This is a genomic window from Flavobacterium silvaticum (assembly GCF_012911565.1).
GTDB lineage: Bacteria > Bacteroidota > Bacteroidia > Flavobacteriales > Flavobacteriaceae > Flavobacterium > Flavobacterium silvaticum.
In genome coordinates, this window is the sequence record NZ_JAAMPU010000104.1 from 115,344 (window position 1) to 173,014 (window position 57,671).

Sequence of the window (57,671 nt, forward strand, 5' to 3'; positions counted from 1 at the left end):
TTTTGTCCCCGATCGTCCAGGTTTGTGATGCGATTTCAGGAGCACGTCCGGGTGCACGCCGTCAGGTTCTCGATTCTTATATCCAACGTCTGAAAGACCTTGAGGCCATCGCCTTCGGATTCCACGGAGTCAAGAACGCTTATGCGATACAGGCCGGCCGTGAACTTCGCGTGATTGTGGAAAGCGAAAAGGTTTCCGATGAACTTGCGGGAACATTATCGTTTGAAATCTCACAAAAGATACAGACTGAAATGACGTATCCGGGCCAGGTTAAGGTTACGGTGATACGTGAGACGAGAGCTGTTAATATTGCTAAATAAGTTTTTAATTTCAGGATCGGAAGATCGGAAGACATTATTATAGAAAGCCTGGTTTGTACCGGGCTTTTTTGTGTTGTAAACTCATCTTCTCGGGTGGAAATTCCGCATCACCTGAGTCAAATGTTTCCGGTCAAGATGCACGTAGATTTCTGTTGTTGTTATCGATTCGTGGCCGAGCATGAGTTGTATCGAGCGTAAATCGGCACCATTTTCCAATAAGTGCGTTGCAAAAGAATGACGGAATGTGTGCGGGCTGATGCTTTTCTGCAGATTGATTTCGACCGCCAGATTTTTGATGATTGTAAAAACCATGGCGCGTGTCAGGCCTTTTCCGCGTCTGTTCAAGTATAATGTGTCTTCGTGGCCTTTTGGAATTGAAAGTTTGTTGCGTTCAGTTAGAAAGATTTCTATGTATTTCTGCGTGTGCGGTCCGATTGGAACGAACCTTTGCTTGTTGCCTTTTCCGGTTACTCGGATAAAACCCTCATCAAAAAACAGATCGGACAATCGTAACGTCACGAGTTCGGAAACACGCAGGCCGCATCCATATAAGGTTTCGAGCATGCTTTTGTTTCTTACGCTCAACTTATAATCATTAGTATCATCGTTCTCATTTTTGATGGCACCAATCAATCTGTCGATATCTTCAATCGAAAGCGTGTCGGGCAATTTTCGTCCGAGTCTTGGCGCTTCAAGCAAATCCATCGGATTCGTCTTTCGATAATCTTCAAACAATAAGTAATTGAAAAAGCTCTTGAGGCCGGAAATCATGCGTGCCTGAGATCTGGCGTTGACTTGTTTGGAAACTTCGTAGATGAATTGCTTTACGGTTTCATCGGAAATACTCAATGGTGTTTCCGAGATGCCTTTCTCTGAAAGGAATTCGCAAAGCCGCTGTAAATCGAAGCTGTAATTAGTTATCGTATTCGCCGATAACGAGCGCTCGATTTTAAGATAGTTCTGATAATTCTTTATATAGCTTTTCCAGGAATCCATTTGACAAAAATAAGGCGTTTGACAAAACAATCGCTGATTATCATTTTAATATAAAATGGTTTCATAATTCCCATTTTAGTATTTTATTGTTGTATTTTATAATTATATATTGCATTATTATCATTAAAACTGAAATTTTAACACGTTAAGCAAATGTGAATTAAGAGATAATTAAGAAAGGCGGAAAAGCATCGGTCTAATTTAGCCTCAATAACCCATTAAATCTAAATACACATGAAATCACTAAAAATTTTTGCAGCTACATTGTTGTTAACGGGAACGACGGCATTCGCACAGGAAAAGGTCGATAATACCTTATCAAGAAAACCGACTTTTGGTGTAAAAGGTGGTGTCAACTTCGCTACGGTTACTGGGGGCGATTTTGACAGCCCTGATTCACGTACGAGCTTCCACGCGGGTGCCTTGGCTGAATTTCCGTTGGCCGATATTTTTTCACTTCAGGTAGAAGCACTTTATTCAGGACAAGGCTATAAAGCCGATTTTTCTGGATCAGACGGAGACAAAGCTGAATTCCAACTCGATTATATCAACGTTCCGGTTCTTGCAAAATTTTACATCGTAAAAGGATTAAGTATTGAAGCCGGTCCGCAATTTTCGTTTCTCGTCCACGAAGAATTTGATTTCAACCCAAACTCCGGAAATGGTGACATCGATTTGAACAATACCGATCTTGACGCTGAAAATTTCGAATTCGGGGTAGCAGGCGGATTGACTTTCCAGACTGAATTCGGATTATTCGCTTCAGGCCGTTATAATTATGGTTTTACGGAGATTTTTCGCAAGACGGAAGGTTTGGATGACATTCATAATTCTGTTTTTCAGATAAGTGTGGGGTATAAGTTCTAATATTTAGAATTGGCAATTTTAACAAAATGTGCATTTTTTCTGTATTTGTCGTATTCGGGGAATAACGACCTTGTTATAGGGAAGGGGCCAGTTGTGTCCCTACGAAATTCCGGAAAAAAGGAAGTACAGAAAAAATGTACATTTTGTTAAAAATCATGAAGATTATTATCTGGAAAAATCTATCTGATATATACAATTAAAAAAGCCTCCTTGCATTAGTAGAGGAGGCTTTCTCGGTTATTGAGGAAAGAGGGTTTAGAATCTATATCCGGCACCGACCTGGAAAGAGGCTGTCCGCAAATCACGGCCCGAATCATCGCTGATGTTTGCAATACCGGCATTAAAACGTGCTTCGACAAAAACACCCATTGGGAATTCATATGTGGCACCACCAGACAATCCGAAATCGGCGGCTTTTGTACGTTCGTCAAAATCATCCTCGCCGGCAAGTCGCAAACCCAAAAGCGGCCCGGCTTCTACGGCAAAGTTGTCCATCAGATAATATTTGGCCATTACCGGAATTCGGAAGTAAACCAATCCGGCATTTTCGGCACCTTCACTTGAAAACTGGACTTCAGGCTGTACATGGAAATTACCCGATAGCGGAATGTCGGCAAGCGCACCAATGTAACCGCCAAAACGCCCGTCGTATTTATCATTATAAATGACGCCGTTATTATTATAATAACTGTCGCCGCTTAATGTACTGTGGGAAAATCCGGCTTTTACACCGAAAACAATTTCTTCGGATTGGGCATTTGCCATTCCGAAGGCTGCAAAAGCTAATGCAGAAAGAATGGTTTTTTTCATTTTAAGTTTGATATGATGATTGACGCAAAGGTAAACGTGGATATTTGTATAAAATTTTCAGTTATTCACAGTTTTCAACAATTTTGTTAACATGGTTTTGTTCAAAACTGATTTTGATTCTAATTGCCTATCTTTTAAATCGGAAATAATTTCACTAAATCAATCGTTAGTAATTAACCTAAATAATACATCATGAAAAAGCTACTTGTTTTATTGTTGATAAGTGTTTCTTTTGGGACACAGGCGCAGTTTCTTCGTTTCGGATTTAAGGCAGGCCCGAACTTTTCCAATTTCAACGGAGGCGTAAGCGGAATAGACTACAAAGGAAAAACCGGATTCCACGCCGGAGCATTGGTTCAATTGAAACTGCTCGATAATTTCGCTTTGCAACCCGAACTGCTTTATTCTTCACAAGGTGCTGAAGTCAAAGATGCCGGAGATTTTAATCTGAACTATATTTCGGTTCCGGTTTTGGCAAAGTTTTTTGTTGTTTCAGATAAGTTGAGTATTGATGTAGGCCCACAGTTTTCTTTTCTGGTCGACGACACAAAGTTGGTCTACAATCAGATTTCCGGAAGTGAATCTGGTGAGTCGTTTGACTTTGCACTCGCGGGCGGACTCGGGGTGCATCTGACCAAAAGCATTTGGGTACAGGCGAGATACACCATTGGTCTTACCGAAGCATCTTCAAGCGCCGAGGTCAAGAATGCTGTTTTCCAGGTTTCCGGAGCATTTGTTTTCTAGAAAATATCAGAGATTTATCAAAGCCATTCCGTCAATTCGGGATGGCTTTTGTATTTTAGCTCAAAACACACCCCATGCGCCTTACCATCATCAACGGACCGAATTTGAATCTGCTCGGAAAACGCGAACCTTCCATATACGGCGATCAGGGTTTTGAAAGTTATCTCGAAGATTTACGGTCAAGATATCCGCAGGTTGAAATGAGCTATTTCCAAAGTAACATAGAAGGCGAACTTATTACGGCCATTCAGGAAGCCGGTTTTTCACAGGACGGAATCATCCTGAACGCTGCAGCTTACACACATACTTCGGTCGGCATCGGCGATGCGGTAAAAGCTGTTCCCTCACCCGTAATCGAAGTCCATATTTCAAATACGTTTGCACGCGAGGAATATCGGCACCAGTCGTTTATTTCGGCTGTGGTCAAAGGTGTCATCGTCGGTTTCGGGTTGCAGAGTTATGAATTGGCCGTGCTATCTTTTCTATCCGATAACAAGTAATGAAACAATATCTTCTCCACTTGCTGTTGTTGCTGACGGCCTTTTCCGGTTTTGCCCAGGTGAAAGGCACGGTGACCGATACGAACAACCAGCCGCTTCCGTTCGTCAATATCTTTCTCGAAAATACCTACACCGGAACAACGACGAATGATCATGGCAAGTATGAACTCAATCTGCAAAAGCCCGGAAAATACACCTTGGTTTTTCAGTTCCTCGGATTCAAGACACAAAAGCGGACCGTAGAAATCGAGAAGTTTCCGTACACGTTGGATGTTGCGTTGCCGGAGGAACAATTCTCACTCAAGGAAGTCGTCATCAATCCCAAAGACAATCCGGCGGACAGGATCATCCGCGAAGCCATCAAAAATAAAAAAGCCAATTCAGAAAAGACGGCACATTACACGGCAGACTTTTATTCACGAGGAATTTTCAGGATAAAAGATGCACCGAAAGCCATTTTGGGGCAAAAGCTCGATATGTTCGATGATGTGCTCGATTCTACCCGAAGCGGCATTTTGTACCTGTCAGAAACCGTTTCAAAAATAAAATTCCAGAAGCCCGATAAGATGCAGGAAACCATTATCGCTTCAAAGGTAAGCGGACAGGACAACGGATTCAGTTTCAACAACGCGGCATCGGTTAATTTCGATCTGTACGACAATTACCTGCCGTTTTACATCAACATCGTTTCTCCCATTTCGCCCGATGCTTTCCTGTACTATAAATTCCATCTCGAATCGACGTTTGTGGACGATAACAATCACCTGATCAACAAAATCAAAGTCACCCCGAAACGGCCGCTCGAACCTGTCATGGAAGGTTATATTTATATAGTTGATGATACGTATGCAGTGTATGCGTGCGACTTGAGCGTGACCGGAAAAAGCATGCAGAATCCGGCGATAAACATTTTGGTGCTGAAGCAGAATTTTACGTTCAACCGGGAAAATAACATTTGGGCAAAAACGTCTCAGGTGCTCGATTTCAAGGCAGGTTTACTCGGAATCAATGTGGACGGACGATTTACGTATGTGTACAATAATTTTGTGTTCCCCGACGGATTTGAGAAAAAAACATTCACCCGTGAAGTGCTCAACTTTGAAGAAGGCGCCAACAAAAAAGCCGACGATTTCTGGAACCAGATAAGGCCTGTTCCGCTGACGATCGAGGAAAGCACCGATTACTCCAAAAAAGATGAACTGCAGACGAAGAAAAAATCAAAAGTCTACCTCGATTCCATCGATAAAAAATCAAATCGCTTCAAATGGCTGAATCCGGTTACGGGTTATACCTTCAAAAATTCGTATCGAAACGAAACCTGGTCATACGACGGACTGCTCAAAGGATACAGTTTCAACACGGTTCAAGGACATAAATTCACGCCCGGATTTTCCTATATGAAGCGGCGGGAGGAAAAACGGACGTATACTTCGGCGGGTGTAAAATTCGATTATGGCTTATCTGAAAAACGGTTCAGGACTACGGCTTTTTTTGCGCATCAGTTCAATAACGTGAGCGATGCCCAGATTCGGGTTTCGGGCGGAAGCAGTGTGTCACAGTTCAATACGGCAAACCCGATCCCGAATTTCGTCAACACAGTAAGTACCTTATTCTTTGAGGATAATTATATGAAGCTGTATGAACGTGATTTCATCAATGTCTATTTCGGGCAGGAACTCGTCAACGGCGTTTTCTTATCGGCTACACTAGATTATGCCAAACGAAAACCGCTGTTCAACAATACAGATTATGTTCTGATAAATGACACCAACAAGGTTTATACGTCAAACAATCCGCTTGATCCGGATGATTATGCGAATGCGGGTTTTGAAACCAGCAATATGGTCAAGGCGACGCTTTCTGCCCGAATTGTTTTCAATCAGGATTACTGGTCAAGGCCCGATGGCAAATTCAATATTCCGGATGATACGTATCCGGTTCTGTACGCGGGCTGGGAACAGGGTTATGGAGGTTCGTCAGATGTAAGCTATCAACATATTTTCGGGCGGTTGACCTACGAACATACTTTTGGAAACAAGGGTGATTTTGAAACGAATGTCAAGGCAGGTAAATTCTTCAACGGAGAAAATATTTCGTTTGTGGATTACAAACACTTCAACGGAAACGAAACCCATGTAGGCCGGAACGACAAATATTTATACGGATTCAATCTGTTACCGTATTATTCCGCGAGCACGAACGATTCCTATCTTGAAATCCATGCCGAGCACAACGACAAGGGTTACATCATGAACAAAATCCCGTTGCTCAATAAACTGCAGTCGACGTTGGTTTTAGGCTATCATAATTTGTGTGTGCCGCAGCGGAATCCGTACCATGAGTTTTCGGTTGGGTTGGATAATCTTGGCATTGGAAAATTCCGGTTGATCCGAATCGATTATTACCGCGCATACCAACATGGATTTGTGGGCGACGGTGTTGTTTTCGGGCTGAAGTTTTTGAATGTTTTGGAGTAGATAGTTGTTAACAGTTAACAGTTAACGGATAACAGATAACAGTTAATAGTTAGTTATAAGGGTTAAAAGTTGCCGATATTGACGCCTAAGGTGTTTAGAAAACATCATCGAAAGCAGAATTTTAATAAAATAAAGAAATCTGCATACAAACTAAAAGTATCATTAGGTTTTAACCGTTAACCCTTATCTGTTAACCGTTAACTAATACTTATACTGAAACCTCACCTTCGTAATCCGATACACATTAAGCCCATATACTTCCACAAATTCATAAACGTTTCTGCCCGGCTGTTTGAAGTCTACGAGCCTTTCGGCTGAAATTTCATAATACATTTTTTCGCCTTCCATCATTAATCTGGCGCCGTTGTTCCGGTACGCCGAACGGATGAGCGTGAATTCAGATAAGTTCCATGTGGTGAAATTCGCGTCGAAAGCTTCTTCGTGCGAGTATAAGCCTTCGGTTATTTCTGTGACCGATCCGTAGTATTTCTGGATTTCTTCAAAAAAGGCGACGACCCTTTCGCGGAGTTCGCTTGATATCATGGTTGGAGCATAGGGTTTTTCAATATCGGAAAAAAAGTCTTTGGGTTGGTCAAAATGTTTTATTTTTATGGAAAACGATGGTTATGAGGAAATTATTACTTGTTTGTATTTTATTCTGTCCACTGGTTCATTCGCAGACCGTTCCTCCGCCGCCGCCGTTATTTGCATATGAAGTCGATTATGACAATGATGGAACCGTGTGGCTAGACCTGGAGTTGTTTACCCAATTTGTAACAATACCAAGGCATGAAGATTACTATGATATTGATTTGTCAGGATATACCGTTCAATATGACGATTTTAATAATACGATACTTTCAGGTACGGTTTCGTTCACCCAAAGTCTGGAAATGTATTATAATTTTTTCTACTCTGGGCCTGAATATGATACTGCTATGTTGAACAATACCTACCCGGCGATTTATGTTGAACGACTTGCATTTGATGGTGATTGGGATACCGATGGCATTATAAACGGGCTTGAAGATACCAACGCAAATGGATTTATTTATGATGACGATTCAGATAGCGATGGGATAGCCAATTTTGAAGATCCGGATGTCTTGTCTGTTTCATCAAATCAATTCAAAGAAGTAGTAATTTTCCCGAATCCGGCCAATTCGTCTTTGAATTTTTATGCGGTGAAGAATCAAATCGATTTTGTAAAAATCATCGACTTGACCGGAAAGATATTTCTCCAAAAACAAAACCCCGCAGAAAACATCGATATTTCAATGTTATCACCGGGTGTTTATATGGTTCGCCTTACTTTTGGAGATAAAACATCTGACCAAAAACTTGTCGTAAAATAAGCTAAAGTTTTATTCCGGGCGGAAGCAGTTCTTTATACTTCGGATTCTTGCGGAAAAAAGCTGCGATTTTTGGAAATACGGGAACTACTTTTTGTTTTTTCTCGATAGCTTGTTCCAATATCGCTGCAATCATTTGGTTTAGTTCGTCTTCATTGCCGAATCCGTCAGGCAGATTGATTCGCGTCAGGAACAATTTACGCTCCTGCACCGAATATTCTATGGTGATCATTTTTCCGTCGATATTTGCTTCAAACTGTCTTTGAAACGTATTGTCTTTTAATTCCATAGTGTCTTTTTTGTCAGTAGATTTAAAGCGGATTTGTGGTCAGGCTTGTCTCATTTTGCTATCGAGAATCCACATATTCATAAAATTGCTGATAATTTAAGCGTGAGCCAAAATCGGTTCGGCGCGAATACAGTATATTAGAAATATCAATATACCTACAAATTTCGTTAAAATAATCAGGTGCCGTTGTTAGTAATCCGTTAAAGAATTTATGAAGAAAATACCTGTTTATTTTATGCCCGGAATGGCCGCAAGCCCAGATATTTTTGAGCATATCAAATTGCCCGATGAGGTATTCGAAACACATTTGCTGCATTGGGAAATGCCAATAGGGAATGAACCGTTGACAGATTACGCCAGGCGGATTGCGGCCAAAATAAAACATGAAAACCCTATATTGATCGGGGTATCATTTGGCGGAATCATCGTGCAGGAAATGGCGACGTTCCTCAATCCGCAAAAAGTGGTGATCATCTCAAGCGTAAAATCGAATACGGAATTCCCTCGCCGGATGAAGATGGCGAAAATGACAAAACTGTATAAGATATTTCCCACCGGTATGGCTGAGAATTTCGACAAATTCAAATCGCTGCCTTTTTCGGATAAAGTCAAGGAACGCTTTACCTTGTATGAGAAGTTTTTTGACAGACGTGAAAAAGAATACCTCGATTGGGCGCTTGAGAAAATTTTGCTTTGGGACAGGAGCGAGCCGGATCCGCATATTGTCCATATCCACGGTGACGCCGATGAAGTATTTCCGTGCAAGTACATCAAAGATTTTATACCAGTTCCAGGCGGGACGCACATTATGATAATCAATAAGTTCCGATGGCTGAATGCGAGATTGCCTAAAATCCTGCTCGGTGAAAATGAAGCTGATGCAAATTCGTAGCTTTACATACAAAATCAAATCTGATGAATCCATTCAAAAAAATAGCCCTAATACTTGGACTGACGCTGGTTTGCGGTACACTTATATTTGGTATTTCGACCCAGAAAAAAGCCGAGCTGTTTCGTGAAGGCACAAAAACCTATTTTCCTCCGACTGCAGATTTTGCGGGTGAGCCTGCGCCTTTGAATATTTCCGATGTACGCGAACGGTTTGAACGCGAACTCATTGTAAACGCCAACCTCGACGCCTCGACCTTATTGATTTTAAAACGAGCACCAAGGGCTTTTCCGGTCATCGAACCCATCCTTGCCAAATATGGGGTTCCGGATGATTTCAAATACCTCGCGGTCATAGAAAGCGGTTTGGTGAATGCGGTTTCGCCGGCAGGTGCGCGAGGTGTTTGGCAATTTATGCCCGATACGGCAAAGGAAAAAGGACTCGAAGTAAACGATGTGGTCGACGAGCGCTATCACCTTGAAAAATCCACCGAAGCGGCTTGCAGGTATTTACTCGATGCGAAAGCAAAACTCGGTTCGTGGACATTAGCCGCGGCTTCATACAACGGCGGAATGGCCGGCGTTGGAAAACAGGTCGATTTCCAGAAAGTCACCAATTATTATGATTTATTGCTGACCGATGAAACCGCGCGTTACGTCTTCCGGATACTGGCTCTGAAGGAAATCATGAAAAACCCGGCGATGTATGGTTTCGATCTGACCCAGGAAGAAATGTACACGCAATTGCCCGTCAGAAGGGTTTCGGTAGATACAACTATTTCAGACCTTTCCGTATTTGCCAAATCCCAAGGAATCAACTACAAAATCCTCAAAATACACAATCCGTGGCTGCGCGACAGGAAGCTCACGAATACATCGGCCAAACTATACCAGATAGATATCCCGACGGCAGGTTACTGATATGAATGAATTTGTTCTTTTAATCGGGATCGGATTCCTGATAGGTACTTTGGGAACGCTGATTGGCGCCGGCGGCGGATTCATCCTGGTTCCGCTGTTGATCCTGTGGCATCCGGAATGGACGGTCGAACAAATAACCGCAATTTCCATGGCTGTCGTAGCCTGCAATGCCATTTCGGGTTCGGCTGCTTACATGGTCAACAAACGTGTCGATTACAAAGCCGGGATTGTCTTCGCCCTAAGTACGATTCCCGGATCAATCATAGGTGTATGGACAACGCATTATGTAAAACGAGGCATTTTCGATGTCATCTTTGGCATATTGTTGATCGGACTCGGGAGTTATTTGTTCTATAAAGGAGGCAAGCCCAAGCCCAAGCCACATGAATCAGAAGTTAAAAAAGGTTGGATTTCAAGCCGCATCATTGATAAATGGGGCGAAGTGTATTCGTATGCCTATGATATGAGGAAAGGCATTGTTTTAAGTGTCCTGGTCGGTTTCTTTTCGCCAATTTTGGGAATCGGAGGCGGGATAATCCACGTTCCGGCTATGGTGGAATGGCTGTATTTTCCGGTTCACATCGCAACGGCCACATCTCACTTTATCCTTGCGATCATGGCAACCGTAACCGTAATTACCCATTATTTTGAGGGAAGCTATAACGAGGAATTTGTACGGAATACCGTTTTTGGCCTTGCACTCGGAATCATTCCCGGCGCCCAGTTGGGAGCGGTACTTTCCAAAAAAATGAAAGGCCACATTATCATTCGTGCATTATCTGTAGCTCTTATGATTGTTGGCCTCAGGATTTTGAGTAAATTATTGTAAGATCAGTCTTCGCTTGCCAAAACCTGGCGAACCGGAATTTCGTCTTTTATCGAAAGGAAATTTGTAATGCGTTCATCGAACACCGTATAGTTCATTTCAATAGCTTTTTTTACCGGTGTTTTTGGCGGAATTGCGATGCCTCCGCGCTTGATGTCTACCACTTCAAGGTCGCTGTTGAGAAAGTAAGAAGTAGGAAAACCGAGTGTATGTTTTAAGGTCGCTACTACCGATGCATCATTCTTATACGATTCATTCGCATAGCAAACCTTGATTTTTCCGTTGAACTGACGTGCTATTTTTTTCATGTTGCTTTTCTGGTCCCAGAAAACTACGATGAACTGCATCTCGTCATCGTATTTGCGTGCCAATTTATTCAGTGCAGAAATCTCGCCTTTGTTGATGATGCACCACGAAGCATAGGTAATGATGAAGACTGGACGATTGATTTTGCTCAGTTTGACCTTGCGACTGTTGACGCTTTTAAAAGAATAATCGTCAAACTTGGATCCGACCAAATGGTTTTGGACAAGTGAATCAAATAATTCCTGGCCTTTTTGGATGTCGCCATTTTCGTACACTGCATCGCTCTGCTTGTTGTACTTTTTGATATTGTCTTTAATGGCATCGCGAAATAATACCGGTTTCTCTTGGCTTTTAGCCGGTTGGAAGGTAAAGATCGCTAATAGAAGGAGTAGCATTAATCTCATACGGCATCAGTATTAACAGATTAATATGAAACGAAGCTACAAAAAGTTATTAACAAAAGTAGGTTTTTTCTAATAAAATTTTATGAATTAAAAAATCCCGCTGGAATTGCGGGATTGTGATTTTGATAAGTATATATAATCAGATTCTCTTAAGTTGCTCTTTCAGCATCGTAATCTGCTCTTTCAACATATTGTGTTTGTCGAGTTTTTTAGCTTCGTTCAATAAGTTCGTTGCTTCAATCTTACGGCGGCGGCTTAATGCGATTCCGGCGAGCTGTAGCTTGGTTACAGCCATGTCCGTGTCCATCGAGAGACCATATTCCACAGCTTTCTTGAAATACTTTTCAGCCGTATTCATGTTGGTTTGTGCAATCATGATTCCCTGAAGGTAATTATAATAGCCTATTTGCTTTTTGACCAAAGCCGTTTCAGGACTCTTTATATAAGCCAACCACTTTTGTGCACCTGGGAAATCTTGTTTACGCAATTTGAGGAAAGCCAAAAGGATGAATTCGTTTTTGAAGTAGAGTAGCACGGGAATCGCTGTAAGAAGAATCAGGAAAATCCCGTTTCCTATATTACTCTCGGTAAATTGCCAGATAGCAGTAATGAAAATCAGTCCGGCAAGGACAAGTTTTATGTTTCTATGGAACATTGTTTAAAGTTTTTGCGCGGCAAAGATAGGGGAATTAATAATGAATAATTAATAATGATAATCGGCCCGAAAGTTAAGTTTTGGAAATAGATAAAAAAAAATCAACTACGGGCTTGCACGTTTTAAATCTATGCGTATATTTGCACTCGGTTTTGAAACAGCGGTTTTAAGCCGGATAATCAAGACCATTTTTCAACAAGATTAAAGATATAGTGCCATGAGCAAAAGAACATTTCAACCATCAAAGAGAAAAAGAAGAAACAAGCACGGTTTCATGGATAGAATGGCATCTGCCAATGGTAGAAAAGTCCTTGCCCGTCGTCGTGCGAAAGGGCGTCACAAATTGACTGTATCTTCTGAGCCAAGACACAAAAAATAATGTTGGAGACAACAAGCATAAAGGCGTTACTTTTATAGGTTGCGCCTTTTTTTATACCTTGTCGGGAAGGAAGTCGGTAAAGACTGAAAAGTCCGGAAAGACAGAAAAGTCGGGACTCGAGCAGCAGGCGAACTGAGCGAAGCTAAAGACAAAACGTTCATACATTTTAGTAGAAGCTGGATCCGGCTACACGCTTCAAGGTTTTTTGATAACCTCCATTTTTCTACTTCCACAAAGAGCTTCCGTTGGTCGCTTTTCTGGAAGTGAAAAATAAATCGGTTCTCTGCAAAACGCTTTTCGCTTGCATCCGGGCTAGACAGCGTAAATTACAACAACAATACAACTAACTACCAACAATACAACTAACTACCAACAATACATACATGCCAAAAGACACATCCATCAAATCAGTCCTTATCATAGGTTCAGGTCCAATCGTTATCGGCCAGGCCTGCGAATTCGATTATGCCGGTTCGCAATCGGCACGTTCCATCCGCGAAGAAGGGATCGAAGTCATCCTGATCAACTCGAATCCGGCCACCATCATGACAGATCCTGCCATGGCAGATCACGTTTATTTAAAGCCGCTTACGACAAAATCGATTGTCGAAATCTTAAAGGAACATCCGCAAATCGATGCCGTATTGCCAACCATGGGCGGGCAAACCGCGCTCAACCTGTGTCTCGAAGCGGAAGAAAAAGGAATCTGGGCCGATTATAACGTCCGGTTGATAGGGGTTGACATAAATGCCATCAATATCACCGAAGACCGCGAGCAGTTCAAACAATTGCTCGAAAAGATAGGCGTTCCGACTGCTCCCGCAAAAACAGCTACCTCATTCCTCAAAGGAAAAGAAATCGCTCAGGAATTCGGTTTTCCGCTGGTTATCCGTCCGTCGTTCACGCTTGGTGGGACAGGTGCGGCTTTCGTCCATAAAAAAGAAGATTTCGATGAGTTGCTCACGCGCGGCCTCGAAGCATCACCAATCCACGAAGTGCTTATCGATAAGGCACTTTTGGGCTGGAAAGAATACGAACTGGAATTGTTGCGTGACAAGAATGACAATGTCGTCATCATTTGTTCCATAGAAAATATGGATCCAATGGGAATCCATACCGGAGATTCGATTACGGTCGCTCCGGCAATGACATTATCGGACACGACATTCCAGAAAATGCGCGACATGGCGATTTTGATGATGCGTTCCATAGGGAACTTCGCCGGCGGCTGTAACGTTCAATTCGCAGTTTCACCGGATGAAAAAGAAGATATCGTAGCCATCGAGATCAACCCACGTGTATCAAGATCATCTGCTTTGGCATCAAAAGCGACTGGTTACCCGATTGCTAAAATCGCCTCGAAACTGGCGCTCGGCTATCATCTTGACGAATTGCAGAACCAGATCACTAAATCTACATCGGCACTTTTTGAACCGACACTGGATTACGTCATCGTGAAAATCCCGCGTTGGAACTTTGATAAATTCGAAGGTTCGGACAGGACTTTGGGCTTGCAGATGAAATCGGTAGGCGAGGTCATGGGCATCGGACGTTCATTCCAGGAAGCGTTGCACAAGGCGACCCAATCGCTCGAAATCAAACGCAACGGTCTCGGAGCCGATGGAAAAGGCTACAAGAATTACGAGCAGATCATAGATAAACTCACCTATGCAAGCTGGGATCGCGTATTCGTCATTTACGATGCTATCGCCATGGGAATACCGTTGTCGCGCATCCACGAAATCACGAGAATCGATATGTGGTTCCTTAAACAATACGAGGAATTGTTCGCGCTTGAAAAGGAAATTTCAAACTACAAAGTAGAGAATCTTCCAAAGCAATTACTGCTCGAGGCCAAGCAAAAAGGTTTCGCCGACAGACAAATCGCACACATGATGGGCTGTCTCGAAAGCCAGGTGTACAATCTGCGCGAGCAAATGAACATTTCACGTGTCTACAAACTCGTTGATACGTGTGCCGCGGAATTCACTGCGAAAACGCCTTACTATTATTCCACGTTCGAAGCGGGAATCGAAAAAGCCGACGGAACGGTTTACGTCCATAACGAAAGTGTTGTTTCCGACAGAAAGAAAGTCGTGGTCTTAGGATCTGGCCCGAACCGCATTGGTCAGGGAATCGAATTCGATTATTCGTGCGTTCATGGTGTGCTCGCTGCCAAAGAATGTGGTTACGAAACCATCATGATCAATTGTAATCCGGAGACTGTTTCGACTGATTTTGACATTGCCGACAAACTCTACTTTGAGCCTGTTTTCTGGGAACACATCTATGATATCATCCGTCATGAAAAACCAGAAGGAGTCATCGTACAGCTCGGCGGGCAGACGGCTTTGAAACTCGCCGAAAAACTCGACCGTTACGGAATCAAAATCCTCGGAACCAGTTTCGATGCACTGGATTTGGCCGAAGACCGTGGGCGTTTCTCGGACTTGCTTACCGAACTTAAGATTCCATTCCCAAAATTCGGGGTTGCAGAATCTGCCGAAGAAGCATCGAAACTGGCCGATGTGCTTGACTTTCCGTTGCTCGTCCGTCCGTCATACGTTCTTGGTGGACAAGGTATGAAGATCGTCATCAACAAACAGGAACTCGAAGAGCACGTCATCGATTTGCTCAAAAGCATTCCGGGGAATAAACTGTTGCTCGATAATTACCTCGATGGAGCGATAGAAGCTGAAGCTGATGCGATTTGCGACGGTGAAAATGTCTATATCATAGGCATCATGGAACACATTGAACCTTGCGGAATTCATTCGGGTGATTCGAATGCCACGTTACCACCGTTCAACCTGGGAGAATTCGTGATGCAGCAAATTAAAGATCACACGAAAAAGATTGCATTGGCTTTGAAAACCGTGGGTCTTATCAATATTCAATTTGCGATCAAGAATGACATTGTTTATATCATTGAAGCAAATCCGCGGGCATCGAGAACCGTTCCGTTCATTGCGAAAGCGTATGGGGAACCGTATGTGAATTATGCGACGAAAGTGATGCTCGGACATAATAAAGTCACTGATTTTACCTTTAATCCGCAGCTCGAAGGTTATGCTATCAAGCAACCGGTTTTCTCTTTTTCCAAGTTCCCCGGCGTGAATAAGGCGCTAGGCCCGGAAATGAAATCGACAGGTGAAAGCATTTTGTTCATTGACAGTCTCAAGGACGATGCGTTTTATGAGCTGTATTCGAGAAGGAAGATGTATTTGTCGAAGTAGTTCGGGAGTTCTTGGTTCGGAAGTTCGGAAGATTGAAAGACGGAAAAGACCTGAGCGAACTAAAGATGAAAAGATTGGTTTTAAATAAAAAGCCCTGGATTTCTCCGGGGCTTTTCAATTAACACAATTCACTTAATTACTATTGTTTGAGAAGTTTTTCTACTTTGCTTCCTTCGTCGGTAGTGATTTTAAGGAAATAGATTCCGTTTGACCTCGAAGAAATATCAAGGATTGCAGTGTTGTTGGTTTCGAGACTGGTTTGCAACAGGCGACCTTGTATGTCATAAAGTTCAACAGATTTGATGACCGAAGTACTCTTGATATTCACGATTCCATTGGCCGGGTTCGGATAAACAGAGATGTTTTTGTCTTGTTCGAATTCGCCGGAATTTAAAGTCTGATAAGTTGTCCTGGCCAGTTCTGTGGCAATCGGCGCATTGTAGTCAAAGAAAATATCGGCTTTGTTTTCTACGTGGTCGCCTTCGCTGAGTGTTGCCAGTGTCTTGATTTTGAACAATACGTTTCCGTGTCCGCCAACTGGTGGATCGCCGGCAGCAGGGGCAAGATTGATGTTTTCAAACATGAATTCGGCCACATTTCCACGAATGACTCCGCGAACCGGATGCGACGAATACAAAACCTGAAGCGTGCTGATGTCGAATTTGGTGGTGTCGATGCTGTCCCTTACCACGACATTGACCGCTTCGGCCGTACCGAGATTCTCGAATTGGATGTTGTAATGCAGGTAGTTCCCAATTTCTGTCGGTGAAACGATATCGCCTTCCAGACAGGTTTTTGCATTCGGGTCATATGAACCTACAACGGTTTGTGCCAGCGTAAATTGATTGTCCGCCGGAATCTCATCTGCTGAAACCGGAGTGACGGATGCTGTGAAGTTGAGGATGTCGCCATTGTTGACCGCCGGTGTTTCAACAGGTGAATTCACGTTGAACAACAGGTCGATGCTTCGGTTTTCAAAAGGCATCAGGTTGACATAATCCCACGAAAGCATATTGGCAGCCGTACTGCTTATGGCCGGAAAGGCAGTAATCAAATCCAGAACAGAATCGTCGAATGTCAGGTTTACGGTTCCGGAAAGCATCTGGTTTCCTTTGTTTTTGTAAATGATTTTATACGTGGCATCAAATCCCGGCCTGGCCCAATCGATAGGAACAAGGACTACTTCAACATCACTATGTGTTCCGATGGCGGCGATACAGAAGTTCTGGACGGCCTGGTTGTTATTGTTATTCAGGAATGTAACTTCGGCAGAAGTCGGCGAGAAATTGAACCATTGCTGGTTTTCCACATTAGGGAAAACGGTGTAGGTTCCGGCATTCGTAAAAAAGCCATATTCTCCATTGATGTTTGTGACTGTTGCTCCTGTGGTCACGCCGTCAGTAATGTCAAAACGGACAAATGGGTTCACTTCATCGGTAACATCACAACCATCATTATTGATGTCATAAATGGCAATGCCTTCAATCGTATTGAAATCTCCGCCGGGTGAAAACGTGCAATAGGAATTTGAAACCGTGGTGTTCATGCCAAGGTTATTCAATATGGTTTGGGTGCTTTCCAGTTCGTTGGTATCGGCACAAATGTATTGAAGGGTTGGATTACCGTTGAATGAGATTGAATCGTTGCGTCCGTTTTTCATAAAAAGAGTTGAAAGCAAATTGTCCGATGTGTTCACCGTGACCAAATAGTGGCAGTTATTTATATCCAGGGTCGTCAATTGATTCTGGGCGCAAGTCAGGTTTTGCAGATTAGGCATATTGCTGACATCCAATGCCGTGGTCTGCGTTCCGGCACAGCCCAAAAGAGTAAGGTTGCTTAAATAGGCCACATCAAGGTCTGGCAAAGAGTTGAACGAATAGTCCAAAAGCATCAAAGGCAGGTGATTGGTCAAATCAAGACTTGTCAGTTGGTTACTGCCGCAATACAAAAGAGTCAGGCCGTTCTGGGCCGAAATGTCCAGCGATGTCAATTGATTGTTCGCACAATTAAGCGATTCCAGATGAGTCAAATTCCCAACTTCCAGAACGGACAACTGGTTAAGGCTGCAATCCAGGGTTTTGAGGTTATTCAGTGTAGATAAATCAAGACTTGTAAGTTGATTGGTGTGACAGCTTAGGGTTTCGAGACTTGTCAAACCGGCAACGTCCAAACTTGTTAAATCGTTGCCGCCGCAGGATAAAGACTTCAGGTTAGTAGAAAGCCCGCTCACATTTGAAAGCGTAAGCTGATTGAACGAATAATCAAGGGTTTCAAGACTCGTTAAATCGCTTAGGTTCAAAGTCGTCAGCTCATTATATGAGCAATTCAAAGATTTAAGATTAGTCAGGTTGAGTACATTGAGCGTAATCAAATGATTGTTGGCACAAACCAAGGTCTCGAGGCTAGGCAGGTTTACCAGGTTCAGGTTCGACAGATAATTGTAATTGTAATCCAAGGTTTTAAGGCTGACCAAACCCGTCAGGTCAAGATTCGTAATCTGGTTATAAGAACAGGATAGATTTTCCAGATGGGCCAGATTACTTACATTGAGGCTCGTAAGATGCTGAAACGCACAATTCAGGTTTTTAAGATTGGTCAGGTTGTTTACGTTGAGAGCTGTTAGTGTTCCCAATCCGTTCGGCACACCATCGCAGTTAAGTGTTTCAAGACTGTCGAGTCCTGTAAGATCGAGATTGGTGAACAGGCCGTAGGAACAATTCAGGGTTTTCAGGTTCGACAGTCCTGCGACATTCAGATTTTGCAAATATGCGTTCATCATGCCATCAGTTACATAGGCACCGGCACAGGCCAAATCTGTAAGATTGCTAAGGCTTGATACATCGAGATTCGTAATATGGTTCGCGGCACAATAAAGTTTCTCCAGGTTAGGCAGGTTCGACACATTTAAGGAGGTAATCAGATTGTACGAACAATCGAGTTCCTTAAGACTGCCCAGGTTGCTTAAGTTGAGCGAAGTCAATACACCATAACTGCAATTCAGTCGCTGCAAATTTGGCAAATTGTTCAAATTTAGTGTTGTCAACTGACTTACGATGCCAGTCTGGCCATTTGGGTTTTGTCCGTTGTAGATTCCCATGACAGAGAAATCTTCAAGAGCCTGTAGATTGCTAAGGGTAACATTTGTGAGTTCTGCATTAGATCCACTATCCAATTGGGTCAGTAACGGAAGGCCGTCAATATTAAGCGTAACCAGTTTATTACCGGCGCAATTGATTTTTGTCAGATTGGACAAATTAGCCACATTCAGGTTTGCAATGTCGTTATACGAACAATCCAGTTCACTCAGATTCGTAAGATTGCCAATAGCAAAACTGGTGAGTTTGTTGTGGCTGCAATTCAATTTGTTGACATTCGGGATTCCGTTTAGATTCAGCAGCTGGTTTTGAGAGCAATCGAGTTCTGTGAGGTAATCCAGGTCATTCACGTTCAGGTTCGTGATCGCGTTGGAGGAACAATTCAATTTTGTCAGTAACGGGGATCCGGACACATCAAGACTCGTCAGCATATTTCCCATTACGACCAGATGATCCAGATTCACAACGCCTGTGAGATTGATACTGTTGATGCTGGAAAAACTACAGCCAATTTGTGTCAGGTTGGCTAAGTTACTGAAATCCAAAGTCGATAAGTTGTTCAATGCAATAGCCTGAAAGCTGGTCAGGTTTGTGAGATTACTGATGTTAAGTGACGTAAGTTGTCCGGTTCCAAACAGGTTCAGCGTCTTTAAACTCGGCATGGGACTAAAGTTGAGGGTGACGATTTGATTGTTCTGGAACCTGAGTGTCTCAAGGTTGCTAAAACTTTCAAGGCCGGTGACATCGGTGATGGCATAGTGGTGCACGATGAGCAATTTCACGGCCTGGGCTTCACTAACCTGGATTTCACCGTCTCCATTGGCATCGATAGTCATCCATTCATCACTGAAATTTTGGGCCCATTGAACCGTTGGGCTAGCCTCAATCAGGTCTGCCTTGAAGTTGACATCCGGTATATTCACAATTTGTGCATTCGCCATCCCGGCAAACAGCAGTAAAAACAATAGTAATTTGTTCATGATTTCTTTGGTTATGTTCGTTTTCAGATGATGATTTGGCTTATTCCTTAGCTACTTTTTTCACGGCACTTCCGGCAGTCGTATTGATCTTCATAAAATAAATGCCTGATGCACGTTGTGAAAGATCCAGTTTCGTTTCGGTCGATGTTTCAAGCACGGTCTCGAGCAATCGGCCCTGAACATCGAATAATTGTACAGATTCTATGCGGTTTTCGCTTTTTACGGTCACCTTGTTTTTGGCAGGATTCGGATATATCGAAATACTTTCATCTTTTACAAAATCACCCGAACTCAACGTCCGGAAAACTGTCTCGGCATCATTCGTCCGGATTGGGAAATTGTAGTCGAAATAAATATCGGCGCGGCTCATGACAACATCTTCCTCAACCAGTGTATCAAGCGTCTTTAACTTGAACAGCACATTTCCGTGTCCGCCAACAGGTGGATTTCCGGCTGCCGGGGCAAGGTTGATATGTTCAAAAATGAATTCCACTTTATTGCCAGTAATTTTTGTATAAGCGTCATTCGATGTACTCATCAGCTGAAGCGAATCCATATCGAATTTCGAAGTGTCGATATCAACACGAACCACTACATTTTCAGCTTCGGCAGTTCCGAGGTTTTCAAAGTTGACAATATAATGCAGGTATTTCCCAATTGCCGATGGCGGAACTATTTCGCCTTCAAGACACGTGATGTCGTTCGGGTCATAGGATGCAACTACAATCTGGTCCAGCCCGAATTGGTTGTCCGTTGGAGTCAAATCTCCTGTAATTGGATTGATCGTCGAATCAAAATGAAGCACATCGCCCATATTTACCGGAGAAGTTTCGAGGGGAGTATTTATGTTCATGACCACGAAGAAGCTTCGGTGTTCAAAGGGTAGCAAATCGCTGTAGTCCCAATTCAACACGCCAGGCGCTTGCGAGGCAAGGGGCAAATCTGTCGAGACATAGTTCATTTTGTCTTCGGCATACTCAAAATTGATGTTTCCTGATTGCACCTGGTTACCTTTGTTACGGATGGTAATCTGATATAGTGCAACAAAACCCGGACGTGCCGGAACAATGGGTGCTATTACGATTTCAACGTCATTCTGGATGCCATTCGGGGTAATGCAGAAATCCTGGGTTGACGTATTGTTGTTGTTATCGGCAAAGGTTACCATAGGTGACATTGGGATATATGTATACAAATCTGGATTTTCCAGGTTCATCGCCAACCCGAACGTACCCGCGCCGGTGTAGAAATAGTATTGGCCTGTCGGAATTGAAAATGTCGAATAGGCTCCTTCGCCCGACATATCTATCCGCATAGCTGACTGGACTTCGTCTGATGCATCACAACCATTTCCATCAAGGTCAAAACGGATAGTTCCCGTAATCACGTTGTAACTGCCTCCGGGAGTAAAGGAGCAATAACTGTTACATGTCACCGAATCACTAAGGCCGGAGCTGGTAATGTCGGCATTGGTCGCAGCAACAGCTTCTTCATCCTGGCAGATGAATGTTAATGATGGATTTCCGCCTAAGGCGATCGATTCACTGACCGCATTCTTCGCAAATATCTGGACAAGGTTAGGCATTTGGATGGCTGAAAGATATTGGAACTGATGCAATGGCGAAACATCGATAGTTTCCAAAAAGCTCATGTCAACCATCAAGTTTTTCAGGTTAGGCACCGGAATCAAATCGAGTGATGTGAGCGGCACTGAAAAAAGGCCAAGGGTTTCAAGGTCATCACAACCTTCAAGCTGGATCGAATTGAGATTCGGACAATCACATTGCAAATCGGTAAGGCTCGAAAGGCCCGATACATCGAGGGTTGAAATTGGGGGATTGGTTGGTTCAAGTGAACTCATCCCTATGTAAAAATATTCCATTGAGGCACACCCCTGGACATTGATGGTCTGGATCGACTCTGTCAGCAAATTCATTCCATGAAGCGATACACAATCTGACAGGTCAAGCGTAATCAGGTTGTACGGCGGATCGACATACTCAAGTCCCGGACGGCCCGAAAGGTTAAGCGACGTCATATTGTCGGAACCTGTGACATCAACACTGTAAAGCCAGACCGATGTACCACTTAAATCCAAGTCTGGTAAAAGCGAATTCTTCAATTCGACGGTGCTCAGCAAATCGTCTCCGGTAAAATCAACAGAGGAAATGGGGTTATCATTGGCATTGAACAACTGAAAATTAGCAAGGTTCGACAAATCAAGGCTTGCCAGTTGGTTCGACTCGCAGAACAAGGATATAAGTTGTGGGCACTCACTTACATCCAAATCTGTCAACTGATTGTTGTTCACGTTTATGCTTTCCAGCAAGGGACAGCCTGACAAATGCAAAGAAACAAGATTGTGGTCGCTATAAAGAAACTGGACTATCGCCGTATGTGAGAAATCTACGTTCGCCAAAACCGGAAAATTATCAAGGGTTATAAAAGTGGCGTTAAAAAAGGGACAATCCGATGCATTGAAATTTTCCAGCGTAGGGTTGCCGCTTATATCCAAAGCCATAAGATTCGGCAAGTTAGAAATGTCAAGCGTAACGAAATTGTTATTCGTACACACAATACCGTTTAACGCAGTACAACCTGAAACATTGAGCAAAGTCAACGCATTGTTGTTCGCATACAGGTTTTGCAACAGGGCTTTTCCACTTACGTCAAGTGAAGTCAGTGCATTCTGGTTCGCTATAAAAGTGAGTACATTATCACAACCCGGAGTTGCCAATGAAGCCAGCAACGGATTTTCAGTACACGAAATCTGTGTCAGTGCCGTCATTCCGGAAATGGTGACCGATGTAAGTGCCGGATTCTGGTAAAACTGTATTTGTTGCAGATTGGTCATTCCGGAAAGATTCGCCGTAGCAATTCCAGTAGCCTTAAAGTCAACTTGCGTCAGGTTGGCGAAGTTTTCGATCCCGGTCAAATCATCGACCAGATCGTATTCGATCCACAGCCTGGTTATCGCCGCCGCTTCCGAAAGTTGTATCTGTCCATCTGAATTCGTATCGATACTGACAGCGACGTTTCCGGTAAAAGCGCGATTATTTGTCGCGTTCGCGCCGGCGAGATAACTGCGTAGGTCATTGTCGGCGAAACTAATCGTCTGTCCGCTTGCCGAAAACGTCAGTGTAAGCACTAGGAAAAGTAAATATTTGTTCATGGTTCTTGATTTCTGGGTGATTCTCGGTTATAGCGTTCTGATTAGTTCCTGTAATTTCTCTTTTTTGCTCTGTGCAATCGGTATGTTCGAATTATCGGCCATGATTACATAGCCTCCGTCATTCTTGATGTATGATTTCAGATAAGAAAGGTTGATCAGGTGTGACTGGTGGATGCGCTCAAAACCGTGTTCCGTCAGCAGTTCCTCATATTCCTTAAGCGTCCGCGAAATCAGTACGGGCTTATGGTTCTTGATATAGAACTGGGTGTAATTGACTTTTGCCTCGCACCGGATGATATCCGCCACCTCGAACAAATGCACACCATCACTCGTAGACAATGCAATGCGTTTGAAATTGTCCACTTTTTTGCGGATGTTCTCCAACAACAAATCGATATTATCAAACGAAGGATTTTTGGAAGCGACCTGTTTGATGCGTTCAATAGTATTTTGCAATTCTTCCGGATCCACAGGTTTGAGGATAAAATCGAGTGCCGAAAACTTGAACGCTTTCACCGCGTATTGCTCGTGTGCGGTGATAAAGACAATGTGTGCGTTGATCTTTCCTTTTTCCTTGAGCTTTTCGAGGATGTCGAAACCGGTCCCGTCATTCAAATGGATATCGAGGAAAATTACTTGAGGACGAAGCTTTTCAATGGCCGCAATACCAGTCTTTACGCTTTCGGCTTCCCCAATGATCGCGATATCGTTGGTGTAGCGTTCGAGCAGCGCTTTTAGGCCTTTGCGCAGGTGTTTGTCGTCGTCTATTAAAATGGCTGTAATCATATTGGGGCTTATTGTATGTATTGGACAGGGAGTTTGAGGCTGACTTTTGTGCCGTTTTCACCAAAGGCACTTCGGTCTGTAATTTCTATATTGGCAGCTCTTGATGTGGCCGATTCCATGATTTCAAGCCGTTTGCGTGTAATCTGCAGCGCCATCGATTTGTGTGCGGTGACCGAATTCTGGCGTAATTCCTTTGATTTTTCAATCCCGATTCCATCGTCGGTTATCGTACAGATCAGCTGATCGTTTTCGACATCAAAATACACATCCACCTTTCCGCCGGTTTCTTTGGGGACGATGCCGTGAAGGATGGCATTTTCAACAAATGGCTGGATCAAAAGCGGCGGCAATCCCATATTGAATTCAACGTTGTCACTCGCGCTTATGGTGAATTTGAAAATGTTGTGGAACCGCAGTTGTTCGAGTTCGAGGTAATTCTGCAGGCTTTCGATTTCCTTGTCTATCGGAATCAGTGAATCTTTTGAATATTCCAAAGTCAGCCGCATCAGTTTGGAGAATTTTGACAGGTATTTGAGTGCCGAATCTGTCCCATTCTGCACAATGAAACTCGAAATCGAGCTCAGGCAGTTGAAAACGAAATGCGGGTTCATTTGTAAATGCAGTGCTTTCTGTTCGTATTCGGCGACTTCTTTCTGGAGCGTCAGCCGTTTTTTTACTTGCATCCGGTTATACAAAACCAGTATCAAACCGAGCAATAACAAAGTGCCAAAAATCCCAAAAAGCAACAATTGCGTGTGGCGTTTGTTCTGTTCTTCAAGCAACGCTTCTTTCTTTTTGTACTCAAAGTTCATCTCGGTCTGGGCGAACTTTTTGGCGTTTTCCATTTTGGCGATGCTGTCGCGGCCAGAAACGTAATTTTTGTAGTGAAGCAATGCTTTGTCCGGCGAATTCAATGCGGTATAAATTTCACTCAGCAATTGCTCCGAATGGAATCCTTGGTCGAGCGAACCGATTTCATTCGCATAGGCAAGCGATTTTTCGGTCAAAGGCAAAGCGGCACTAAAATTTTTCTGGTCGAAAGCCAGTTGCCCGAGTTTGTACAACGCCAGTGATGCCCCGAATTTATTCTGCATTTTCTCGTACATTCCGAGTGATTCGGTGTATGATTTTTCGGCTTCCCCAAACTGCTTTTCGCGTTTGTAATAATCACCCAAGTAATTCTTGAGCAACGCAAAACCGCGCAGGTTGTCGCCTTTTTCGAATTGTTTTTTGGCGAGGATGTAGCTTTCAAGTGCTTTCTGATCCTGATTCTGCTCAAAGTAAATAGCCCCAATGTTGGTGTACGTTACGGCCGCTGCCTGCTCGCCATTTTCCAGTTGAATTTTGAGTGCTTTGTTGAGGTATTCGAGTGCTTTTGGATAATTGACCTGGGATTTATAAACGATTCCAATGTTGTTGTACGCCTTTGAAATAAAGTTTTTGTTGTCGATTTCCACATACAGTTTCAGGGCTTTCTGGTACATTTCAAGCGCCATGAAATAATTGCTCTGTTCCGAATAGACGACTCCGCCGCTTGCGTAAGACCGGGCGAGTCCTTTTTTTAATGTAGCGTTAGTGTCATCGGCGGCCAGTAATTTATGGTAAAGCGCCTGGGCCTTTGAAAATTCAACAAGGGCCGGTTTGTATTTTCCGAGGATGATAAGGGAATTCCCGGTGTTCAGGAATGATTCGGCAATACCTTCTTCAAAATTGATTTTACGTGAAAAGGCAAGCGCGACCGATGCATAATAGGCAGTGGAATCCGGATTGCTTTCACGGAACTGGTTCGAAATCTTATTGTAAAGATTCGCTTTTGCCGTATCCGATTTTACAACCGGCAGCAGGCGTTTGAGGCTGTCTGTCTGGGCTGTTTGCGCATTGCATATCGGCGGGAACAAAAAAGCCAATGCAAGTGTCAGGTTATATAGGTTACTTTTCAAAATAGGTCGGATAGGTTTTCTGGAAACAAATATAGGTGAAGCTGCCGCTGTATGTAAACCGACTTATTATTCCGTGGTTTTGGCTTATTATTTCATCTGTGCTTTTTTTGGCTTCGGGATAGGGAAACAAAAAAGCCCGGAATTTCTCCCAGGCCTAATTGCTCTCACAAAATATTTTTAGTCGATGATGACTTTTTGGGTAATGCGCGATCCGTCTTCAAGGATCGCTTTCACAATCAAAACTTGTGCAGCCACATTCAGTTTTCCGGTGCTGAATAAATTCGTATTGAGTTTGTCATCTTCAAGGATATGTTTTCCGGTCACGTCAAAAATAGCTACAGACTTGATGAATTGTCCCGCGGAACTCACCTGTATCTCATGGTCTTTCGCAATGATGTAAGCCGGGTTCGCGGTGTTTTCACCAGTTCCGAGGCTTTGGGTCGTGTAATGCAATTCAAAACGGTCGTCAAAAGTTCCTACTACAGATGTAAACGAATAGCTTCCGAGTCTTATGTCATGGTAGCTGTTGTCGGCTTTATCCAGGATGTATATGTCGATGCCTTGCGGTGTGAAGATTCCGTCTACATTTTCAAGGTTGATCGATAATGTTCCGGCAACCGTCGTTTTGTATCCGAGCGGAACCACATCATTGTTGTTGAACGGAAGCGCACGTCCCTGTATGGCAAGTTTGGTAGCCGCATCGAGCATCGAATACAGGCTCACGTAATTTCCGGCCGGGAAAATCGTACCGTCGAATTTGCTGTCTTTTTCATTCGTCGCTCCCGGGACATAACCCACGAGTGTTTCTTCAAATGCACCGTTTTCATTCGAAATGCTGAGCCAGATACGGCTTTTTTCAGGCTCTGGCGCCATGGCCGTTTCGTTGTTTGAGGCCGATGTACGGAAAAACTGCGTATTGTTGCCTGAAACCCGCATCGCGTTTTTGAATAGAGCCGAATAAGAGCCAGGCGAAAGTTCATTGTTCGCTTCGATAAAGAACGCTTGTCCCGATGCAATTTTCCCGGTAGGTGCCGCTCCGCCGGACAATGCTGCCGATGCCGTTTTGATTCCGCCGGTCAGATTGTATTTCGCATAATCGTTCGTAGTGTATTGGAAACCTACTGTTGCCGGGGCGATAGCCGTGTTGTGTGTCCACAGATAGACGGTTCCTTCGACGATATTTTCGTTAGCCGGATCTGTGAGGAATAAATCGATGTCTATAGCCGACGGATACGGATTCCCGATGAGGTTGTAGGTACTCGTCGCTTTCTGGATCGTCGCATTGATGAATCCGTTGTTCGGTACACCTTTGAATTCCCCGCTGTAGATTCCGTTCGACGCATTCGTGTTCGACCAGCCTTGTGGCGCGCGGATAATATAACCCATACCCGGAACCATGGTCGCATTTCCGCCGGCAATGCTTTGCCAGTTATTGATTTGCGGGTTGAACGAATAATATTTGTCCGATAAGGTATTCGGTGACAAATCATGTAAGGTATTGTCTGCAACCGGCGACGACCAATATGTGAAATCGTAGGTTTTCATCGCCGTTGTTTTTCTTCGGACGGTGATGCTTCCGCTGTTGACAGAAGAATCGTCTACCTGAACCAGACTCGCATTGTTCTCAAGTATCAGATGTGCCGATGGATCGACAACCACATTTTTCTGCACGACCAATGTAATTCCGGCCGGCACGGACATAGTCGCCGTTCCCGTGACCTGGCAAGAACAAACATTTAAGCTTGAATTCAGCGACAGGTTTTCCCCGATTACGATGGTTGTCGTGGTATTCGGTGTTCCGCTCCATGATCCGTTGTAGGTTACGGCTGTAGGAACGTTGATCAGTACTGCATCTGAATATTGGGTTGCGCCACAGCTTCCGCTTACCACTTTTGTCCGGAAATATAACGTCGATGTCAAACCGGCAGCCAGATAAGTCGATGAAGATGCACCCGGAATATCTGTAAAAGTCACATTGTCAGGAGACGATTGCCATTGGATGTCACCAGCGCTTCCCGTTAAAGTCAGGTTGGTCGAATTGGTTCCGGAACAAACGTTTGTCGAAGGCAATGTTGTTCCGGTAATACTGACGCTTCCGGCCTGCGCATACGGCAGTACCTGAACTGTAACTACATTGGTTGTTGCAGAGGAACATTCCGTAGTGGTCACGATGGCTCGGAAGTACCTTGTCGCCTGTAAATTATAAGCCGTGTATGATGCCGATGTCGCTCCTGAAATATCACTGAACGAACTTCCGTTAGCCGATTGTTGCCATTGGATATTTCCGGTATAGCCGGATACGGCCATCGTCGCCTGGTTCACCCCGACGCAAAGTGTCGTATCGCCGGAAGCCGCACCCGCAACGCTCGCCGGTCGGACAAAAATCATGACCGAAGCCGTACTTGCCGTGCTGCAAACGCCGCTGGTCAGAAAGGCTTTGTAGTATGTTGTCACATTCAGGTTGGTTGCGTTGTATGTCGCTGAATTCGCGCCGGTGATATTCGTAAAGGTCACGTTATCGGTCGACGATTTCCATTGGATGCTTCCAATATGGCCGCTTAATGTAAGCACCGTAGAATTGACTCCGGAACATACCGAAGCCGCACCGCCAATGACACCCGCAACCGAAGCCGGATCGACGGTAATGGCAACAGATGTAGCCATAGTTGCAGAACACGGCCCGTTAGTCACACGGATTCTGTAATACATGGTCGAAGTCAGGTTGGTAACGGTATAAGATGCCGATGTCGCTCCGGAAATATCACTGAACGAACTGTTGTTCGCAGACGATTGCCATTGGATTGAGCCTGAACTTCCGCTTACGGTCAGCACGGTGCTGTTGGTTCCGTAACAAACGGCCCCGGCTCCGGAAATGGTTCCAGTAGTTGGTGTCGGGTTAACGGTAACGCTGGCGGATGCCGATGCCACTCCGGAACAGACTCCGTTGGTGACAAAAACCCTGTAATAAGTTGTTGCCGATAAATTGCTCGCCGTGTAAGTTGCCAATGTCGCTCCGGTAATATTCGAGAAAGAACTGTTGTTCGCAGACGATTGCCATTGGATCGAACCTGTATAACCGCTTGCCGTCAGTGTAGTGCTATTTGTACCTGAGCATACTTCGGCGCTTCCGGAAACCGTTCCCGCTACAGAAACCGGAGTTACCGTAACCTGTACCGATGCACTCGTCGCCGATGCACAACTTCCGCTGCTTACAACAACTCTGTAATACGTCGTAGCAGAAAGGTTCGTCGCGGTATATGTTGCCGATGTCGCTCCTGAAATGTTAGTGAACGAACTGTTGTTCAAAGACGATTGCCATTGGATTGTTCCCGTGTATCCGCTCAATGAAAGTGCCGTGCTGTTCAAACCGGAACAAACTGTCGTCGTACCTGAAATGGTTCCTGAAACAGAAGCCGGAATAACGATCACGTTAACCGAATTCGTATACACCGTACTACACGCGCCATTGGTCAAAGCGGCCCTGAAATAAGTTGTTGCAGACAAGTTCGTCGCGGTGTATGTCGCAGCTGTCGCACTTGAAATGTTGCCCCAGGTTGCATTGTCCGGAGACGATTGCCACTGGATGGTTCCCGTATGTCCGCTCAATGACAATGCGGTGCTGTTTGTTCCGGCGCAGACCGTATTGTTTCCACCTGAAATGCTTCCGGCTACAGACAAAGCAGATAATGTCACATTTGCTGTAACACCCGTCGTATAAGCACCTGCCGTATTCGTGCCGACAGTTTCCTGGCATAATCCGCCATTTTTCCGGCGTACCCAATAAGTTGTGTTTGCGGCCGGTGTTACCGTTATGGATTCTGTCGTGAAAGGCAATACGTTAGTACCGACTGAAGTTCCGGTTCCCCATTCATAGGTAGTGTTCGGGGCAACGGTTCCGCCTGCGGCTGTGAGCGTGGTGCTGCTTCCGGCGCAAATGTTCGTAGTTCCGGTTATGGAAGTAGGCGCTGTGGAATAGTTGGTACAGCTGGTATAGTTGAAGCTGAGCTGGAATGTGCTGCTCGCCTGTATATATTCAATGATGAGGTCTTTTTGTCCGCTCAGAAATACTGAATACGTATTCGTCAGTCCGTTGGTCACATAAGCCCACCGCGTAATGACCCAGGTAACACCGCCATCGATAGAGAATCGCATACCGTCGTCTGCCGTGATCGTGAAATTATAATACCCGGGCGTAAATGTTTTTCGCATTTTATAGCGTATCGAGAAATTCGAATAATAGGTGCTGCAGATATTCGTACCCGATATTGGTGTAGGAGGTGAATTGTAGATACCGCCTGAGAGGGAAATTACATCAGAAGGTGTTGTCACATAACCCATATAGGCATAGTTGGATCCTGTGCCGCCAAATGCCGTGGTTGCAGTTCCTGCCGAACCGTTTTTCGAGGCATACACATAGCCAATCCAGGTTCCGTTTCCATAATCTGTAGTGTTTCCGGCAGGAGTCGGGGCAGAAAGTGGATTGACGGTAATCGTCTGTGTCAAGCCTGCAGTATATGTTTCGCAGACCGGATTATATCTTCGGACCCAATAAGTCGTCGTTGTAGTCGGAGCCACGATGATGGCGCTTCCTGTACTGCTCAGGGTGTTCGCCCCGATAACACTTCCGGTTCCCCATTGGTAACTCGAACCCGTTCCTCCTTTGGCAAGAATCGTTGTGTTTCCGCCAAGGCAAATCACGTCGTTTGCCACAATCGAAGTAGGCGCCGTGACCGAATTCGAATCGATGTCGCTGCAATAATTGAAATAATGACGTGGATTGTAGGTAGAAAGGTTGTAGAATTCAATCACGATATTTACGTTTCCGCTCAAATAAAACCAGGCCGAATCTTCGGTATTGAATGTTCCTGTCGCCGTAGAAGTCCAGTGGTTGACAATCCATGTAGCTCCTCCGTCAATACTAAGGCGATAACCTCCATTCGAACCAACCATGAACATATAGTTACCGGCTACAAAGTTTTTAGTCAGGCGATAACGGTATGATCCTTTGAAATTTGTCCATAGTGCCGAACACACAGTAGAAGCCATATTGTTGTAAGGATAATTGTCAAACGCAAAAGCACCTGTAGTGTAATAACCCTGGTACGTACCAAAAGGTGTTACCGGTGGATTTGCTCCATCGTTTTGTGCATAGAAATACGCACGCCAGGTGTTTCCCGTTCCATAAACCGTTGGTGTTCCAGTAGGCGTACAGGTTTGTAATGTCAGGACGTTTGAATAACCTACGCAACTTCCGGTACTCACGGCAGCGCGGAAATATGTCGTTACGGCTACATTCGTGGCAGTGTAATTGGCGGTTGTCGCTCCTGAAATATTGGCAAAGGTGACGTTATCAGTTGATGATTGCCATTGGATAGCCGTTCCCGAATAACCGGAAACCGTAAAGGCATTGCTGTTGTAAGTCGCCGGAACCGTAATTGTCGTTACCGATTGGCCTGTAATGGCAGCCGTTCCGCCGTTTGTATTTGAATTGACAGACATCAGTACCGATGGCGAAAAGGCCGATCCACAGCTACCGTTGGTGATTTTTACCCGGTAATATCTGGCTGTGAAAATGTTGGTTACGGTATAGGCCGATGACGCAGCCGATGCAATATCGGAAAACGTCGTATTGTCTGTAGAAGTCTGCCATTGTATCGTTCCTGAAAATCCGGCCAGAGTCAAAACCGTCGAATTTGTTCCCGTACAAACCGTAGTCGCTCCGGAAATGGTTCCCGGAATTGGAGCGGAGAAAGTCAACGTGATGCTGTTTGAAAAAACGGCACTGCAAGCCCCATTGGTCACTTTGGCCCTGTAATATGTTGTAGCTGAAATATTGGTAGCGGTGTAAGATGATGACGTCGCCCCTGAAATATCATTGAAAGTCGAATTGTCAGAAGACGATTGCCATTGTATGTTTCCCGTCTGTCCGCTCACCGAAACCACTGTGGAATTCGTCGCCGAACAAATGGTCGCCGTTCCCGCAGCCGTTCCCGCAACAGATGCCGCACTCACAACAACACTCGCACTTGCGGAATAAGCTGTCGTACAACTTCCGCTGCTTACTTTTACGCGGTAATATCTGGTAGCTGTTAGGTTGGTTGCCGTGAAAGTCGAAGCTGTAGCGCTTGCAATGTCGGCGAAAGTGGTGTTATCAGAAGAAATCTGCCATTGTAAAGAACCTGTATAACCAGTGATTGACAAGGCTGTGCTGTTTGTTCCGGAACAAACCGTGGTTCCGCCGGAAATGGTTCCCGTAACCGGTTGAGGTGAAACCGTAATTGTGACAGATGTGGAGTAAACCGCCGGACAGGTTCCGTTAGAAACCATGACACGGAAATAAGTAGTTTGTGTGAGGTTGTTTGCCTGGTACGAAGCCGAAGTTGCATTTGAAACCGAAGCAAAAGTGGTATTATCGACAGATGATTGCCATTGGATGCTACCGGTTTGTCCGGAAACGGAAAGCGTGGCCGAGTTTGCTCCGGCGCATAAAGAAGTCGCTCCGGTTACAGTTCCGGCAACCGCATTTGGATTTACAATTACGCTGACGGAATTACTGAAAGCAGCCTCACAGCTTCCGCTTGTCGCCTTGATCCTGAAATAAGTAGTCACAGTAAGGTTTGTTGCGGTGTAGTTGTTAGAAGTCGCTCCCGAAATATCGCTGAATGTAGCGTTGTCGGTACTTTTTTGCCATTGGACGCTACCAACCGATGGCGTGGCCGTTAAAGTACTGTTGTTCGTTCCGGCGCAAACGGTCGCTGTTCCGCTTACGGTTCCGGCATGGCTCAACGGCGAAACAGTCACCAATATAGGGCTTGATGCCACCGATGCACAGCTTCCATTGCTCACGCGTACCTTATACCAGATATTTGCCGTGAGGTTTTCTGTTGTCAGGCTTGGGCCTGTCGCGCCTGCAATGGCTGCATAAGAGGTATTATCGGTAGATTTCATCCACTGTATCGATCCGGAATACCCTGCGGCCGTAAGCGTTGTGGGATGTTGATAGCACACCGCTGTATTTCCTGTGATGGATGACGGAGCTACCGAAGGCTGTGAAACCGTTATGGTTTTTGAAATGCCACCCGAAACAAAACCACAGCTTCCGGAATCGATGCGTCTGACCCAATACGTGATATTTGATGTCGGGCTAAAAGTAGCGGTTGCTGTAGTCTGGCCTGAAATGATGTTCGATCCAATGACATTACCGCTTCCCCATTGATAAACGGCACCGGCAGCTTCATATCCGCCAGATGCTACCAACGTGATCGGGCTTCCCGAACATACCTCGTCGTTAGATGTTATGAGTGTTGGGGCAGTCGATGGCTCGGCACACGGATCAAAACTGAACGAAACGCGCGCAGGCCCATTGTTTTCATAGTATTCCACCACAAGGTCAATTTCCCCGCTCAATGAAAAAACAGCTGAATTTGTTGTATATGCATGATCATTCCAGTTTGAGAATACAAACGTGTTTCCGCCGTCAAGACTGAATCTGTAACCGCTGTCACCGCCAACCGTAAATTGATAATATCCGGGTGTGAAGGTGTGGCGCATTTTATATCTTATGGCGAATGAATCGGAATAGGAGCCACAAACATTTGCTCCACTTACAGAACCTGTCCCGAAATCGTGATCGAATTCTTCAGATTCCGTAATGTAACCGCGATATGTTGTGGTGAATGCATTAGCCGGAGGGTTTGCTCCATCGGTATTTGCATATACGTATCCAATCCAGCTTCCATCACCTGATGTTATCTGGTCTCCGGTTGGAATTGGGCACTGAGCCCTACTTTTGGTACATACAATTAAGGCAACAAGCACAGAAAGAGTGAATAAGCGTATTGCCGATTTGTAGGAATATGACATTAGTTCGTTTGTTTTGGTTATAAACATCGACCAAATGTATAATAATATCGATGAAATGCACAAATCTAATTTTTTAATTTTATTTTTCCTACAAATAATACTATTTTATTTTATTTTTAAATATTTGATAATCAATGATTTATAATTTCAAAAATCACTAATTCGCATGTTGAGAACTTTCGGGTTTCGACAATTACGAAAGAAATATATTACAATTCGTCTCTTTTTGATTTGTAACACACTGATAAATAGTACAAAAAAACAGAATCAAAACGATTCGGTTAGAGGTTCAGTAAACAGTTCATTTTCCAGATGGAAATTTATCTCCGATAAGGTTCAACCTTATTCCGTGTTCCAGCCATGCTTTCAAGCCGTCTACAACAGTCGTAAAGCCACCTGTCGAATCGCGGATAACTGCGATAAGTTCAGCATAGGTTTCCGTATAACCCGTTTCAATGCATTCCACATACGTCGCATTGTCACTTTTTGGGGTGAACCTGAAATCTACGCGTCGTTTCTTGTCGCCCCATCGAATTGAAATCTGCTCGTCAGGAATAATCTCCAGTACATCGACAACTGCTTTGGCGCCGTACATTTCCCATTCCCAAAGTACCGTTTTACCGGCTTCGAGTTTTCCGCTGCTTTTGGTAAACCAGAAATTGACGGTTTGTTCCGGATCGATGAATGCATTGAAAACTTCTGGTGCAGGTTTGCAAATCAGCATTTGGCTTCCGGCAAAAATGGTGTTCTTTTCCATATTTATTTTTTCAGATAATCTTCAATGGCTTTTACAAAATACGTCCAGCCTTCGGTAAAGTTCTTCATTGATAGCTCAGGGAATTTGTCCGGATCGAAAGATTCGAGGATTCGGAATGTCAAGGTCAGTTTCGTTTTTCCGTCAGCCTCTTCAAGGTCGTAACGCACATTTCCCATGCCTTCGTAATCCGGATATTTCCAGTCATATGCGATTGTTTTTTGAGGAACAGCTTCGGTAACAGTCCAACGATGCACATATTGGTTCCCGTTCGGATGCGGCACCGTGAATTCAGTCGTAAAACCAACTTCGGGCTTAAAATCTTCAAGCATGGGGAAATACCATTGCTTCATTTTGGAAACGTCGGTCAGTGCCTGCCATACTTCGGAAACCGGCGAATCATAGATTCGTTCCAGTATGAGCGGTTTTTTTTCAGATTCATGCATAATACTATTATTTAGTGTTCAAAAAATCTCCAAGTGCGTCCAGTTTTTCATTCCAGAATACGCTATATGTTTCGGCCCAATCCGCCACTTCCTTTATTTTTTTGAAATCGGGTTCGCAAATCCGTTCACGTCCTTCATGCCGCATCCGTATCAATCCGCATTCGGCCAAAATCTTGACCTGCTTTGAAATGGCTGGCCTGCTTATTTTAAAATGATCGGCAACCGCATTGAGGTTCATCGGCGCTTTTGCCAACACCGATAATATGTGCCGACGCGTCGGATCGGCAATCGCCTGGAAAACATCTCGTCTCATTGTGTAACTGTTCGGTTACTAATTTAGCTATTATTTAGTAATGATTTTTATTTTTTATTAGCATGATCCCGCTGCCCGTTTCAAGCTTTTTTAAAAACCGGCGCCAAAGCAAACCCCTGCACGAGCTTCTTTTAGTCGCTGTGCGGGCGTAGCATTGGCTGCCGCTTTCTGGCAAAAGGCTTTACACTTGCATCGGGGCTAGGCCCGGACTCTGTTTGCAATCCAAACAGCCAACAGATTCATGTATAAATTCCATACATTTACCTCATGAAATTTCTTTGGATATTCAGCGTCTATCTTTTGTGCCTGGCCGTATTGCCTTGCCATGACGGTGTTGAATGTCCTGAAATCAAAACAGAAAAAACAACCGGACACCAAAAACACGCTTCAGACAACGAGCAGTGTCCGCCGTTCTGCAGTTGTGCCTGTTGCGGAATGCAGATGGTGAATCTTGCCATTCCAGTCGTGATTCAATCTGCTCAAATTTCTATCGCCGAAACCAAAATGGCGGTCGAATATCAGCCGGTTTTTCCATCAGATCAGGCCAAATCCATCTGGCAGCCGCCTAAGTTGAGTTAAGAATCGTCGCAACGAACACATTCTTAACTTAATTCCTTTTACATGAAAAAATATCTCGCAGTGGCGGCCATGCTGCTGCAATACGCTATTGTTATGGCTCAACAGCCTGTGGACAAAGATTCGCTTGACGGTGAAGAACTTGAAGAAGTCGTCATCCAATCCACGCGAACCAGCCGTACCATCAAAAACACACCAACGCGCGTAGAAACCATAGATGCCGAAGAACTCGAGGAAAAGGCAAATATGAAACCGGCCAATGTTTCCATGGTGCTGCACGAAAGCACCGGAATCCAGGTGCAGCAAACCTCGGCAACATCCGGGAACGCCAGCATTCGGATCCAAGGCCTTGACGGTCGCTATTCCCAATTGCTCAAAGACAGTTATCCCAATTTCGGGAACTTCGCTTCTGGTTTGAGCATTCTTGAAATTCCGCCTCTTGATTTGAAGCAGGTCGAAGTGATCAAAGGTCCGGCTTCCACGTTGTATGGAGGCGGCGCGATTGCAGGTGTCGTCAACTTCATCTCCAAAACACCGGGAGAAAAACCCGAGACCTTGGTTCTGTTGAATCAGTCGCATATCGGGCAAACCAATTTCGGGATGTTTTCAATGGCTAAAAGAGGCAAATGGGGTTATTCCATGCTCGCTCTCGGCAATCTTCAACAGGATTACGATGTCGATAAAGATGGGTTTTCAGAACTTCCCGAATCAAAGAATGCCACGATCCATCCCAGGATTTTCTATTATCCGAATGCATCCAATGCCTTTTCAGTCGGCAACAGCCTCACATTTGGAGAAAGTATCGGTGGCGATATGACCGTCATAGATCATGGTGCATCAGATGGCCATACGTATTTTGAAAAGAACAATACCGTTCGTAATATCACGACTTTCGAATGGTCTCACAAAATGGAAAATCAAGGAAATGTGCTTCTCAAACAAAGCCTGAGTCTGTTCGACAGGAAAATCTCGATGTCAGATTATGTCTTCTCGGGTCTCAATACCACAAGTTTTACAGATTTGTCTTATGCCATAAAAAAGAACAAACATGCATTTATTACCGGTGCCAACCTGATTTACGACAGGCTCAACCAAAAGGAAAACGTTTCGGGAAACGATCTTTCAAGCCGTACTTTCACAGCCGGTTTGTATTTTCAGGATACCTGGGATATTTCTGATAAATTCATTGCAGAGGCCGGCCTTCGCGGAGATTTCGTCCAATATGCCACGAAGGTTTTCCAACAGAATCGGTTTTTTGCGCTGCCGCGAATTTCCGTGCTGTATCGAATGACCCCCAGTTTGTCTATGCGTGCCGGCGGCGGTCTGGGTTACAAAGTGCCGACGGTTTTCACCGAACAGACCGAATCGCTCCAATACCGCAATGTTTTGGCGCTTTCTACATCAAAGGCCGAACAAAGCGTAGGAGGAACCTTGGATTTCAATTTCAAAAAGCGGCTGTTTGAAGAATTGTCTTTCAGTGCGAACCAGCTATTTTTCTACACCTCGCTTTCCAATCCGTTGGTTTTGGAGCAGCAAGGAGATGCTTACTTTTTTGTCAGTAGCGATAAGAATGTGCGATCGACTGGGTTTGAAACCAACCTGAAATTCATCTTCCACGAAAATTACAAGCTGTTTGCGGGGTATACGTTCACCGATGCAAAAGCCGGTTATTTGTCAGGCAGCCAATTCCTGCCGCTTGTCCCAAAAAATAAAGTGAACCTGACGTTGCTGTATGAAAAGGAACGCAATTTCAAGTTCGGGCTTGAAGGGTATTTTACTGACAAGCAGTATTTGTATGATGCGACGCCTACGCCATCCTTCTGGGAATTCGGTTTTTCCGCAGAAAAGTATCTGGGGGATTTCAGTTTCTACGTCAACCTCGAGAATTTCACCGACGAGCGCCAGAGCCGTTACAAAAGTGTCGTAAACGGACCGGCGACGAATCCGACATTCGATGATATCTGGAACCATACCGAAGGTTTTGTATTCAGTGCCGGTCTCAAGTATCGGTTGTAGCATAATCTTCACAAAATCAAACCGGCATCTTAAAGTGCCGGTTTTTTTATTGTCTCAAGCAATGTTTTGTTAAGGTTAATTTAAGTTTAATTAAAAGATATATTTGCAAAAAGACAAGTATGCGAATGAAAACTACCTTTGTTGGGTTTCGGTCCATTTTTAAGATCCTATTGCTATGCGGAATCCTCTTTTCCGGAAAAATTTCCGCCCAGGTTTTTACAGATAGCAATCTGCCCATCGTCATCATAAACACAGATATCGATCCGAATACGGGTCAGCCGTATGAAATTCCCGATGATCCGCGTGTGCTCGGAAACATGAAAATCATAAAGCATCCTGACGGTTCCAGAAATTACCTGTCGGATCAGGACAATGCCGCTTTCCTCAATTATAATGGCCGTATGAATATTGAGATACGAGGCGCGACGTCCCAGGATTTGCCAAAAAAGCAATATGGACTCACGACGCTTCAGGCCGACAATTCCAGCAATAACAACGTAAGCCTTTTGGGAATGCCGAGTGAGAATGACTGGGTTTTGAACGGACTTGCCTTCGATCCGTCGTTAATACGCGATTATCTGTCGTACAATTTGTCACGTCTTATGGGGAATTATGCCCCCCGAACGGTCTATTGCGAAGTTGTCATCAATGGAGATTACAAAGGGCTGTACATTTTGCAGGAAAAGATAAAGGCCGATTCGAATAGGGTCAACGTGGTCAAAATTACGGCATCGGACAACACAGAACCTACTATTTCCGGAGGTTATATCACCAAAGCCGATAGGGAAGACGAAGACGATCCGGTTGCATGGATTATGCCGTCCTATGAATGGCAAACCACTTATATCCACGATTTGCCAAAGCCCGAAGACGTGACGGCGGCACAGGACGATTTCATACATGATGTATTTGAGACGCTTGCCTCAACCGCACATGCCGACAATCTGAGCCTCGACAATGGCTTTCCCTCTGTCATTGACATTCCCAGTTTTGTAGACTTCATGATTTCAAGCGAACTGGCGTCGAATGTAGATTCGTATCAGCTCAGCACATATTTCCATAAAGACAGAAAGGGCAAATTGCGTGCAGGCCCAATATGGGATTACAATCTTACCTATGGAAATGACTTGTTCAATTATGGTCTCGACCGCAGTCATACAGATGTATGGCAATTCGACAATGGCGACAACACAGGTTCTAAATTCTGGAAAGATTTGTTCGATAATGAAACCTTCAAATGCTATTTGTCCAAGCGTTTCCATGACCTGACACAACCGGGACAACCGCTCAAACATAGCAATTTGTCCACGTTTATTGATCAGACAGTTGCATTGATTACTGAAGCTTCCATTCGTGAGAATGAACGTTGGGGAACGGTTCCTGACCTTATTACAGAAACGGAGAACATGAAAACCTGGTTGTATGACAGGCTCAACTGGATGCAGGAAAATATCGGGCCTTACGGGAACTGTACTAATGTGGCGGTTCCGTCTTTGGTCATCAACAGAATCAATTACAACCCGGGAACTTCAGGTTCGTTTCCGGTGAGCAACGACCAGGAATTCGTAGAGATCAAAAATGCCGGAAATGCAACTGTTGACTTGAGTGGGATTTATTTCAGCAGATTGGGCTTGTCTTATGTGTTTCCGTTTGGAGCGACCTTAAATGCAGGCCAAAGTGTTTTCCTGGCGAGTAATACTACGACTTTTCAGGCGCGATACGGTTTTGCTGCTTTCGGGCAATTCACGCGCAATTTGTCGAACAGTTCCCAAAAGCTGGTTTTGAGCGATGCGTTCGGGAATTTGATAGACACCGTGGAATATTTTGATTCTTCACCGTGGCCGGATGCTGATGGAAACGGATCGTATCTGCAACTCATCGATACGGCTCTCGATAACAACATCGCCTCAAGCTGGATTGCCACAGATACCAGTCTTTCTACCCAGGATTTAGTTTACAGTTCAGTAAGTGTCTATCCGAATCCGGTTCGCGAAACGCTTCATCTTTCTTCCCAATTCCCCATTTCCAATATTGAGATTTTCAATACGATGGGACGATCGGTCTACACCCAAAAAGTGAATGGTCAAAATCTTACCTTTGATGCCACCGCGCTTCTGGCCGGCGTTTATTTGCTCCGCATACAGTCGGAACAAGGCATCCAAACCGTAAGATTCGTACACCAATAATGGCATTATTCAACAAAGTAAACACAAGAGCACAAGCGACCGACAGCAGCGGCTTTGGGACTAATCCCGGAAGTTACGGCGGCAGGTTCATCAACAAAGACGGATCTGCCAATATCCGCAAGCGTGGCATGTCGCGTCTTTCGCGTATCAGCTGGTATCATACGATGCTCGAAATGCCGCGTTGGAAATTCCTGCTGATTCTTGTCGCGTTTTATACCGGAGTCAATTTTATTTTCGCTTTGGTTTATTATGGCATCGGAATACAATACCTTGACGGAATCGATGCTACGGGGCCGGAATGGATCAAATTCGGGAAAGCGTATTTCTTTTCGGCACAAACGTTTACGACCGTCGGTTATGGACACATCAGCCCGAACGGATTCTTTACATCAGCAGTCGCAGCTACCGAGGCTTTGACCGGATTGCTCAGTTTTGCCATTGCGACAGGTTTATTCTACGGTCGTTTCAGCAGGCCAAAAGCATACCTCAAATTTTCAGATAAAGCACTCATCGCTCCATACAAAGGAATTACAGGTTTGATGCTTCGCGTAGTTCCTTTCAAAAATGCCGATTTGCTTGACGCCGAAGTCAAAGTAACTTTGGCAATGAGTGTTTCCGATGGAGAAAAGGCCGTGAATAAATTTTACGTTCTTGAGTTGGAAATGACCAAAATCACATCTTTGTCATTGAGCTGGACGCTGGTTCACCCGATTACCGAAAGCAGTCCGCTATATGGCATGACCGAAACGGATTTCCAAAAGGCCGATGGGGAAGTGATCGTTTATATGAGGGCGTTCGACGATATGTATTCGGCTACGGTTGCTGCGCGTACATCTTATACTTTTGATGAAATAGAATACGGCGCCAGATTCAATATGATGTATTTTGAGAACGAAGACAATACGATTACCGAACTGCATCTGGACAAGCTCAATTCCACTACCAAGGTTCAGTTACCATAAAAAAGGCCCGGCGTTTTGAACCGGGCCTTTTCGTTTGTATGTAATTGGAAATTACTCCTTGATAAATTTCTGTGTAAAGACATTTCCGTTGGCATCTGTAAGTTTCAGGACATAAGTTCCGATGCTTAATTTGCTGACAGAAAGGATGGAACCATTGACATCGGCATGCATGACACTGCGTCCGCCAAGGTCGAAAACTTCTGCTTTGGCTCCGTTGAAAAGCTCGCTGCCTTTGGTAAGGAACAACATGTCTTTTGTAGGGTTAGGTGAAATGGTGAATGCTGCAACAGCCGATTGCTCAACACTCAAAGGCGGGCTTGTTCCTTCAACCACGTGAACGGTCGAATTGGTAGATGGGTTCAGGATTTCGTCTACAATTCCCGATGGCCAGCGAACCACTACTTTTGTGATTGCAGTAGCGCTTCCGATACCAAAATGAGCATTAAGCGTACTCATGTTTGAGAATCCCTGTCCGCTGCGGATATCGCGGATTTGTTTGCCCCATGCACCATAGATTTCGACACGTGCACCTATTCCTTCCAGGTTGCTTTCGTTTCCTTCAAGCGTCACTTTTACCCACTTGTTGGCATTTCCGTCGTTCATGTAGATGTTGTTTCCAGTCTGTACATCCATGAAACCATCGTTGTTCAAATCACCAAAAGCTCCTTGTCCGAAAGGCAAATCATAACCAGTAAATGTATTATCGCCATTATTCAGGTACAGGTTGGTTGAGTTTTCCCAAAGGAAATCCACGAAACCGTCGTTGTTGAAATCGGCGGCCTGAAGTTCCCATGAACCTACTACGTCCTGGATTCCGGTTGTCGCATAAATATCAGTGAACGTACCGTCTCCATTATTGCGGTAGAATTTGTTGTGGTCGTTGCCTTCAGAAGATCCCACGTTTGACAACAGCAAATCCATATCGCCATCGTTGTCGAAATCTTCAACTGCTGTAGACCATGATTGTGAACCGTCGTTGATTCCAGCGGCAGCAGCCATTTCGGTATACGTTCCGTTACCGTTGTTGTGGTAATAGAGGTTCACGCGTTGCGGATCGTTTACCGGAGCACCGGCACGACATTTAGCCAGGTACATATCGATGTGTCCGTCGCTGTCGATGTCCGCCCAGATGGATGCATAGTTACCACCAACGGCAAGTGTCGGCATCAAGGTAGTATCGAACACTAAGTTCCCTGCGCCATCGTTGCGGTAGGCATGGCTTTGGGCGACATCGTGACATGCCCATAAATCCAGGTTTCCGTCGTTGTCGATGTCAACAAAGTTGGTTCTTTGGGTAAAGATATTCTGCGGATAAGAGGATAGTGCATATCCGGTTCCATCTGCATTTGCTTTCAAAACCGAAACGCGGCTGCCATTACCAAGCACAAGGTCACAATATCCGTTCGCGTCAAAATCTCCTGCAGCGACACTCCAGTCCGGAGAGGCAAAGCCAAGGCCAAGACCCGTAACCGCGTAAGTTGAAAGTACAAAACCGCCACTGGCCTGTTGTTTCCATACTTTAAGCTGGTTCGTTCCGACAGATACGACATCGTCAAGGTAATCGCCGTTCATATCGACGACGCACGGATTATAAGCGGTACTTCCACCAAGCGGTGTTTGTGTAAAACTCACGGTCTGGCCCATAGAAGGCAGCCCGGCCGCAAGCAATGCAAGAATGTAAAGTTTTTTCATGTGGTTTTGTTTTTTTAAGAGATAGTTATTCGCAAGTAGTTTCAAGTGAGTTGATCCATTCTTTCATAAGCGCGACACCTTCGTCATGTACTATGGATCGGCCAATGAAAGGCATCATTACAGATCCGTCGGTAGAACTGATCCGGTAAATAAGTTCCGAGTTGTTGGCATCGCCAGCTTTGATCACATATTCCATGTCTTCCGGAAGCGCGAACTGATACGGCATACAGACACCAAAAGTGCTCAGGTCCGTATTGCTGAAATTGAAGCGCATGGCAGCATAATCGCAATGTCCGCCAATCCTGTGGCAATGGGCGCAGTTAGCATCTATGTAAGAGCGAGCGCGAAGTTCGAGCGGTTGGCTGGTATCGCGGTAATCGACTGTCGATAAAATATTTGCCGGGATGTTCGGATCAAGATAACCTTCCGAAACCCATTTTTCAAGCTGGTTTCGTTGCGCCGTGCCATAATCATACACATTGTTGAGGTTTTGTGGTTTTACCCCAATCGGGATTACCACTTCGCCACCAACGGCATGGTCGGGATTCAGTTTATGGCACGTATGACATTCGGTTTGTGCGGGAATTTTATAGTAAATGTCGCGTGTTACGCCCGAATCGGTGAATGTCAGCGGCACAAAGACACCTTGTCCTTCCGTATCCAGATAGGCTTCGGTCTGTTCTTCGTTCCAGATGTAATCGTATGGTTCCCAACCGGAATCGATCATGCTGCCATCTGAATTGAAACCTTCTTCATGTGTCTTTATCAAAATGCGGGTTTCGATGATACGCGTGGTATTGCTCGGGGCAACATTGTCATAAAAGAAATTCTTGATCAATACGGCACCAACCGGAAAAACCAAGGCGTTGTCGTTTCCGTTATAAGTCGCCATGGTTCCTTGCGGCATCCAGACGAAACGTTTTTTGTGGGCATAATCGGTGAATAATTCACTCGCTGGGCGATACGGCAAAACTTTGTAAGCCGGCGTCAGGTCTTTGAGTGCGCCTTCGAAAAAATGATAGTCCGAAAGTTTGGCGTAAGGTACGTCTGCGGGGTTCAAAACGACAGGGGAAACCGGAACGTAAGCGTCTCCGTCGTCATCCTGGCAAGATACAATCAGGGTTGTGCAAACCAACAGTAACGATAAGGCAATCAGCAGGTAATTTTTCTTCATGGATTTTTGGGAAAGGCTCAAAAATAGCAAAAAATTACAATCGCAACAGAGTTTGTGTGGTTTATCCTAAAAATTAACAAAGAGGGTAATCAGAATGCTTGAATTTACTTGCTTTTTAGCTGAACCCGATAATTTGAAAGATTGTCGATCGCTTCTTTTGTCGTCGAATCGAAAGTGTCGGAATGATCAGCGTTCGATTTGCGCGATTGTATCCGATGGACGGCTTTGTAGAACCGCCTTATATCGTCCGGTGACGCTAAAATCAATCCCGGAACTTCGATGTTTTGTGCCGAATCATCTTTGGCAACCATGGTGAAATAAGACGAATTGCAATGTTTGACTTTGCCGGTGCGGATGTTTTCGGAATCAACGCGGATGCCAACGACCATAGAACTTCTGCCCACATAATTCACCGATGCTTTCATGGTTACGAGTTCGCCTATTTCTATCGGATTTAAAAAATCGACCGTTTCAACCGATGCCGTGACGCAATAATGGCCTGAGAATTTACTCGCACACGCAAACGCGATCTGATCCATGAGCATCAGGATGTAGCCGCCGTGGATCTTGCCCGAAAAATTGGAGTGGGACGGAAGCATCAGTTCCGAAATGGTTACTTTGGATGCATTTACAGATTTGAATGGGTCGCTCATAGTTCGTCTTGGTTTTCTTCGGCCGGTTCGACATCGGCACGTAACAATACATTTTCAGGCAATGATTTTTTGGCTTTGGCACCCATTTTCTTGAGCTTTTCGACACTTGAGATCAGGTTGCCTTTTCCGTCGAAGAGTTTGTTCATCGCTGCGGAATATTCGGTTTTGCTGTCGTCAATCCGTTTCCCGATTTTAATCAGGTCCTGGACAAAACCTTCAAATTTATCGTACAAAGCTCCGGCCTGTCGCGCAATTTCATAGGCATTCTGTTGTTGCTTCTGGTTCGCCCACATACTGTCGATGGTTCGCAAGGTAGCGAGCAATGTAGCCGGTGTCACAATTACGATATTCTTTTCGAATGCCCGATTGTACAACGTGGCATCATCGTTCAAAGCCAACGCAAAAGCGGGTTCGATCGGGATAAAAAGCAATACGAAATCGGGGCTTTCCATCTGATACAAATCATGGTAATTCTTTTCGCCCAACTGCTCTATATGGCGCCGGATTGAATTGGTGTGTTCCTTTAAAAGTGAAGGCCTGAGGGTTTCATCGTCTTCGTTGGCATATCGCTCATAAGCTACAAGCGAAACTTTGGAATCGATGACCATTTTTTTTCCGTCGGGTAAATTGACGATGACATCCGGGAAAACGCGGTTACCTTCTGTAGTAGTGAAACTTTGCTGCACTTCATATTCGCGACCTTTTTCAAGTCCGGATTTTTCAAGCACGCGTTCGAGTACAAGCTCGCCCCAATTTCCCTGCATTTTCGAATCGCCTTTCAAAGCTCGGGTCAGGTTTACGGCTTCGCGGCTCATTTGTTCGTTCATGTCGCGCAACCCGAGTATTTGTTGGCGCAAAGCTGCGTGGTAGTCGATGCTTTCCTTGTGTGTGTCATCTACCCGTTTTTCAAAAAGCTGTATTTTTTCCTGAAGCGGATTGAGCAGGCTGGAAATATTCTGTTTGTTCTGTTCGGTGAACTTGAGCGATTTTTCATCGAGAATTTTATTGGCGAGATTTTCGAATTCCTTGGTGAATTTTTGCTGCAATTGTTCGACTTCTTCTTTCTGGTCACGTAGTTTTTCCGAAATGTTTTCGAATTCGGCTTCTTTTCGTGTCAGGCGTGCCGACAGGTTTTCTTTTTCAGATCTCAGATTCTCCACTTCCTCAACCCATCGTTGTCCCTGTTTTTCAAATTGGCTTTTTTCAAGCAATTGTTGCTGGCGGATGCTTTCTGATTGTGACTGCAATACAGCTGATTTTTGTTCCGCTGAGGCTAAATCCGCCTTCGAACGACTTTGCGCCAGGAGTTTTCCAATGTAAATCCCTATGAAAAGGGCGATGCAAAAAGAGATGAGTGCGATTAGAGCTGATTCCATGTATCCGATGCCCGCAACTTTGGGCAGACGGTAAAAATAACGAATGCAGTGTTTGGAGAAGTACGTTTTTTATGTAAATCTTCTTAAAATAGAAAAGCCCTCTTCCGAAGGCTTTCCAAGTTAAAATCTATGGAGATTTATATTACATCAGCCCCAATTGGCTGTCGAATGATTTGTTTTTAATGCGTTGTTGCATATAGCTGCTATAGGTAAAGGATTTAGCGCGGCGTTTTGTTTTGAACACATATGGGGCGTTAAGGATTATTCCAAGGATGCAAATCGACATCAAAGTGATTAGCATTCCCATATAGATAAGGTGATTTGATTCTGTAGTGATCCTGAAATCAACAATGAAAAAATAAGCTGAAGTCAAAAAGGCTAATGCGGACAATAAAAAGGAAAATACTTTCATGGCGTTACAGATTAGGTTGGACTTGGTTTCGGAAAAGTTTTTTCTTTCTTTTCCATGTCGCTAAGTTACCTAAGTGGCCAATCTGGGTTTTTACATAATTTTAAGATATTCTTGTACGATTGGTTAAAGGTCGAAAAATCAAATGTTTATTACACCTGTACGGTTTTCCATCGGCCTCTTTTGAATAAGATGACACCTGCGATTGAAATGGCTGTTTCGGCTACGGGAATCGCAATGAAAACACCTGTCGGTCCCAGATTAAAATAAATGGCAAGCACATAAGCCAACGGAATCTGGAAGAACCAGAACCCGAATAAATTGATCCACGTTGGTGTTTTGGTATCGCCCGATCCGTTGAAAGCATTGATCAGCACCATCCCGACGCCGTAAAATAAATAACCCGATGCCATAATGCGTACGGCTTTGATCCCAATTTCCTGTACGGCCGGATCGTTTGAAAAGAAGTGGGCGAGAGGTGAAGCAAACAGCATCGAAAGTAACATCACGAATCCCATATAAATCACATTGAATTTTGCTGTCACGTAAACCGATCTTTCGGCCCGTTCGATTTGTTTGGCCCCTAAATTTTGTCCGACCAATGTTGCCGCGGCACCGCTCATTCCCCAGGCCGGAAGCATGAAGAACATCATGAGCCGCATGGCCGTCTGATAGCCGGCAGAACCTTCGTCGCCGCCTGTCGTAGCGACTAAATTGGCAAGGAAAGTCCAGCTACACGAAGCGATAGCAAATTGGAAAACGGCCGGTGCAGCAATTTTTACGAGTGCCTTTATCTGTTCAGTATCCGGAGTGAAGTAAGAAAGGAAGACTTTGATTTTATGCGTGCCTTTGAACAAGTGCCAGAATTGATAGACTACGCCAAAGCTTCTCCCGATTGTAGTCGCCAATGCGGCCCCGGTCAGGCCAAACGCGGGAATCGGGCCGAAACCGTTGATCAAAATCGGACACAAAATAATGTTTGCTATTGAGGATATCCACAAACTTCTCATTGCCATCGCGGCGTTTCCCGCACCACGGAAAATTCCGTTTATCAGAAACAACAGCATGATGATGAACGTACTTGCCATCATGATCTGTGTGAATGTCTTTCCATAAGTCGCAGCTTGGGCAGATGAACCCATGAGCCGCAAAATATCTTCGGCGAAAATGATCCCCGGAATGGCAATGAAAACATTTATGGTCATTCCAATAATAAGCGATTGTATGCCGGATCTTGACGCGCGTTCCGGATCGTTCTCCCCGATACGTCTCGCCACTACGGCCGTGGTCGCCATACTTAAGCCGATGGCGAGAGAGTAGACGAAAGCCAATACAGATTCAGTCAACCCGACAGTCTGCACCGCAAAACTGCTGTGTTCCAAGTGACCAACGAAATAGAGGTCGACAAGAGCGAAAACAGATTCCATCATCATTTCCAACATCATAGGAATCGCCAGCAACAATACGGAAATACGGATGCTGCCTTTGGTGAAATCTTCGTGCCCTCCGCTTAAAGCTCGTTTGAAGAATTGGTAAATTGAAGTTATGCGAAACATGTTTTGTTCAATAATGAAAAATTAAAATTATCTGGAAAATTGCGGCTTTAGAGAGGATTTTTAAACCTCTTTATTCTGGCTCTCATATATGTCCGAAACAGATTTTTCTTCTATTTCGATTTTGGAGTCGCTAAATTTTCTCGGGGCAAGGTAACGGTTTCAGTTTTGTTGAGTTTGCTTTAGGCTTGGTATCCGGATTTTTATTTTTCCGTGCTCACTTTTAGTTCCTAATTTTAACATGTAATACAGAAAAAATGTACTTCAATTATTTCAGGATTTCGTAGGGAACACCAACGGCCCCTCCCCATTGCAATATAGCCTTCCCGGAAATTAGTCAGGTACATAAAAAATGCCGAAAATGTTAAATTTCGCCAAGGTTTTTTATTAACTTCATTTGGTTCGCCGCTTCCGCCCCAATTCCCGGCTTTCGGTCTTTCCCGTCTCTCCCGTCTCCCGGACTCCGGAACTCCCGAACTTCCGAACTCCCAATTCCCCAACCAATATACACTTTCCAAATTTGCCAAAATCCAATCTACATTGTACTTTTAAGCAATAAACACCAACCTATGAAAACCCATAACTGGAGCCTTGATGCCAAACATTCCGAAGTTTATTTTAAAGTTCGTCACTTATTGATTTCGTCCGTCACCGGAAGCTTCCGCCAGTTTACGGGAAGATTGCTCGCCGCCGATATGGATACGTTCGAAGGTGCAACACTTGAAGCGACGCTTGATGTATACAGCATCGATACGAATGAAACCGATAGGGACGAACATTTAAAGACACCTGAATTCCTCGATGCCGATTCGTTTCCGGAAATTAAATTGAACGGAACCAATTTTCGCCATGTTTCAGGCGACCGGTTTGATTTTGATGCGGAACTGACTGTAAAAGGAACGTCCAAAACCATTCCGATGCAGCTCAATTTCGGAGGTGAAACCAAAGACGGTTTCGGCAATCATCGCGCGGGCGTGGAGTTGGTGGGCAAAATAAACCGCAAAGATTTCGGCATTCATTACAGCGCTACCACAGATGCCGGCGGATTGGTAATTGGGGAAGAAGTGACACTAAGTGCGAACCTTCAGTTTGTCCGCGAAGCGTAACTATAAATTTTGGGATCTCGTTTTTTTATTTTCCGGACTTGAAGCCGGATAACGTGAAGCATCGTCATAATTGTGGTCTTCGTTGGTCTTGAGTTGCTGCGGATCCTTTCCGGCACTTAAATCAGGTACGTCGTCTGTTGTTTCTTTATCCCTTGAATCTTTGGCCGGATTATAATCCTGGGGAATATTTTTTCCGCTGAAACCTTCATTGACGTCGGTTGCCGGTTTTTCATTGTTCCAGTTTTTGTCCGAAAGGTCTTTGTTGTCTGTCGTATCCATGATCGAAGTTTTTATTTAAGTTACTTCTTTCCGGATAAAATCGCGGCCGAATTAACTTCTATTTAAGCAAAGCCATATAGACCTCGAAAGAGTTGAGTATGTCGTTTGCCGTGCGCTCGAGAGACGGTTTCACTTCTAGATAATCAGATTTTAGTTTGCCTTCCGAAGTGAAGAATTTAGCCACGGTCAAATTCGTCAGGACCTTTTTGGCATAAATTTCTTTTACGCTGAATTTGTATACAATGACCTGATCTTTTATCTCGACGGCAAGTGTGTATTTGATCCTGTGCTGGAACGTTTCACCCTTGTTCTGGTAATAGAAAGCATTGTCTTTTGAAGCGTCGATTTTGAGTGACGATTCCGTGACATCATACACATCGTAACCGTATTCGTTATTGCGGTTGTAGTCGCCGAGCCAGTATTTTATCTGGTCCTGGATCTGGTCAAATCGTTTGTCTGGTCGTGGAATTTCGACCGGAGCGAAACCGTTCGGCGTCAGTTCAAGGTTTTGGGCTGATAGCGAAAGGGTAAGCAATAAAAAAGCGGCAATTAGTTTCATAGATTGAAATTCGGGTTCTTGTGAAAGTTAGCGAATTTCTTTTGGATTGGCGTTGCAGCGAAAATGGAATGTGGCAATTTATGTTGTGGATTTTAAAAAGTCCACATCGCAGCACTCCACAAAACTTTTGATTGTCCGGAAACAACCGTTGGCTTTCAAATCATCTGAAGATTCAGTTGTCATGATCCCGATGACGCACATATTTGCAGACCTCGCTGATCGCACGCCTCCAATCGAGTCTTCGAAAACCAGGCAATCGTTGTTTTCAACATGAAGCAAAGTCGCAACGGTATTGAAAATTTCAGGATCTGGTTTGCCTTTTGAAATCATATGCCCGCCAACGATACCATCAAAATAATCACGGATTTGCAATGCATCCAGGATAAAATCGATGTTGGGAATATCGCCCATCGTGGCAAGTCCGATTTTTATGTTTTGGTTTTTCAGGTTCCGCAGAAACTTCGTCAGTCCTTCTATCTCGGAAATATGCTCCCGATATAAATAGCGGTAGGTTTGTTCTTTTTCAAAACCGAGTTCGGTTATGCGTTTTGGGTTCAGATTCTCTCCGAAAAATCTTTTTATCATTTCGTCTATGGTTCCGTGATTCTGGGCATTGAAATGTTCCGGTTCGAGATGGATATTATGTTTTGCCAGAAAAGTGAGCCAGGCTTTTTTGTGGAACGGGATATTGTCGACGAGTGTTCCATCCATGTCGAAAATGACGGCTTTGGGTTTTATGATGTTTTTCATTTTGGTCTAAAAATTTGATCCGATGTGGCATTTTTTGATGTGGATTTTAAAATCACCACACTTTCTTTATCCACAAATTGTTTAATAGTGTTATTGTAAATCGTTGGTTTTAGATTTTGGAATTTCTAACCAGGTATTAAGTTCATCCGTAATAGATTACTATAGATTCGGGGGGGTATTGAAAGGGAAAACAATCAAATTAATATTGGAAGGTTTGTGTGGTAGGATTTAACAAAATCGGCAGACCCGAGCGTAGCGAATTGTACGAAGTAATTTTATGTATTCGGGTTATTCGCCAGAGACTTATATTGCCACTGGGGAGGGGCCGGTGTTGTCCCTAAAAAAATCCCGATTATTTCAGGTACATTTTTTATGTATTAAAGGTTAAATTTTGAAGCGTTGAGAACGACTTTTCACAGCCCTTTTAAAAAAGACTCATAAAACAATTGTCATCACGTTGTGTAAGCAATTTCTCATTTCATTATTTCAATAGCATTTCCGTAATCACCACCCAAAATAAAAACGTCTGTTTTCCCTGTCAAACCGAACCGATCCTGAAGGAAACAACGTATCGAAACTTCCATTTTCAATGAGTTGGTCGATTCCGCCATGTACCAGTTTTCTATCAGTCAGCAACAAAAACTCATCGCTTAATTGCAATGCCATATCTAATTCATGGGTCGAAAACAAAATGCATTTGTGATAGTCGTGGGCGAGTTTTTTCAACAACCGGTACAATTCCGCCCGATGCAAAAAATCAAGGTGCGTACTCGGTTCGTCAAGGATCAGCAAGGGTGTGTCCTGGGCCAGCGCACGTGCAATCAATACTTTTTGCAATTGGCCCGAACTCAGTTCGTAATATTTTCGGTTTGCCAGATATGAAATCCCGACAGATTCCATGGCCGATTCAATAGGGGATGTGTCAGAATCAGACAAAGTCCCGATCCAATTGGTATACGGTTGACGTCCGAGCGCGACAAGTTCAAAAACCGACAAATCGCTCGGCGGCAAGTCATCTGTTAAAACCAAACTAAGTAAAGTCGCTTTTTGCCTTGCGGATAGTGATGCGATATCGGCACCATTCAAAAAAACAGATCCGTCAATCGCAGGTTGGATTCCGGTCAGCGTACGCAGCAACGTAGATTTTCCGGAACCGTTCGCGCCAAGCAACGAAATCAGTTTTCCGGGTTGCAATTCCAGGTTTATCTGCTGCGCAATGACAACATCGCCCGACTTTTTTTTATAGCCGATCGAAAGATTCCGGGCCGATAGGATAGCGTTTGTTTTCATACAGCGGACCGTCTTTTTCGGAGCAACAAAAATATAATGACCGGCGCACCTATGATAGATGTGATGGCATTGATCGGAAGCACGGTTTCCGTTCCGGGAAGTTGACACAAAATATCGCACAGAAGCAGGATAATTCCGCCGCAAAGTATCGTTCCCAAAAACAGGATACGGTGTTGGCCGGTCTTGAAAAGCAATCGCGCCAAATGAGGAACGGCAAGCCCGACGAATGCAATCGGGCCGGCAAAAGCGGTAATCGATCCGGCCAAAATGCTTGTTGAAACCAATATCAGCAATCGGGAAATACGAACGTTTACACCGAGGCTCCGGGCATAGTTTTCACCGAGCAAAAAAGCATCGAGTGATTTGATCGAAGCCGCTGCCATAACAAGCCCGATGACTGCGAAAAAGCTTAAAATTCCAATCGAATCCCAGCTCATGTTAGACAGATTTCCCATAGACCAGAACGTGAATTTCTGCAGCTGTTCCGCACTTCCGAACCAACTCAGCAAACCCACGATGGCACTGGTGAAACTGCCGAACATCAACCCGACAATCAAAATGGCATTCGTATCGCGGAGCCGTGCCGAAACCAAAACCACGAGTGCCAGAACCAAACTGCTTCCCAGGCACGAAGCGACCGTCAGGCTTATCGCGCTTCCCGCCAATTCTGCAAAAAATGGGAAAAGCCCCGCGCCCATGATTATGAAAGCTACTCCGAGGCTTGAACCTGAGCTGACACCTAATACATATGGCCCGGCCAACGGATTCCGGAACAACGTCTGCATCAACAATCCGCTGACGGATAACCCGGTTCCGGCCAATATCGCGGCGATAGCTTTTGGCAGACGGTAATTAACGATGATGTAAGACCAGGTTTCTTTCGATGCGGAATTTCCGGTCAGGCTACGCCACACATCCTTAAAAGGGATCGCGACCGGTCCGAGGCAAATGTCTGCAAAGAACAATACCGCAACCAGGAGCAGCAATAAAATCAATACGGTTGCGGGTTTTTGTCTCATTTCAATTTTTCAAAAAAGACGGGTTTGTAATTCGGCAGCAATTCCGGATGGAGGATGCTGACGAGATCTTTGAGGACCAAATCTGGTCGGTTCGGAGCGAGTTCGTAATACAAAACGCCACCGGTTTCGCCTTTTTTGACGCTGAACGAGAATACGTTTTTTTGTTTGTAGGATTTGAAAGCGCCATAATCCGGATTCTCCGAAATCAGCTGCGAAAGCGAAGTAAATTGGCCCGGCCCGATCCAGAAATCGGCGCCCGATGCTTTGTCCAGAACCGTTTCAAATGACAGCGACAAACTTCCCGTTCCCTTCGAATCGGCCCACAAATAATTGCCGCCGGCTTGTGAAATCAACGTTGCGCCCCAACTGTCGCCGTACGGCATATACCATTTGTTTTCGTAAAGCGCGCCTGCCATCACGGTAGGTTTTGATTTAGCCTTTTTGGCGAGCTTAATCGTGTTTTCGTATTCCGTAACGATGTTGTCAAATAACGAATCAGCTAGTTTGTCTTTGTCATACAATGCCCCGAAAAGTTTGATCCATTCCGCTTTTCCGAGAGCCGTCTGTTCGTTCCAGTCGCCATTGAGCATGACTTTGATTCCGGCTTTTTTGAGATTGTCGAGCGTTTGGTTGTTGTTGTCGATGCCGTATCCGATGAAGACATCGGGCGATAAATCGATCACATTTTCGACGTTGATCGATTGGTTCGTTCCGAGTTCACGCACTTTTCCATCTGCAATTCTCCGACGCACTTTTGGTGAAGAAATATAATCGAGTTGCGGAAATCCGATTAATGTATTTTCCGACCCAAGCATTTCGAGCGACGGAATATGAGTCGTGGAAGTGACGATTATTTTCCGGACAGGAACCGTAATGATTGTTTCAGATTTGAGGCTGTCAGGGATTACAGCATCTTTTTTTACAAGGACGTATCGGTATGATTTTGTCGCTCCGGGCCACGGATCCTGAACTGTCGCCAGGGTGAAATCTTTGTATCGGAACAACTTCAAACCGTGGGCATACTGCACGCAGTTGGCCGTTTTTGAATCGGTTTTCGCAACATCGGAAGCATCATTCCTGCAACCGGATGATAAGAGCATCGAAGTTGTACAAACGATTAAAAAGCAGAATCTGGGGAATTGTTTCATGATGCAGGCAAAGGTAGCATTTCAGTCGTTATGCTTGCCTGATTCATTTTTTAGTTAAACGATTGGCGGAATTCCAAAGGCGAGACCTGCATTTTGTTCTTGAACAGTTTGTTGAACGACTGCGGATAATCGAACCCAAGTTGAAACGCTATTTCCTTGACCGATAAGTTGGTAGTCGTCAACAATTCCTTTGCTTTTTCCAGAAGCTTGTCGTGGACATATTGCTGTGTCGATTGACCGGTTATAGTTCGCAACATATCGCTGAGATAGTTAGGTGAAACATGAAGCTGTTCCGAGATATATTGTACCGTAGGCAAGCCGTTTTCTGAAATCCTGTCAGGTTCAAAACTTATAGCCAACACATTTTCCAATCGGACTAAAATATCGTCATTTGCGGGTTTTCGGGTAATGAATTGGCGGTTGTAGAACCGATTGCTGAATTGTAACAGCAACTCGATCTGGGCTATGATGACGTCCTGGCTGAATATATCGATATTCGAATTGTATTCGGTCTCGATATTTTTCATAAGGGTCTCCACGGTGTTTTCTTCCTGCTCCGACAGATGCAGCGCTTCACTCAGTTCATAAGAAAAGAAACCATATTTTTTTATGTTTTTCGCCAACGGATGACCCAAAAGGAAATCAGGATGGAAGACCAGGACAATACCTTCATTCGGAACGGCCTCATTCTTAAGATGCGACAACATTTGATTTGGTGAAACGAAAGACATTACACCCGAATCAAAATCATAATACCGCTGGCCGTATTTTACTTTTCCACCAAAATTTTTCTTGATCGCAATGCAGTAGAAGCCATAAGTGTGATATTCGGGCAATGTATCCTGGACAGCCGCTTCGCACAATAGGAATACGCTGATGAGCGGATGCCTCGGTTTCGGCCTTCCCCAGAATCCGAGTAATTCCTGGACGGATTTGATATGATAAGGGATGACTTGTTTTTTCATCTTGCAAACTAAATTAAAAAAAGAAGCGGACAATGAACCTGTCCGCTTCCTCTATTTCATAATGTTGAAATATCGATGACAAACCGATATCTGACATCGCCTTTTTCCATACGGTCGAAAGCCTTGTGGATATCTTTGATGTCGATAAGCTCAATATCGGCTGTGATGTTGTGTTCGGCACAGAAATCAAGCATTTCCTGGGTTTCGGCAATTCCGCCTGATGCCGATCCAACGATACTTTTTCTTCCCATCAGCAATGAAAATGCATTTAAATGGATTCCTTCCGGAGGAACGCCGACACAAATATGTACACCGTCCAGTTTTAGCAAAGACAGATAAAAATCAAAGTCATGTTCCGCACTCACAGTGTCTATGATGAAATCGAAAGATGCTTTTGCTTTTTCGACTTGTGCCGCATCTGTAGTGACGATAAAATCATGCGCGCCTAATTTTGCGGCATCGGCTGCTTTTTTGGGAGAAGTACTCAAAACGGTGACTTCGGCTCCCAACGCAACCCCGAATTTGACCGCCATATGGCCCAAGCCGCCTAATCCCAGAACGGCGAGTTTATGTCCTTTTCCGACTTTCCAATGTTTCAAAGGCGAATAGGTTGTAATTCCGGCGCATAATAAAGGTGCGGTCGCGGCAAGATCGAGTTTTTCAGAAATATGGACGGTAAAGGCTTCGTCGGTTACGATTGTATTGGAATATCCGCCATAGGTAGGCAGGTTGTCGCCGTATTTGTCTATGCCATTATACGTTGTGATCACGCCATTTTCGCAATAGACTTCAAGTCCGTCATTGCAATGGCTGCACTTACGGCACGAATTGACCAGCGTTCCCACACCTGCTAGATCTCCGATTTTGAAGTTTCTGACATGGTCGCCAATTTTTATGATACGGCCGACGATTTCGTGTCCGGGAACCATTGGAAAAATTCCGGGAAACCATTCGTTGTTGATTTGGGCGAGGTCCGAATGACACACACCTGAAAATAAAATTTCAATCTGGACATCGTGCGACCCTACATCGCGTCTTTCAAAATTCCACGGTGCCAGGGTTGCATTTGCGGTTTGTGCCGCATATCCTTTTGTTGTTATCATAATTGTTTTTTTTATGAAGCAAATTTCAATAACGGCTTCCATCGATCCGTATCCAAATCTCTGAAATGGTTGTCCATAAAATTCCATTTTTTTTCGTGACGAAACTTTCATTTTTAAACCTATCTTTGCCGCCGGAAAACGGTTGCCGCCGGAAAATTTCACCGTCGGCATTAAAAGGGAATCAGGTAAATGCCTGAGCTGTTCCCGCAACTGTAAGCTATCAAGACTGGGTTATCTTTCACGCCACTGTTCGCAAGAATGGGAAGGCCGACCACAGTACGCAAGCCAGGAGACCTGCCATTTTTCCAATAAACGATAACCGGATCTTCGGGAAAAAAGATTCAGCGATGTATAGTGAAAAATGGATTTTACCGGCGTTGTTGCTGTTGTGCCTCGTGGGTCGGGCACAGCAGGATACTGTGTTTTTGCGTCAGGTGGATATTTCAGATGTGTCGCTCAAACGATACGGGTCAACACAAAAAGCAATTTCAATTTCAGATTCTGTTTACACTTCAAACAGAACATCGCTTGGTGGTTTGATCCAGTTCAACAGCCCGGTTTATATTCGTGAGAACGGAATCGGTGGTGTTTCATCTGCTTCTTTTCGCGGAACCACGGCCCAGCAAACCGCGGTAATTTGGAACGGCATCAATATCAATTCCCAGTTCAACGGACAGTTCGATTTCAATTCGTACTACACTTCAGATGCGGGCCAGATTACCGTTCGTCCGGGCGGCGGAAGCGTTTTGTTCGGAAGCAGCGCCATTGGAGGAAGCATCCACTTAAACACAACTTTGGATTTTTATCGACATTTAGATAATCGGGTTTCGCTCAGTTACGGAAGTTTCGATACCGGAAGATTTGCGTACAACATCAATGCATCTGACGGGAAATTTTCGGTCAATGCATCGGTGTCGCATAACAGGTCCGAAAATGATTATCCATTTCCTGACAGCGACCGTAATAATTTGAATGGTGCCTTTTTCAATACTGGAATTTCGGCCGCAGCTGGTTATCGGATAAACCACAAAAATATTATACGGTTATACAGTCAGTATTCATCAGGTGAGCGGCATTTTTCGCTTATCAGTCCATCTGAAACACCTACAAAATATCAGGATAGAAACAGCCGGAATTTGCTCGAATGGATTTATGGAAATGAAAATTTCAACTCACGGGCAAGAGTCGCTTATCTGGAAGAACAGTATCGGTATTTCGAAACATTGAATGATGAAAATCCATCGTTCGGCCTGGCCAAAACCGTCATCGGGAAATACGATGCTGCCTTGAAGATCAGGTCGAATATGTTTGTGAATGCTTTGGTTGAATATGCATCTATCCGGGGAAGCGGAACCGATGTCCGCCAGACAAATCGCAACATTGGATCAGGTACTTTGGTCTTCAGACATATTCCCGGGAAGTTTCTGTACGAACTTGGTATCCGACAGGAATTGAGCGACGATTATTCGAGCCCGGTTTTGTTTTCTGCCGGAGGAAAATACCAAATTACTTCCAATTATTCCCTCCGATTCAACG

General features: G+C 44.5%; 45 protein-coding genes and 1 riboswitch (2 of these 46 cut by a window edge). Of the genes, 17 read left to right on the forward strand and 28 right to left on the reverse strand.

Translation table 11 applies throughout. The features are described 5' to 3' along the window. A protein-coding gene (gene rny / locus G6047_RS08625; protein ID WP_169527203.1) for a ribonuclease Y crosses the window boundary here: on the forward strand, window positions 1-320 show its final stretch. The gene continues 1,246 nt to the left of window position 1, outside the view; only the last 320 of its 1,566 coding nucleotides appear in the window; its start codon lies beyond the left edge, outside the window; its stop codon occupies window positions 318-320. Between the two features lie 81 nt (window positions 321-401). Here rny and xerD read toward each other — a convergent pair whose 3' ends face one another. Continuing rightward, the gene (gene xerD, locus G6047_RS08630; RefSeq protein ID WP_169527204.1) at window positions 402-1,316 is read right to left on the reverse strand and encodes a site-specific tyrosine recombinase XerD; all 915 of its coding nucleotides are present in this window, start codon (window positions 1,314-1,316) and stop codon (window positions 402-404) included. Between the two features lie 234 nt (window positions 1,317-1,550). Between xerD and G6047_RS08635 the strand changes: the two genes are divergently transcribed. After that, window positions 1,551-2,183: a porin family protein gene (locus G6047_RS08635; RefSeq protein ID WP_169527205.1), complete on the forward strand. Its 633-nt coding sequence runs from the start codon at window positions 1,551-1,553 to the stop codon at window positions 2,181-2,183. 255 nt (window positions 2,184-2,438) lie between these two features. On the opposite strand, the gene G6047_RS08640 is transcribed toward G6047_RS08635, so the two are convergent. Next, window positions 2,439-2,993 (reverse strand): porin family protein, encoded by a 555-nt coding sequence (locus G6047_RS08640; RefSeq protein WP_169527206.1) that lies wholly within the window; start codon window positions 2,991-2,993, stop codon window positions 2,439-2,441. A 192-nt stretch (window positions 2,994-3,185) separates the two neighbouring features. On the opposite strand from G6047_RS08640, the gene G6047_RS08645 reads away from it, so the two are divergent. The 3 genes from G6047_RS08645 to G6047_RS08655 all read left to right on the forward strand — a co-directional run bounded on the left by G6047_RS08645 (window position 3,186) and on the right by G6047_RS08655 (window position 6,714). Next, a complete protein-coding gene (locus tag G6047_RS08645) occupies window positions 3,186-3,737 on the forward strand; it encodes a porin family protein (protein ID WP_169527207.1) in 552 nt (183 codons plus the stop codon). Window positions 3,738-3,811: 74 nt separating this feature from the next. Further along, the gene (locus tag G6047_RS08650; protein WP_169527208.1) at window positions 3,812-4,237 is read left to right on the forward strand and encodes a type II 3-dehydroquinate dehydratase; all 426 of its coding nucleotides are present in this window, start codon (window positions 3,812-3,814) and stop codon (window positions 4,235-4,237) included. Further along, complete coding sequence (locus tag G6047_RS08655) at window positions 4,237-6,714, forward strand: DUF5686 and carboxypeptidase regulatory-like domain-containing protein (RefSeq protein ID WP_169527209.1); 2,478 nt, start codon at window positions 4,237-4,239, stop codon at window positions 6,712-6,714. Before G6047_RS08650 ends, G6047_RS08655 begins: the two co-directional genes overlap by 1 nt. Before the next feature lie 201 nt (window positions 6,715-6,915). Here the strand turns inward: G6047_RS08655 and G6047_RS08660 are convergent, their stop codons facing one another. Further along, a complete protein-coding gene (locus G6047_RS08660) occupies window positions 6,916-7,257 on the reverse strand; it encodes a hypothetical protein (RefSeq protein WP_169527210.1) in 342 nt (113 codons plus the stop codon). A gap of 83 nt (window positions 7,258-7,340) precedes the next feature. On the opposite strand from G6047_RS08660, the gene G6047_RS08665 reads away from it, so the two are divergent. Next, a complete protein-coding gene (locus G6047_RS08665) occupies window positions 7,341-8,069 on the forward strand; it encodes a T9SS type A sorting domain-containing protein (protein ID WP_169527211.1) in 729 nt (242 codons plus the stop codon). Window position 8,070: 1 nt separating this feature from the next. Here G6047_RS08665 and G6047_RS08670 read toward each other — a convergent pair whose 3' ends face one another. Next, window positions 8,071-8,355: a GNAT family N-acetyltransferase gene (locus tag G6047_RS08670; RefSeq protein ID WP_169527212.1), complete on the reverse strand. Its 285-nt coding sequence runs from the start codon at window positions 8,353-8,355 to the stop codon at window positions 8,071-8,073. Window positions 8,356-8,566: 211 nt separating this feature from the next. Between G6047_RS08670 and G6047_RS08675 the strand changes: the two genes are divergently transcribed. The 3 genes from G6047_RS08675 to G6047_RS08685 are packed head-to-tail and all read left to right on the forward strand — an operon-like array spanning window position 8,567 to window position 10,993. Beyond that, window positions 8,567-9,247 carry an alpha/beta hydrolase gene (locus G6047_RS08675; protein ID WP_169527213.1) on the forward strand — a complete coding sequence of 227 codons (681 nt, stop codon included), beginning with the start codon at window positions 8,567-8,569 and terminating at the stop codon, window positions 9,245-9,247. Window positions 9,248-9,270: 23 nt separating this feature from the next. After that, a complete protein-coding gene (locus G6047_RS08680) occupies window positions 9,271-10,164 on the forward strand; it encodes a lytic transglycosylase domain-containing protein (RefSeq protein WP_169527214.1) in 894 nt (297 codons plus the stop codon). Between the two features lies 1 nt (window position 10,165). After that, window positions 10,166-10,993 (forward strand): sulfite exporter TauE/SafE family protein, encoded by an 828-nt coding sequence (locus G6047_RS08685; protein ID WP_169527215.1) that lies wholly within the window; start codon window positions 10,166-10,168, stop codon window positions 10,991-10,993. A gap of 2 nt (window positions 10,994-10,995) precedes the next feature. Here G6047_RS08685 and G6047_RS08690 read toward each other — a convergent pair whose 3' ends face one another. Both G6047_RS08690 and G6047_RS08695 read right to left on the reverse strand, forming a co-directional pair. Then, complete coding sequence (locus G6047_RS08690) at window positions 10,996-11,700, reverse strand: TlpA family protein disulfide reductase (RefSeq protein ID WP_169527216.1); 705 nt, start codon at window positions 11,698-11,700, stop codon at window positions 10,996-10,998. A 139-nt stretch (window positions 11,701-11,839) separates the two neighbouring features. Further along, window positions 11,840-12,355, reverse strand: a complete 516-nt coding sequence (locus tag G6047_RS08695; RefSeq protein ID WP_169527217.1) for a DUF2892 domain-containing protein — start codon at window positions 12,353-12,355, stop codon at window positions 11,840-11,842. Between the two features lie 217 nt (window positions 12,356-12,572). On the opposite strand from G6047_RS08695, the gene rpmH reads away from it, so the two are divergent. Further along, window positions 12,573-12,734 (forward strand): 50S ribosomal protein L34, encoded by a 162-nt coding sequence (gene rpmH / locus G6047_RS08700; RefSeq protein ID WP_008464848.1) that lies wholly within the window; start codon window positions 12,573-12,575, stop codon window positions 12,732-12,734. A gap of 383 nt (window positions 12,735-13,117) precedes the next feature. Then, window positions 13,118-15,970 carry a carbamoyl-phosphate synthase large subunit gene (carB, locus tag G6047_RS08705; RefSeq protein ID WP_169527218.1) on the forward strand — a complete coding sequence of 951 codons (2,853 nt, stop codon included), beginning with the start codon at window positions 13,118-13,120 and terminating at the stop codon, window positions 15,968-15,970. A 139-nt stretch (window positions 15,971-16,109) separates the two neighbouring features. Here carB and G6047_RS08710 read toward each other — a convergent pair whose 3' ends face one another. From G6047_RS08710 to G6047_RS08745, 8 genes are all read right to left on the reverse strand, one after another. Beyond that, complete coding sequence (locus G6047_RS08710; RefSeq protein ID WP_169527219.1) at window positions 16,110-20,045, reverse strand: DUF7619 domain-containing protein; 3,936 nt, start codon at window positions 20,043-20,045, stop codon at window positions 16,110-16,112. Window positions 20,046-20,085: 40 nt separating this feature from the next. Continuing rightward, complete coding sequence (locus G6047_RS08715) at window positions 20,086-23,217, reverse strand: DUF7619 domain-containing protein (protein WP_169527220.1); 3,132 nt, start codon at window positions 23,215-23,217, stop codon at window positions 20,086-20,088. 27 nt (window positions 23,218-23,244) lie between these two features. Continuing rightward, window positions 23,245-24,003 (reverse strand): LytR/AlgR family response regulator transcription factor, encoded by a 759-nt coding sequence (locus G6047_RS08720; protein ID WP_169527221.1) that lies wholly within the window; start codon window positions 24,001-24,003, stop codon window positions 23,245-23,247. Between the two features lie 8 nt (window positions 24,004-24,011). Beyond that, window positions 24,012-25,943: a tetratricopeptide repeat-containing sensor histidine kinase gene (locus tag G6047_RS08725; RefSeq protein ID WP_169527222.1), complete on the reverse strand. Its 1,932-nt coding sequence runs from the start codon at window positions 25,941-25,943 to the stop codon at window positions 24,012-24,014. A 177-nt stretch (window positions 25,944-26,120) separates the two neighbouring features. Continuing rightward, a complete protein-coding gene (locus G6047_RS08730; RefSeq protein WP_169527223.1) occupies window positions 26,121-33,806 on the reverse strand; it encodes a hypothetical protein in 7,686 nt (2,561 codons plus the stop codon). A gap of 301 nt (window positions 33,807-34,107) precedes the next feature. Next, window positions 34,108-34,563, reverse strand: a complete 456-nt coding sequence (locus tag G6047_RS08735; protein WP_169527224.1) for an SRPBCC family protein — start codon at window positions 34,561-34,563, stop codon at window positions 34,108-34,110. Window positions 34,564-34,565: 2 nt separating this feature from the next. Next, window positions 34,566-35,006, reverse strand: coding sequence for an SRPBCC family protein (locus G6047_RS08740; RefSeq protein WP_169527225.1), 441 nt, complete (start codon window positions 35,004-35,006; stop codon window positions 34,566-34,568). Between the two features lie 7 nt (window positions 35,007-35,013). After that, window positions 35,014-35,319, reverse strand: a complete 306-nt coding sequence (locus tag G6047_RS08745) for an ArsR/SmtB family transcription factor (RefSeq protein WP_169527226.1) — start codon at window positions 35,317-35,319, stop codon at window positions 35,014-35,016. A 267-nt stretch (window positions 35,320-35,586) separates the two neighbouring features. On the opposite strand from G6047_RS08745, the gene G6047_RS08750 reads away from it, so the two are divergent. From G6047_RS08750 to G6047_RS08765, 4 genes are all read left to right on the forward strand, one after another. Beyond that, window positions 35,587-35,898, forward strand: a complete 312-nt coding sequence (locus G6047_RS08750) for a DUF6660 family protein (RefSeq protein WP_169527227.1) — start codon at window positions 35,587-35,589, stop codon at window positions 35,896-35,898. Window positions 35,899-35,940: 42 nt separating this feature from the next. Beyond that, the gene (locus G6047_RS08755) at window positions 35,941-37,911 is read left to right on the forward strand and encodes a TonB-dependent receptor plug domain-containing protein (RefSeq protein WP_169527228.1); all 1,971 of its coding nucleotides are present in this window, start codon (window positions 35,941-35,943) and stop codon (window positions 37,909-37,911) included. A 125-nt stretch (window positions 37,912-38,036) separates the two neighbouring features. After that, entirely contained in the window at window positions 38,037-40,097 is a 2,061-nt protein-coding gene (locus G6047_RS08760; protein ID WP_169527229.1) for a CotH kinase family protein, read from the forward strand. Then, entirely contained in the window at window positions 40,097-41,059 is a 963-nt protein-coding gene (locus G6047_RS08765; RefSeq protein ID WP_169527230.1) for an ion channel, read from the forward strand. Before G6047_RS08760 ends, G6047_RS08765 begins: the two co-directional genes overlap by 1 nt. A 51-nt stretch (window positions 41,060-41,110) precedes the next feature. Here G6047_RS08765 and G6047_RS08770 read toward each other — a convergent pair whose 3' ends face one another. From G6047_RS08770 to G6047_RS08795, 6 genes are all read right to left on the reverse strand, one after another. Beyond that, the gene (locus tag G6047_RS08770; RefSeq protein ID WP_169527231.1) at window positions 41,111-42,751 is read right to left on the reverse strand and encodes an FG-GAP-like repeat-containing protein; all 1,641 of its coding nucleotides are present in this window, start codon (window positions 42,749-42,751) and stop codon (window positions 41,111-41,113) included. A 25-nt stretch (window positions 42,752-42,776) separates the two neighbouring features. After that, window positions 42,777-43,925: a hypothetical protein gene (locus tag G6047_RS08775; RefSeq protein ID WP_169527232.1), complete on the reverse strand. Its 1,149-nt coding sequence runs from the start codon at window positions 43,923-43,925 to the stop codon at window positions 42,777-42,779. 104 nt (window positions 43,926-44,029) lie between these two features. Next, entirely contained in the window at window positions 44,030-44,578 is a 549-nt protein-coding gene (locus tag G6047_RS08780) for an acyl-CoA thioesterase (protein ID WP_169527233.1), read from the reverse strand. After that, the gene (gene rmuC / locus G6047_RS08785) at window positions 44,575-45,954 is read right to left on the reverse strand and encodes a DNA recombination protein RmuC (protein ID WP_169527234.1); all 1,380 of its coding nucleotides are present in this window, start codon (window positions 45,952-45,954) and stop codon (window positions 44,575-44,577) included. Before rmuC ends, G6047_RS08780 begins: the two co-directional genes overlap by 4 nt. A gap of 142 nt (window positions 45,955-46,096) precedes the next feature. Continuing rightward, window positions 46,097-46,366: a hypothetical protein gene (locus G6047_RS08790; RefSeq protein WP_169527235.1), complete on the reverse strand. Its 270-nt coding sequence runs from the start codon at window positions 46,364-46,366 to the stop codon at window positions 46,097-46,099. Window positions 46,367-46,515: 149 nt separating this feature from the next. Next, window positions 46,516-47,919 carry an MATE family efflux transporter gene (locus G6047_RS08795; RefSeq protein ID WP_211165412.1) on the reverse strand — a complete coding sequence of 468 codons (1,404 nt, stop codon included), beginning with the start codon at window positions 47,917-47,919 and terminating at the stop codon, window positions 46,516-46,518. A 566-nt stretch (window positions 47,920-48,485) separates the two neighbouring features. On the opposite strand from G6047_RS08795, the gene G6047_RS08800 reads away from it, so the two are divergent. Further along, a complete protein-coding gene (locus tag G6047_RS08800) occupies window positions 48,486-49,022 on the forward strand; it encodes a YceI family protein (RefSeq protein ID WP_169527236.1) in 537 nt (178 codons plus the stop codon). Here G6047_RS08800 and G6047_RS08805 read toward each other — a convergent pair whose 3' ends face one another. From G6047_RS08805 to G6047_RS08840, 8 genes are all read right to left on the reverse strand, one after another. Beyond that, the gene (locus G6047_RS08805) at window positions 49,023-49,301 is read right to left on the reverse strand and encodes a hypothetical protein (RefSeq protein WP_169527237.1); all 279 of its coding nucleotides are present in this window, start codon (window positions 49,299-49,301) and stop codon (window positions 49,023-49,025) included. 58 nt (window positions 49,302-49,359) lie between these two features. Beyond that, complete coding sequence (locus G6047_RS08810; protein ID WP_169527238.1) at window positions 49,360-49,860, reverse strand: hypothetical protein; 501 nt, start codon at window positions 49,858-49,860, stop codon at window positions 49,360-49,362. 78 nt (window positions 49,861-49,938) lie between these two features. Then, on the reverse strand, window positions 49,939-50,610 hold the full coding sequence (locus tag G6047_RS08815) for an HAD family hydrolase (RefSeq protein WP_169527239.1): 672 nt from the start codon (window positions 50,608-50,610) through the stop codon (window positions 49,939-49,941). 504 nt (window positions 50,611-51,114) lie between these two features. Next, window positions 51,115-51,900: an ABC transporter ATP-binding protein gene (locus G6047_RS08820; RefSeq protein WP_169527240.1), complete on the reverse strand. Its 786-nt coding sequence runs from the start codon at window positions 51,898-51,900 to the stop codon at window positions 51,115-51,117. After that, on the reverse strand, window positions 51,897-52,919 hold the full coding sequence (locus G6047_RS08825) for an iron ABC transporter permease (protein ID WP_169527241.1): 1,023 nt from the start codon (window positions 52,917-52,919) through the stop codon (window positions 51,897-51,899). Before G6047_RS08825 ends, G6047_RS08820 begins: the two co-directional genes overlap by 4 nt. Next, entirely contained in the window at window positions 52,916-54,067 is a 1,152-nt protein-coding gene (locus tag G6047_RS08830) for an ABC transporter substrate-binding protein (RefSeq protein ID WP_169527242.1), read from the reverse strand. Before G6047_RS08830 ends, G6047_RS08825 begins: the two co-directional genes overlap by 4 nt. A 50-nt stretch (window positions 54,068-54,117) precedes the next feature. Beyond that, the gene (locus G6047_RS08835) at window positions 54,118-55,032 is read right to left on the reverse strand and encodes a helix-turn-helix domain-containing protein (protein WP_169527243.1); all 915 of its coding nucleotides are present in this window, start codon (window positions 55,030-55,032) and stop codon (window positions 54,118-54,120) included. A 56-nt stretch (window positions 55,033-55,088) separates the two neighbouring features. Next, complete coding sequence (locus G6047_RS08840) at window positions 55,089-56,135, reverse strand: NAD(P)-dependent alcohol dehydrogenase (RefSeq protein WP_169527244.1); 1,047 nt, start codon at window positions 56,133-56,135, stop codon at window positions 55,089-55,091. Window positions 56,136-56,257: 122 nt separating this feature from the next. Next, window positions 56,258-56,451, forward strand: a riboswitch (cobalamin riboswitch). Between the two features lie 31 nt (window positions 56,452-56,482). Here G6047_RS08840 and G6047_RS08845 point away from each other — a divergent pair. Beyond that, window positions 56,483-57,671, forward strand: partial view of a TonB-dependent receptor plug domain-containing protein gene (locus tag G6047_RS08845; RefSeq protein ID WP_169527245.1) — the 5' portion only. 641 nt of this gene lie beyond the right edge of the window; only the first 1,189 of its 1,830 coding nucleotides appear in the window; its start codon is at window positions 56,483-56,485; its stop codon lies beyond the right edge, outside the window.

Coding starts and splice junctions, on each gene's coding strand:
- G6047_RS08800 (WP_169527236.1), top strand. CDS start 48,486: ATGAAAACCCATAACTGGAGCCTTGATGCCAAACATTCCGAAGTTTAT.
- G6047_RS08750 (WP_169527227.1), top strand. CDS start 35,587: ATGAAATTTCTTTGGATATTCAGCGTCTATCTTTTGTGCCTGGCCGTA.
- G6047_RS08795 (WP_211165412.1), bottom strand. CDS start 47,919: ATGTTTCGCATAACTTCAATTTACCAATTCTTCAAACGAGCTTTAAGC.
- G6047_RS08820 (WP_169527240.1), bottom strand. CDS start 51,900: ATGAAAACAAACGCTATCCTATCGGCCCGGAATCTTTCGATCGGCTAT.
- G6047_RS08790 (WP_169527235.1), bottom strand. CDS start 46,366: ATGAAAGTATTTTCCTTTTTATTGTCCGCATTAGCCTTTTTGACTTCA.
- rmuC (WP_169527234.1), bottom strand. CDS start 45,954: ATGGAATCAGCTCTAATCGCACTCATCTCTTTTTGCATCGCCCTTTTC.
- xerD (WP_169527204.1), bottom strand. CDS start 1,316: ATGGATTCCTGGAAAAGCTATATAAAGAATTATCAGAACTATCTTAAA.
- G6047_RS08650 (WP_169527208.1), top strand. CDS start 3,812: ATGCGCCTTACCATCATCAACGGACCGAATTTGAATCTGCTCGGAAAA.
- G6047_RS08665 (WP_169527211.1), top strand. CDS start 7,341: ATGAGGAAATTATTACTTGTTTGTATTTTATTCTGTCCACTGGTTCAT.
- G6047_RS08660 (WP_169527210.1), bottom strand. CDS start 7,257: ATGATATCAAGCGAACTCCGCGAAAGGGTCGTCGCCTTTTTTGAAGAA.
- G6047_RS08765 (WP_169527230.1), top strand. CDS start 40,097: ATGGCATTATTCAACAAAGTAAACACAAGAGCACAAGCGACCGACAGC.
- G6047_RS08825 (WP_169527241.1), bottom strand. CDS start 52,919: ATGAGACAAAAACCCGCAACCGTATTGATTTTATTGCTGCTCCTGGTT.
- carB (WP_169527218.1), top strand. CDS start 13,118: ATGCCAAAAGACACATCCATCAAATCAGTCCTTATCATAGGTTCAGGT.
- G6047_RS08745 (WP_169527226.1), bottom strand. CDS start 35,319: ATGAGACGAGATGTTTTCCAGGCGATTGCCGATCCGACGCGTCGGCAC.
- G6047_RS08685 (WP_169527215.1), top strand. CDS start 10,166: ATGAATGAATTTGTTCTTTTAATCGGGATCGGATTCCTGATAGGTACT.
- G6047_RS08730 (WP_169527223.1), bottom strand. CDS start 33,806: ATGTCATATTCCTACAAATCGGCAATACGCTTATTCACTCTTTCTGTG.
- G6047_RS08695 (WP_169527217.1), bottom strand. CDS start 12,355: ATGTTCCATAGAAACATAAAACTTGTCCTTGCCGGACTGATTTTCATT.
- G6047_RS08755 (WP_169527228.1), top strand. CDS start 35,941: ATGAAAAAATATCTCGCAGTGGCGGCCATGCTGCTGCAATACGCTATT.
- G6047_RS08770 (WP_169527231.1), bottom strand. CDS start 42,751: ATGAAAAAACTTTACATTCTTGCATTGCTTGCGGCCGGGCTGCCTTCT.
- G6047_RS08635 (WP_169527205.1), top strand. CDS start 1,551: ATGAAATCACTAAAAATTTTTGCAGCTACATTGTTGTTAACGGGAACG.
- G6047_RS08835 (WP_169527243.1), bottom strand. CDS start 55,032: ATGAAAAAACAAGTCATCCCTTATCATATCAAATCCGTCCAGGAATTA.
- G6047_RS08780 (WP_169527233.1), bottom strand. CDS start 44,578: ATGAGCGACCCATTCAAATCTGTAAATGCATCCAAAGTAACCATTTCG.
- G6047_RS08670 (WP_169527212.1), bottom strand. CDS start 8,355: ATGGAATTAAAAGACAATACGTTTCAAAGACAGTTTGAAGCAAATATC.
- G6047_RS08690 (WP_169527216.1), bottom strand. CDS start 11,700: ATGAGATTAATGCTACTCCTTCTATTAGCGATCTTTACCTTCCAACCG.
- G6047_RS08675 (WP_169527213.1), top strand. CDS start 8,567: ATGAAGAAAATACCTGTTTATTTTATGCCCGGAATGGCCGCAAGCCCA.
- G6047_RS08715 (WP_169527220.1), bottom strand. CDS start 23,217: ATGAACAAATATTTACTTTTCCTAGTGCTTACACTGACGTTTTCGGCA.
- G6047_RS08740 (WP_169527225.1), bottom strand. CDS start 35,006: ATGCATGAATCTGAAAAAAAACCGCTCATACTGGAACGAATCTATGAT.
- G6047_RS08840 (WP_169527244.1), bottom strand. CDS start 56,135: ATGATAACAACAAAAGGATATGCGGCACAAACCGCAAATGCAACCCTG.
- G6047_RS08805 (WP_169527237.1), bottom strand. CDS start 49,301: ATGGATACGACAGACAACAAAGACCTTTCGGACAAAAACTGGAACAAT.
- G6047_RS08645 (WP_169527207.1), top strand. CDS start 3,186: ATGAAAAAGCTACTTGTTTTATTGTTGATAAGTGTTTCTTTTGGGACA.
- G6047_RS08760 (WP_169527229.1), top strand. CDS start 38,037: ATGAAAACTACCTTTGTTGGGTTTCGGTCCATTTTTAAGATCCTATTG.
- rpmH (WP_008464848.1), top strand. CDS start 12,573: ATGAGCAAAAGAACATTTCAACCATCAAAGAGAAAAAGAAGAAACAAG.
- G6047_RS08640 (WP_169527206.1), bottom strand. CDS start 2,993: ATGAAAAAAACCATTCTTTCTGCATTAGCTTTTGCAGCCTTCGGAATG.
- G6047_RS08680 (WP_169527214.1), top strand. CDS start 9,271: ATGAATCCATTCAAAAAAATAGCCCTAATACTTGGACTGACGCTGGTT.
- G6047_RS08775 (WP_169527232.1), bottom strand. CDS start 43,925: ATGAAGAAAAATTACCTGCTGATTGCCTTATCGTTACTGTTGGTTTGC.
- G6047_RS08710 (WP_169527219.1), bottom strand. CDS start 20,045: ATGAACAAATTACTATTGTTTTTACTGCTGTTTGCCGGGATGGCGAAT.
- G6047_RS08810 (WP_169527238.1), bottom strand. CDS start 49,860: ATGAAACTAATTGCCGCTTTTTTATTGCTTACCCTTTCGCTATCAGCC.
- G6047_RS08735 (WP_169527224.1), bottom strand. CDS start 34,563: ATGGAAAAGAACACCATTTTTGCCGGAAGCCAAATGCTGATTTGCAAA.
- G6047_RS08720 (WP_169527221.1), bottom strand. CDS start 24,003: ATGATTACAGCCATTTTAATAGACGACGACAAACACCTGCGCAAAGGC.
- G6047_RS08815 (WP_169527239.1), bottom strand. CDS start 50,610: ATGAAAAACATCATAAAACCCAAAGCCGTCATTTTCGACATGGATGGA.
- G6047_RS08830 (WP_169527242.1), bottom strand. CDS start 54,067: ATGAAACAATTCCCCAGATTCTGCTTTTTAATCGTTTGTACAACTTCG.
- G6047_RS08655 (WP_169527209.1), top strand. CDS start 4,237: ATGAAACAATATCTTCTCCACTTGCTGTTGTTGCTGACGGCCTTTTCC.